Genomic DNA, 55,128 nt, shown 5'->3' on the forward strand with positions numbered 1-55,128 from the left:
TCCGCCGGTGCAGGCGCCGTCGCCGGACGCGCCGCGCAGCCCGCCACCACCGCCGCCGACCCCGACGCCGCCACCCCCGCCGCCGGTGCGGCCGAACCCGCCATCGGGCAAGCCGCAGGCGGAGCCGACGCCGACCTCGCCGCCGCCACCACCTCCGGCAGCCCAGACGGCCGAGGCCGACCCGATGGCGATCACGACAGCCGAGGCACCGCGTCCGGGTCCCCGGCCGAAAGCGCCGCCCGCCGCCGCGGCTGCTGCCACGCCGACGCGCTCCAGCGCCCCGTCGCAGGCGTCACAGTCGGATGACCAGATCGGCGACCTGCTGGGCCAGCCGAACGGGCGCCCGTCCGAGCAGCCGTCGGCGCGGCCGCAACGCCGGATCGGGCAGGGCGGGCAGGCGACCCGCCTGGCCCGCGGCGACGAGGGCGCGATCCGCGACAAGGTCAAGCAATGCTGGAACGTCGACGCCGCCGCGCTGAACAAGCCGGTGGTGCAGATCCGCGTTGCCGCCGTTCAACCGGATGGAACCATCCTGCCCAAGGACGTGTCGATCGCGGACAATGGCGGTGACCCCGCCTGGGCCAACGCGGCACGGCGCGCCGTCGCCAACCCGGCCTGCCAGCCCTGGCCGATGCCGGGCGGTGGCTGGCCGAACGATACGTTCCTTCTTGTGTTCGATCCCAAGGACATGTTCTGACCAGCCAGGACCTGAGGTGAAGATGATGAAACGAGGCTTTCTCCTGAACACATTCGCCGCCCTGGCTGCGGTGGCTGTCATGGCCCTGGCGGCGTCGCCGTCCCGGGCCGAGATCCGGATCGACATCAACCAGGGCGTGACGCAGCCGATGCCGATCGCGATCACCACCTTCCCCGGTGATTCCGTCGGCGCCGAGATCAGCCAGATCATCACGGCCGACCTCCAGCGCTCCGGCCTGTTCGCGCCGATCGATCCGCGCGCCTTCACCCAGGACGCGGCGTCGCTGCAGAGCGGCGTGCGCTTCGCCGACTGGAAGGTGCTGGCGGCCCAGGCCCTGGTCACCGGCCAGGTCCGGCCGCGCGGCGACGGGCGGTTCGACGTCGACTTCCGGCTGTGGGACGTCGCGGCCGAGCAGCAGCTGACCGGGCTGACCCTGACCGGCGACAGCGCCCTGATGCGCCGCGTCGCCCACAAGATCGCGGACGAGATCTACCGCGCGGTGACCGGCGAGGACGGGTACTTCGACACCCGCATCGTCTACGTCTCCGAGACCGGGCCCGAGATCAACCGGGTCAAGCGCCTGGCGATCATGGACCAGGACGGCGCCAACCATCAGTTCCTGACCGACGGGTCGCAGCTGGTGCTGACGCCGCGCTTCTCGCCCAGCACGCTGCAGATCACCTATCTCGCCTATGTCAACAACAAGCCGCGGGTCTATCTGCTCGACCTCGGCAGCGGGCGGCAGGAATCGCTGGGCGACTTTCCCAGCATGACCTTCTCGCCGCGCTTCAGCCCGGACGGCAACCGGGTGATCTTCAGCATGTCGCAGGGCGGCAACACCGACATCTACGTCATGGACCTGCGCACCCGGTCGGTGCAGCGGCTGACCACGGACCCGTCGATCGAGACCTCGCCCTCCTATTCCAAGGACGGGGCGCAGATCGTGTTCGAAAGCGACCGCGGCGGCAGCCAGCAGCTCTACATCATGAATTCGGACGGGTCGGGCGTGCGCCGGCTCAGCTTCGGCCAGGGCCGCTACGCCACCCCGGTGTGGTCGCCGCGCGGCGACCTGATCGCCTTCACCAAGATCTCCGGCGGCCAGTTCTCGATCGGCGTGATGCGGCCCGACGGCACCGGCGAGCGCGACCTGGCCTCCGGCTTCCTCGCCGAAGGCCCGACCTGGGCGCCGAACGGCCGCGTGCTGATGTACACCGCCAGCGGCGGCGGCGGCAGCAAGCTGGTCACCGTCGACATCACCGGCCGGGTCAGTGCGGCGGTGCCGACGCCGTTCGACGCGTCCGACGCGGCCTGGTCGCCACTACTGCCGTGACCAAACCGCTGAAAAATGTTAGAAATACCTTGCGGAACAAGCAACAACCTGCTTTTCCCTCCACCGATTTCCGATATCTGAAGTCGGATCCACGTCAGGGGCAATAAACCATGCATCTCAAGATTGTGTCCCTCATGGGGGCTCTCCTGCTGGCCTCGGCCTGCAGCTCCTCCCAGACCGGTGCTGGCACCGGTGGCCAGGGCGGCCTCGGATCCGGCACGGCCGTCCCCGGTTCGCAGCAGGACCTGGCGCAGAACATCGGCGACCGCGTTTTCTTCTCGCTCAACGGCTACGACGTCAGCTCGGAAGGGCAGGCGACGCTGAACAAGCAGAGCCAGTGGCTGCAGCAGTACGGCAACGTCGCCGTGATCATCGAGGGCCACGCCGACGAGCGCGGCACCCGCGAGTACAACCTCGCCCTCGGCGATCGCCGCGCCAACTCGGTGCGCAACTACCTGATCGCCAATGGCGTGCAGCCGTCGCGGGTCACCACCATCAGCTATGGCAAGGAGCGTCCGGCGGTGCCGGGCCACGACGAGTCCGCCTGGGCGCAGAACCGCCGCGCGGTCACCGTCGTCAACTAACGGGTCCCGCGGTCCCGGCCGGTCCTGCCGTCATGGCGGAGCCGGCCGGCCAGCGAACCACCTGCGCGCCGGCCGGCGGCAACGGCTCTGCTGTTGTCGCCGCGACCGGCGCGCCCTATTTTCGCCGACAGGGTCCTCCAGCCTTGGCCAGGGCTGGGGGTGACCTCTCGACCACCCAATCCGTGCCACCCAATCCGTGGAGGTGAAGGCAACATGCCGGCTTCGCAAAGGCGATGGAGTGTTCTCGCGGTCGCGGCGTTCGCCGTCGCGGCCCTGATGCCGTCCTGGGCGGCCCGGGCCCAGACCTATGAGGCCCAGCTCGAAGTGCGGGTCAGCACGCTGGAGCAGCAGATCGCGCAGCTGACCGGGCAGATCGAGCAGCTGCAGTACCAGAACCAGCAGCTCAGCGACCGGCTGCAGCGCGCGCTGGCCGACATCGAATTCCGGCTGACCACGCTGGAAGGCGGCAAGCCGGCCCCGGCAGCACCCCGCGCCGCCCCGGCAGCGCCGCCGGCCAAGGCGCCGTCCGCCAACACCCCGCGCACGCCGCAGCCCTTCGCGCCGACGCCGCTGGTGCCGCCGAAGCGGTCCGACGCCGGCCCGCTGGAGCCGGACACCACCTACGGCATGGCCCCGGCGGATGCCGGCTCCGAGGACGAGCCGCAGCAGATTCCGCAGCAGATGGGATCGCTCGGTGGGCAGCAGACCCCGATGACCGGCGATGCCACGGCGCAGTACAACGCCGCCCAGGGGATGCTGGCCCAGGGCAACTATGACGGGGCGATCGCCGGCTTCAACCAGGTCATCGCCATGGATGGCGGCGGCGGCCTGACCGGCAACGCCCAGTACTGGCTCGGGGAGGCCCTTCTGTCGAAGGGTCGTCCGGCCGACGCCGCCCAGGCCTTCAACGCCGCCTGGTCGTTCGACCCGCAGGGCCCGAAGGCGCCCGATGCGCTGATGCGGCTGGCCCAGTCCCTGGTCGCCGCCCGCCAGGACGGCCAGGCCTGCAATGCCTTCGCCCAGCTGGTCGCCGACTATCCGAGCGCCCCGGCGCAGATGCTGCGCCGCGCCAAGGACCAGCAGGCGCTGCTGCGCTGCTGATGCATGCATGACCCGGCCGCGCCCGTCCCGGTCACAGACGATGAGTTCGCCGCGCGCCTCGACCGCCTCGGCCCGTTCGACCGGCCGCTTCGCCTGGCCGTCGCCGTCTCCGGCGGCCCCGACAGCATGGCGCTCTGCCTCCTCGCCGCCGGCTGGGCCCGGCGACAGGACGGCGACATCCTCGCCCTGACCGTCGACCACCGGCTGCGCCCGGATTCCACCGCCGAAGCCGCCGCCGTCGGCGCTGCCCTGGCCCGGCACGACATTCCGCACCGCATTCTCACCTGGACCGATGCGCCCGCCCGCGCCTCGCAGGATGCCGCGCGCCGCGCGCGCTATGCCCTGCTGGACGGCGCCTGCCGCGCCGCCGGCATCCGTGATCTGCTGGTCGCGCATCACCGCGAGGACCAGGCCGAAACCGTGCTGCTGCGCCTGGCCAAGGGCAGCGGCATCGATGGGCTGGCCGGCATGGCGCCCTGGCGCCCGGCGCCCTGGGGCCGCCTGCTGCGGCCGCTGCTCGACCTGCCGAAGGCCCGGCTGGTCGCCACCTGCGCCGGCTTCGGCATCGTCCCGGTCGACGACCCCTCGAACCGGCGAACCGGCTACGCCCGGGGCCGGCTGCGCGCCGCCCGCGAGGTGCTGGCGGCGGAGGGGCTGACCGAGGATCGCCTGGTCGCCCTGGCCCATCGCGCCGGCCTGGCCCGTGCCGCGCTCGAACGCATCACCGCCGACCTGATCCGCCGCGCCGTCCGGATCGACCCCGCCGGCTATGCCGCGATCGCGCTGCCGGCGTTGCGCGGGGCCGATCCGGAGATCGCCCGCCGCCTGCTCGACTCCGTCACCGCCTGCATCGGCGGCGCGGTCCCGGCCCGCTTCGATGCGCTGGAGCGGGTGGCGGCGGCGGTGCAGGGGGACGGTGCGTTGCTGGGTCGCACCCTGGGGCGCTGCCGCCTGCGGATCGCCCGCGACTGCCTGCTGGTGTTCCGCGAGCGTCGCCACCTGCCGGAGGTGACCGGCGCGGCCGTCGGTTCATCCTTGCTCTGGGACGGCCGTTTCCGCATCGAAATGCCGGCCGATGCCGCCCCCGACGATCGGATCGCGGCCTGGGGCGAGGGGGCCGCCGGGGCCGCCCGGTCGCACGGAATGCCATTCGATGCCGCTGCGGTGCTGCCGGCGCTGTGGCGCGCCGAGGGGGTATTGCGTCCGCCAAGCCTGGAGGAAACGGCCGGAAACGGGCTTTCCGTGCGTTTCAGCCCATTGAGACCCGCGCTGACGAATGGATTCCCGGTTGTTTAGCCGAGGCGCTATATTATCTAGTAATGACTCCCTGGGCCTTCCGGGGCACCCACGATGCCGTGGATCCGCGCGAGCGGTGACCGCGGGACATGAGGCGACCGTCCGTGAATAATTTTGGCAAGAACTTCGCGCTCTGGATCATCATCGGTTTGCTGCTCCTGGCGCTGTTCAACCTGTTCCAGACCTCGGGCGGCCGCAGCGCTCAGGGAGAGCTCGCCTACAGCGACCTCGTGACCGCGGTCGAAAAAGGGCAGGTCTCCGACGCCAAGGTCCAGGGCAACACCATCACCGGCCACTACAATCCGACCGGCGGCGGCGGCTCGTTCCAGACCTACACGCCTGACGGCACCGATATCGTCAACCGGATGACCCAGGCCGGCGTCAAGGTCAATGCCGCGCCGATCGAGGGCCCGAACGTGCTGGTGGGCGCGCTGATCTCCTGGCTGCCGATGCTGCTGCTGATCGGCGTCTGGATCTTCTTCATGCGCCAGATGCAGTCGGGCGGCGGCAAGGCCATGGGCTTCGGCAAGAGCCGCGCGCGGCTGCTGACCGAACGCACCGGCCGGGTCACCTTCGACGACGTCGCCGGCATCGACGAGGCCAAGCAGGAGCTCGAGGAGATCGTCGAGTTCCTGAAGGACCCGCAGAAGTTCCAGCGCCTGGGCGGCAAGATTCCCAAGGGCGTGCTGCTGGTCGGCCCGCCCGGCACCGGCAAGACCCTGACCGCCCGTGCGGTCGCCGGTGAGGCCAACGTGCCGTTCTTCACCATCTCGGGCTCGGACTTCGTCGAGATGTTCGTCGGCGTCGGCGCCTCCCGCGTCCGCGACATGTTCGAGCAGGGCAAGAAGAATGCCCCCTGCATCATCTTCATCGACGAGATCGACGCGGTCGGCCGCCATCGCGGCGCCGGCCTGGGCGGCGGCAACGACGAGCGCGAGCAGACGCTGAACCAGCTGCTGGTCGAGATGGACGGCTTCGAGGCGAATGAGGGCGTGATCCTGATCGCCGCGACCAACCGGCCGGACGTGCTGGACCCGGCGCTGCTGCGTCCCGGCCGTTTCGACCGCCAGGTCGTGGTGCCGAACCCGGACATCATGGGCCGCGAGAAGATCCTCAAGGTCCACATGCGCAAGGTGCCGTTGGCACCGGATGTCGATGCCCGCGTCATCGCCCGCGGCACGCCCGGCTTCTCCGGTGCGGATCTCGCCAACCTCGTCAACGAGGCGGCGCTGCTGGCCGCCCGGCGCGGCAAGCGGGTGGTCGCCCATGCCGAGTTCGAGGAGGCCAAGGACAAGGTCATGATGGGCGCCGAGCGCCGTTCGATGGTCATGACCGACGAGGAGAAGAAGACCACCGCCTACCACGAGGCCGGCCATGCCATCGTCGGGCTGTACGTCCCCGAGCACGACCCGATCCACAAGGCGACGATCATCCCGCGCGGCCGTTCGCTCGGTATGGTGGTCAGCCTGCCGGAGAACGACCGCATCAGCTGGGCCAAGATCCAGATGGAATCGCGGTTGGCGATGACCTTCGGCGGCCGTCTGGCCGAGGAGCTGATCTTCGGGCCGGAGCGGGTGACCAGCGGAGCCGCCAGCGATATCCAGCAAGCGACCAACCTGGCGCGTGCGATGGTCACGGAATGGGGCATGTCCCCGCGGTTGGGCCGGCTGCGCTACAGCTCGAACGGCCAGGAGGTCTTCCTCGGCCATTCGGTGACGCAGACCCAGAACGTCTCGGAAGAGACCGCCAAGATCATCGACGAGGAGATGCGTCGCATGATCGAGGAGGCCGAAGGCAAGGCCAGGACCATCCTGACCGAGCATCTCGACCAGCTGCACCTGCTGGCCAACGCCCTGCTCGAATACGAGACGCTGACCGGCGACGAGGTGCGTGGCCTGATCCTGCGCGGCGAGGCGATCGTGCGGCCGGAGCCGAATGACGAGCCGCCGCCGCCGAAGCGCCCGACCAGCGGCAAGCGCACCTCGGTGCCATCGGGCGGCGCCAAGGGCATGGACCCGGAGCCCCAACCTGGTACGTAATCGGACCTGACCGGGTGAAGACCCCTGATCGTGACCCCGGGCCGCGCTTCGACGCGGCCCGGGCCGTTTTCCTCTCCGACGATTTTGCACCCTGGGCCAGCCGGCCCAGGGTGCGCCCGTATCTGCGCCCGCTCAGCCTGGCCGATCACGCGCCCGGCGCGCTGCCCCTGGCCGGCGGCCCGCTGTCCTTCGACCGCGTCGAGCTGATCCTGCGCGACGGGGCAGGGCAGAGCGAACGCGCCGTCGCCGATCTTGCCACGCTGCGCCGCTGGGCCGGGCTGCGCGGCCTCGATGCAGCGATCGCGGAACGGCTCGACCGGCTCAGCCGGCCGCGCCCGGCCTTCGCCGGCCTTGCCCTCGACCGGCCCCGGCTGATGGGCATCGTCAACGTCACCCCGGACAGCTTCTCCGACGGCGGTGACTTCGCCGATGCCGGCCGCGCCGTCGCCCATGGCCTGGCGATGGCCGAGGCGGGGGCCGAGATCCTCGATGTTGGCGGCGAATCCACCCGGCCGGGATCGGCCACGGTGTCGCCGGACCAGGAGATCGCGCGGATCGAGCCGGTGGTGCGCGACCTCGCCAATCGCGGCCTGACCGTCTCGATCGACACCCGCCATGCCGTGGTGATGGCCGCGGCGCTGGCGGCCGGCGCCCGCATCGTCAACGACGTCACCGGCCTCACCGGCGATGCCGAGAGTCTTGGGTTCGTCGCCCGCGCCGGCTGCCCGGTGGCGCTGATGCACATCCGGGGCGAGCCGCGGACGATGCAGGACGATCCGGTCTATGACGACGTCCTGCTCGACGTCCATGATTGGCTTGAAGCGCGGGTGGCGGCCTGCGTCGCCGCCGGCATCCCGGCCGGCCGCATCGCCATCGATCCCGGCATCGGCTTCGGCAAGCGGCCGCTGGCCCACAATCTGCCGCTTTTGCGTGGTCTCTCTCTGTTGCACGGGCTCGGCTGCCCCATCCTGCTCGGGGTGTCGCGCAAGCGCTTCATCGGCAGCCTGTCGGGCGCCGAGGAGCCGAAGGCGCGGGGCCCAGGGTCGATCGCGGCGGGGCTGTACGGCATCGCCCAGGGCGTGCAGATACTGCGCGTGCATGATGTCGGGGAGACGCATCAGGCGCTCGCGGTGTGGTCGGCGCTGCAGGCGGGAGTGAATTGAGGAGTGGGGGACAGATGACGCGCAAGCTCTTCGGCACCGACGGGATCCGCGGCCGCGCCAATGTCGAGCCGATGACGGCGGAGACGGCGCTGAAGGTGGCGACGGCGGCCGCGGCGCAGTTCCGTCGCGGCGACCACCGCCACCTCGTGGTGATCGGCAAGGACACGCGCCTGTCCGGCTACCTGCTGGAGCCGGCGCTGACCGCGGGCTTCATCGGCGCCGGCATGGACGTCATCCTGGTCGGCCCGATGCCGACCCCGGCCATCGCCATGCTGACCCGGTCGTTGCGCGCCGATCTCGGGGTGATGATCTCGGCCTCGCACAACCCGTTCGAGGACAACGGCATCAAGCTGTTCGGGCCGGACGGCTACAAGCTGTCGGACGAGGTCGAGAAGGCGATCGAGGACCGCATCGTCCTGCCGCCGGACGACCAGCTGGCCCCGCCGGCCAAGCTCGGCCGCGCCCGCCGGCTGGACGATGCCTCCGGCCGCTACATCGAATACGCCAAGAACACTTTCCCCAAGGGGCTGCGGCTCGACGGGCTCAAGGTGGTGGTCGATTGCGCCAACGGCGCCGCCTACAAGGTAGCGCCGGCGGTGCTGTGGGAGCTGGGGGCCGACGTCATCTCCATCGGCGTGGCGCCTGATGGACTCAACATCAACAAGGGCTGCGGCGCCACCGCGACCGATGTGATGCAGCAGGCGGTGGTGGCCCATGGCGCCCATCTCGGCCTGTCGCTCGACGGCGATGCCGACCGGCTGATCATGGCCGACGAGACCGGCCGCCAGATCGACGGCGACCAGCTGATGGCGATGATCGCGCGCGACTGGTCCGCCGGCGGCCGGCTGGCCCAGCCGGCGGTGGTGGCGACGGTGATGTCCAACCTGGGCATGGAGCGCTTCCTCGGCGGCCTCGGCATCGAGCTGATCCGCACCGCGGTGGGCGACCGCTACGTGGTCGAGACCATGCGCGAGCGCGGCTTCAACCTCGGCGGCGAACAGTCCGGCCACATCGTCATGAGCGACTACGCCACCACCGGCGACGGGCTGATCGCGGCGCTGCAGGTGCTGGCGGTGATCCAGCAGGCCGGCCGGCGGTCGAGCGAGGTGTTCCGGGTGTTCGAGCCGATGCCGCAGCGGCTGCGCAGCGTCCGCTTCACCCTGGCGGCCGGAGTCGCGTCGCCGCTGGAGCAGGCGCCGGTGAAGGACGCCATCGCCGCGGCCGAGGCCCGGCTGGGCAAGGACGGGCGGCTGCTGATCCGCAAATCGGGCACCGAGCCGGTGATCCGGGTGATGGCGGAGGGGGAGGACGCGGCGCTGATCGAGACCCTGGTCGGCGAGATCTGCGCCTCGATCGAGCACGCCGCGGCCTGATTTCCGTCCTTTCTCTTGTCATGCCACGGCTTGACCGTGGCATCCAGGGCCACCCAGGGCGGTTCTTCGTGGCCCCTGGATTGCCCGGTCAAGCCGGGCAATGACAAGTGAAGGGCGTGGCGTCGCTCAGAATTTCTCCGGTCGTCTGTGTTTCCGGCCCAACCGGACACCAGTGGGTCAAGCCCGAGGATGACGGTGAAAGTGGCGCAGCCTCCAAATACCGATTGACGGAACCGGGCCGATCTCTATCCTCCGCGGCGGGCCACGTCCCCCCACCGGGACGCTGCTATCTGGAAGGATAGACTATGACTGCGAGTGCGCTCGCCCCCACGCCCGGACTCCGTCCGCGCAACCCCAATTTCTCCTCCGGTCCCTGTGCCAAGCGTCCCGGCTGGTCGCTCGAGGCGCTGCAGGATGCCGCCCTTGGCCGGTCGCATCGCGCCGGCATCGGCAAGGCCAAGCTCGCTGACGTGATCGAGCGGTCGAAGCGCGTGCTGCGCATGCCCGCCGACTGGCGCCTGGCCATCGTGCCGGGGTCGGACACCGGCGCCGTCGAGATGGCGCTGTGGACCCTGCTCGGCGCCCGCGGCGTCGACCTGCTGGCCTGGGAAAGCTTCGGCGAAGGCTGGGTCACCGATGTGGTCAAGCAGCTGAAGCTGCCCGATGTCCGCACCTTCGCCGCCGCCTATGGCGAGCTGCCGGACCTCGGCCAAGTCGATTTCGACCGCGACGTGGTCCTGACCTGGAACGGCACCACCTCCGGCGTCCGCCTGGCCGATGGCGCCGCCATCCCGACCGGCCGCAAGGGCCTGGTGATCTGCGACGCCACCTCGGCCGCCTTCGCCATGGACCTGCCCTGGGACAAGCTCGACGTCGTCACCTGGTCCTGGCAGAAGGTGCTGGGCGGGGAGGGGGCTCACGGCATGCTGGCCCTGTCGCCCCGCGCGGTGGAGCGGCTGGAGTCCTACACCCCGGCCTGGCCGTTGCCGAAGGTGTTCCGCCTGACCTCCAAGGGCAAGCTGGCCGAGGGCCCGTTCAAGGGCGAGACCATCAACACCCCGTCGATGCTGTGCGTCGAGGACGCGATCGACGGCCTGCGCTGGGCCGAGGAGATCGGCGGCCTGGATAAGCTGATCGAACGTTCGGAGAATAATCTCGCCGCCGTCGCCGGCTGGGTCGCCCGCACCCCCTGGGTCGACTTCCTGGCGGTGCGGCCGGAGATCCGGTCCTGCACCTCGATCTGCCTCAGGATCGTCGACCCCGCCATCACGGCGCTGGACGACGAGGCCCAGGCCGCGGTGCCGAAGAAGATCGCCTCGCTGCTGGAGAAGGAAGGCATCGCCTTCGACATCAACGGCTATCGCGACGCGCCCCCGGGCCTGCGGATCTGGGGCGGCGCCACGATCGACACCGCCGATCTCGAAGCGCTGCTGCCCTGGCTCGACTGGGCGTTCGACCGCGCCCGGGCCGAGCTGAAGCTGGCCGCCTAGTCTCTCCCATCTTTCATCGTCATTGCGAGCGCAGCGAAGCGGTCCATAGGGCAGCCCGGACTGGCACCATGGATTGCTTCGTCGGCTTCGCCTCCTCGCAATGACGGCTGCTCTTACGGAGCCACGTCCATGCCCAAGGTTCTCATTTCCGACGCCCTGTCCCCGGCCGCCGTCGCCATCTTCCGCGACCGCGGTGTCGAGGTCGACGTCAAGACCGACCTCAAGCCCGAGGAACTCAAGGCCATCATCGGCCAGTATGACGGCCTCGCCATCCGTTCGGCCACCAAGGTGACCAAGGAGGTGCTGGCTGCCGCGACCAACCTCAAGGTCGTCGGCCGCGCCGGCATCGGCGTCGACAATGTCGACGTCCCGGCCGCCACCCAGCGCGGCGTGGTGGTGATGAACACGCCGTTCGGCAATTCGATCACCACCGCCGAGCACGCGATCGCCATGATGTTCGCGCTGGCCCGGCAGCTGCCGGACGCCAACGCCTCGACCCATGCCGGCAAGTGGGAGAAGTCCCGCTTCATGGGCGTCGAGCTGTACGGCAAGACGCTGGGCCTGATCGGCTGCGGCAACATCGGCTCGATCGTCGCCGACCGCGCCATCGGCCTGAAGATGAAGGTCATCGCCTATGACCCGTTCCTGTCGCCGGACCGGGCGCTGGACCTCGGGGTCGAGAAGGTCGAGCTCGACGGGCTGTTCCAGCGCGCCGACTTCCTGACCCTGCACACCCCGCTGACCGACCAGACCCGCAACATCGTCGACGCCGCGGCGATCGCCAAGATGAAGCCGGGGGTGCGCATCATCAACTGCGCCCGCGGCGGCCTGATCGTCGAGGAGGACCTGCTGGCGGCCCTGAAATCCGGCCATGTCGCCGGCGCCGCGCTGGACGTCTTCGCGGTCGAGCCGGCGAAGGAGAGCGCCTTCTTCGGCCTGCCCAACGTGGTCTGCACCCCGCATCTCGGCGCGGCGACCAGCGAGGCGCAGGAGAATGTGGCGCTGCAGGTGGCGGAGCAGATCTCGGACTTCCTGCTGTCCGGCGCCGTGACCAACGCGCTGAACATGCCGTCGGTGACGGCGGAGGAGGCGCCGAAGCTGAAGCCGTACTTGGCGCTGGTCGAGCAGCTCGGCGGCTTCGCCGGGCAGATCACCGAGACCCGGCTGAAGGCGGTCAACATCACCTATGAGGGCGATGTCGCCCAGCTCAACACCCGGCCGATCACCAGCGTCATCCTGGCCGGGCTGCTGCGGCCGCTCTTGGACAGCGTCAACATGGTGTCGGCGCCGGTGGTGGCGCGCGAATACGACATCGATGTCAGCGAGACCAAGCGCGAAACCTGCGAGGACTATCACACCCTGGTGCGGCTGACGGTGACGACCGAGCGCCAGACCCGGACCATTGCCGGGTCGCTGTTCGCCGGCACCAAGCCGCGCATCGTCGAGCTCGAGGGCATCTCGCTCGAGGCCGAGGTGGCGCGCAACATGCTGTTCGTGCGCAACGAGGACAAGCCGGGCTTCATCGGCCGGCTGGGCACGGTGCTGGGCGACGCCGGCATCAACATCGCCAACTTCAACCTCGGCCGCCGGCCGGAAGGCGGCAGCGCCCTGGCGCTGGTGTCGGTCGACAGCCCGGTGGCGGACGAGGTCGTCAAGGCCGTGCTGGCCCTGCCCAGCGTGGTCCAGGCCAAGGCGCTGAACTTCTGAACGGGCGCCACTGATCCTAAAGAGAAACCCCGGCCTTGAAGGCCGGGGTTTTGCTTTTTGTTCGTCATTGCGAGGAGGCGAAGCCGACGAAGCAATCCATCTCACCACCTGGCATGGATTGCTTCGCTGCGCTCGCAATGACGGAGAGGGGGACGTCCCTCCTCAGAACGGCGAGTCGGGGTAGTAGAACTCCTTGGCGTTGTCCTTGGTCACCAGCGTGGCGTCGAGGATGTAGCGGCCGCGCACCGGCAGCTGGGCGTAGAGGTTGGCGGCGGTCAGGTCCATCGCCACCGCGACCATCGCCGGCGGGTACAGCACGTCGACCGGGATCATCTTGTCGCCGTCCATCACCCGCTTGACCATGTCCTTCATGCCGGCGCCGCCGACCACGAACTTGATGTCGGTGCGGTTGGCCTGCTTGATCGCCTCCAGCACGCCCACGGCCATGTCGTCGTCCTGGCACCACACCGCATCGATCTGCGGATACTTCGCCAGGTAGTCCTGCATCACCTTGAAGGCGTCGTCACGGCTCCAGTTGCCGAACTGCTTGTCCAGCACCTTGATGCCGCTGCCCTGGATCGCCTCGTCGAAGCCCTTGATCCGCTCCTCGTCGATCACGATCGGCAGGCCGCGGATGACCACGACGTTGCCGGTGCCCAGCGTGTCCTTGATGTAGCGGCCGGCGACGCGCCCCAGCTCCGGGTTGTTGCCGGCGACGTAGAGGTCCTGGATCGACGGGTCGCTGAGCGCCCGGTCGACCACGGTGATGAACACGCCCTTGCTCTTGACCTGGCGCAGCGGGTCGGTCAGCTCGTCGGAATTGTGCGGCAGGGCCACCAGGGCGTTGATGCCCTGGGTGGTCAGGTCCTCCAGCGCATTGGCCTGGGACGCGCCGTCCGGCGAGGTCTTGACGATGACCTTGAGCCCGGGATAGCGGGCCTCCAGCGCCTTGGCCGCCTGCTCGGCGTGATACACCACGCCGCCGGTCCAGCCATGGTCGGCGGCCGGGATCGACACCGCCATGGTCTTGGCCTCCTGCGCCTGGGCCGTGCCCGCGATCGCCAGCAGCGCCGCGGCCGCCAGGCCGATGAAACGGAACTTCATGATTCCTCCCCACAGATCGAGCCCTGTTGTCGGACGGGCGGCTCTTTCCCGCGTTCAACTACCGCCGGGCCGGCGCAGCAGTGACCGCTGCACCAGCATGGCGATGATGATGATGGCGCCCTGCACCGCGCTGATCAGGTACTCGCTGACCAGGTTGGACAGGGTCATGACGTTGCCCACGACCTCCAGGATCAGGGCGCCGCAGATGGTGCCCCAGATCCGGCCGACGCCGCCGCGTAGCGCGGTGCCGCCGACCACCACGGCGGTGATCGCCTGCAGCTCCCACAGCAGCCCGGTGGTCGAGGTGGCGGAGCCGAGGCGGGGCACATAGACCAGCACCGCGACGGCGACGCAGACGCCCTGGATGACATAGGTCAGCGTCCGCACCCGGTCGACCGAGATGCCGGAATAGCGCGCGACCTCCTCGCTCGACCCCACCGCGCGGACATGGCGGCCGAAGGCGGTGCGGTAGAGGACGAAGGCGCCCAGCGCGCCGACCGCCAGGATCACCAGGATCGGGACCGGCACGCCGAACACCGTGCCGAAATAGACCGGCCGGTACAGGGCGCGCAGGTCGGGCGCCTTCATCGCGATCGACCCGCCCTCGGCCAGCCAGATCAGCAGGCCGCGGAAGATGCCCATGGTGCCGAGGGTGACGATGAACGGCTCGATCCGCCCCACCGTGGTGACCAGCCCGTTGCCCAGGCCGCACAGCGCGCCGAGGCCCACTGCGGCGACCATCGCCAGCGCGATCATGCCGTGGCCGTCGACCACCGGGGCCGCGTTCATCAGCAGGATCATCGCCCCGGCGACGAAGCCGGACATCGACCCGACCGACAGGTCCAGCCCGCCGGCGGTGATGACGAAGGTGGCGCCGACCGCGATGATGGCGATGAAGGCGCTGCGCGTCGCGACATTGAGCAGGTTGTCGGCGGTGAGGAAATTCGGGTTCAGCAGCGCACCGACCACGATCAGCACGGCCAGCGCCAGGAATGGCGCCAGGCTGCGCAGGTCGAATCGGAAGCCGCGTCCGGCGGGTGTCGTTGTGGTGGTGCTCATGCCTCCCCCGCCGGCCGTTCGGCCGGGTTCGTTGTTCGCACGCCGGTGGCGTAGGTGACGATCTCGTCCTCGGTCATCGCGTCGCCGGCGACCTCGCCGACGATGCGGCCGGACCGCATCACCAGGATGCGGTGGCACAGGCCGATCAGCTCCTGCATCTCCGACGAGATGACGATCACCGATTTGCCCTGGGCCGCCAGTTCGGCGATGAAGCTGTAGATCTGCTGCTTGGTGCCGATGTCGATGCCGCGGGTCGGCTCGTCGATCACCACGATCTCCGGCTCCAGCAGCATCATCTTGCCCAAGAGCAGCTTCTGCTGGTTGCCGCCGGACAGCTGCCCGGCCAGCAGGTCCTTGCGGCGGGTCCGCACATCGAAGGCGGCGATCGCCTTGTCCAGCTCGGCCCATTCCTTCGCCGTGTCGATCACCGGGCCGCGGGTGAAGCGCTTCAGGGCGGCGAGGGTCAGGTTGATCCGCAGGTCCTGGGCCAGCAGCAGGCCTTTGCCCTTGCGGTCCTCGCTGAGATAGACGATCCCGGCCGCCATGCTGTCGCGCACCGTGGCGAAGCGGGCGGGCTTGCCGGCGCGGCGGATCTCGCCATGGCCGGGCCTCAGCCCCAGCACGCCTTCCAGCAGCTCGGTGCGGCCGGCGCCGACCAGCCCGGCGAAGCCCAGGATCTCGCCGCGCCGCAGGGTGAACGAGGCATCCTGCGCATATCCCGGCACGGTCATGGCCTTGACCTCCAGCACCGGCTCGCTCGCCGGGGCCGGGGTGCGCGGCGGGTACAGGTTGGCCATGTCGCGGCCGACCATCATCCGGGCCATGTCCAACGGCTCCAGCGCCGCCGCCTCATGGGTGCCGATCAGCCGGCCGTCGCGCAGCACCGTGACCCGGTCGGCGATGGTCTTCACCTCGGGCAGGCGGTGCGAGACGTACAGCACGGCCACGCCCTTGGCCCTGATGTCGCGGATCACGGCCAGCAGGGCGTCGGTCTCGATCGGGGTCAGCGACGCCGTCGGCTCGTCGAAGATCACCAGGCTGTGCGGCACCAGCAGGGCGCGGGCGATCTGCACCAGCTGGCGCCGGGCGATCGACAGCTGCGCCACCACCGCGGTCGGGTCGATCTCGGCGCCCAGCGCGCGCACCGCCTCGGCGGCCTTGGCGTTCATGGCCCGGTCGTCCAGCGCCAGGCCGCGGCGCTGCTCGCGCCCCAGGAACAGGTTCTCGGCGACGGTCAGGTGCGGCGCCAGCAGGATCTCCTGATGCACCAGCACGATGCCGTGGCGCTCGGCATCGACCGGCCCGGCCAGGCGCAGCGGCGCGCCATGCATCGCCAGGGTGCCGGCGCTCGGCGCCAGGTGGCCGGCCAGGATCTTCATCAGGGTCGATTTGCCGGCGCCGTTCTCGCCGATCACGGCGTGCACCTCGCCCGGCCGCACGTCGAAGGCGATGTCCTGCAGCACCGCGACCGGGCCGAAGGACTTGCCCAGGCCCTGGACGCTCAGCAGCGGCCCCTCGAAGGACGCCGGAATCGGGGCAGGGGCGGCGGTCATGGCAGGTTGTCCCGGATGAAGATGTCGATCCGGATCCGCTCCTGGTCCGGCACGATCGGCACGTTCTCGCGCAGCGCCAGCATCACCCGGATGCTGCTGCGCGCCATGTGGCCCGGATCCTGGTTGATGACGGCGGCGATGGTGCCGCGGATCAGGTGGCGGCGGGTGAATTCGGTCAGCTCATGGCCGATGAACACCACCTCGCGGGCGCGGCCGGTGGCCTCCAGCGCGGCGACGACGCCCTGCGCGCCGGCGCCGACATTGTATAGGCCGACCAGGTCGGGATTCTCGTCCAGGAGGGTGCGGGCCGCGGCCTCGACCCGGGCGGTGTCGTCGCGCGCCTCGCGCAGCGGCAGCACTTCGAGATGGGGGTATTCGCCTGATATCACCTGCTCGAAGCCGAACTGCCGCTCGATGTGGTCGCGCAGCTGCAGGGAGCCGGCGATCAGCCCGACCTTGCCGCGCCGCGGGCCGATGAAGCGGCCCAGCAGGCTGGCCGCGGTGCGCCCGGCGGCGTGGTTGTCCAGCCCGACATAGTGGCTGCGCCGGGCGCCGGGCAGGTCGGAGACCAGGGTGACGACGGTGACCCCGCGCGCCGTCAGGGCGTTCAGCGCCTCGGCCACAGCGGGGTGGTCGAGCGCGACCACCGCGACGCCGTCGAGCTCCTGCGGCAGCCGCTCCAGCGCCTCGGCCAGGGCGTTGCCGTCGAACACGTCGACCAGGATGATCTCGATGCCGACCCGCTCGGCTGCATGGCGGAGAGCGAGGGTGCGGAACTCGCGCTGCAGGCTGTGCATGAAGTCGTTGGTGCCGACCGGCAGGATCGCGACGAATCGGAAGTCGCGGGCCCGCGACAGGCGCGAGGCCAGCCGGTCCGGCTCGTAATGCAGGCGTTCGACCGCGGCTTTGACGCGATCGACCATCCGCGCATGGATCCCGGCACGCCCGTTCAGCACGCGGTCGACGGTCGCGACACTGACACCGGCTTCGCGGGCGACGTCTTGCAGCGTCGTCTTGGCCACGGAAGCTCCTCCCTGCTGAAGGGATAGCATCAAAATTTGATGAAGGAAAATCAAACCGGGATGGAGGCGGTCCGACCGTCGTCGCCGCCACCCTCTCCGTCATTGCGAGGAGGCGAAGCCGACGAAGCAATCCATCGGGCAGCTCGTGCGGCCCGATGGATTGCTTCGCTGCGCTCGCAATGACGAAGGGGGGCTGAAGCGCCCTATCGCCGCTTACCGCCGCACGAGACACCCTCGCAGGAAAATCTCCACCGACTCGGCGACATGCCGGTCGATCTCGTCGCGCGGGGGCAGGGGGGCGATGCCGAGGGTGGCGGCGCGCAACGGCTCGGCGATGGCCATCGAGACCAGCATCCGGGCGGCACTCATGCTGTCGTCCAGCCGCAGCACGCCATGGCGGCGCTGCGTCTCCAGCCAGACCGCCAGCGCCTCGGCGTTGCGCACCGGGCCGGCCTGGTAGAAGGCCTGCGCCATCGCCGGAAAGCGCAGCGCCTCGGCATAGACCAGCCGGTTCAGCGCCACCGTCTCCTCCGACAGCACCAGCCGCGCCAGCTCCTGCAGGAACTGGTGCAGCGCCCGCTCCGCCGCCACCGGGTCGGGGCCGGCATCGTGCCCGATCGGCGACCGCAGCGCCGCGGACCGGGTGTCGATCACCGCCTCCAGCAGCTTCTCCTTGGTGGCCACGAACCGGTAGATCGTCTTCTTCGACACCCCCGCGGCCTGGGCCACGGCCTCCATGCTGGTGGCACCGAAGCCCTGGGCCAGGAAGATCCCGGTCGCCGCCCCGACGATCAGGGCGCGGGTCTCGGCGTCGCCGCGCTGCTGCGGCCGCCCGCGCGGGCGCTTCGGCGTTTCCTGCATGTCTGGCCTCTCCGACGCGCAATTGCGTCCTCCGTCTCTGTGTCCCATCTTTCGTTGGAAACCGTCAAGTTTCCTAAATACCCAAGTCGCAATCCCGGCGTTGCATCCAGGTGGATGCCGGGCGGCGGCTTCCGGTTTCTGCTTTGGAGGGCAAGAGCCATGACGCATCAGGTCCAGCCGGTCCAGCTGCGCGCCACCCCGGCGCCGGACGCCAGCGAAGCCGCACCGCCGGCCACGCCGGCGAAACCGCGCGGCCGTCTTGGGCGAAAGCTGCTGCTGATCCCGCTCGGCGTGGTCGTACTGGCCGGAGCCGCCTGGTTCGGCTGGAACTACTGGACCGTCGGCCGCTTCCAGGAATCGACCGACGACGCCTATGTGAAGGCCGATTCCACCATCATCGCGCCGAAGGTCTCGGGCTATCTCGCCGAGGTGCTGGTCGCCGACAACCAGGCGGTGACCGCCGGACAGCCTCTGGCCCGGATCGACGACCGCGACTACGCCGTGGCGCTGGACCAGGCCAAGGCCGACGTCGCCGCGGCGCAGGCGGACATCGCCAATGCCGAAGCCGCCATCCAGCAGCAGGGCGCGGCGATCGACCAGGCCCGCGCCACCACCGTGGTGGACCAGGCGAACCTGACTTTCGCCCAGCAGCAATACGACCGCTACACCGCCCTGGCCGATCGCGGCAACGGCAGCGTCCAGCAGGCCCAGCAGATGGCCGCGAACATCGAATCGGCGAAGGCGACGCTGCAGCGCGACCAGGCGGCCGTGACCGCCTCGGAAAAGCAGCTCGACGTGCTGCGGGCCCAGCGTGACAAGGCCAACGCCACCCTGAAGCACGACCAGGCGGTGCAGGGCCAGGCCGAGCTGAACGTCAGCTACACCACCATCACGGCGCCTTTGGCCGGGACCGTCGGCAACCGCACGCTGCGGGTCGGCCAGTACGTCCAGGCCGGCACCCAGCTGATGGCCGTAGTGCCGCTGTCCGAGACCTATGTCGTCGCCAACTTCAAGGAGACGCAGCTGACCGACGTGCATCGCGGCCAGCCGGTCGACATCTCGGTCGACACGTTCCCGGACGCGGCGATCAAGGGCCATGTCGACAGCCTGGCGCCGGCCAGCGGCCAGGAATTCGCCCTACTGCCGCCGGACAACGCCACCGGCAACTTCACCAAGATCGTCCAGCGCATCCCGGTCAAGGTCGTGCTCGACCGCAACGACCCGCTGGCCGGCGAGCTGCGCCCCGGCATGTCGGTGATCGCCACCATCGACACCAAGCAGGCCGACACCAAGCAGGCCGACGCCAAGTAGGCGACGCAAGGGCAGCGACGCGGCGCCGTCAGGCGCCGCCGCTGACCGCCGGGTCGGGAGGCCCGCACCATGTCCTCGATCACCAGCGCCACAGCCGCGCCGCCGGCCACCCCGGCCGCGGGCGCCAGCCTGACCACCTGGATCTCGGTCTTCTCCGGCCTGCTCGGCGCCTTCATGGCCGTGCTGAACATCCAGATCACCAACGCCTCGCTGCCGCAGATCGAAGGCGGCATCGGCACCGGCGTCGACAACGGCGCCTGGATCTCGACCTCCTACTTGATCGGCGAGATCATCGTGATCCCGCTGACCGCCTATCTCAGCCAGGTCTTCGGCTTCCGCCGCTTCCTGCTGGTCAACACCGCGCTGTTCCTGACCTTCTCGGTGGCCTGCGCCTTCGCCGCCAATCTCGGCCAGATGATCATGCTGCGCGGCATCCAGGGCTTCACCGGCGGCGTGCTGATCCCGATGGCCTTCACCCTGGTCATGACCCGGCTGCCGATGCACCAGCGGCCGATGGGCATGGCGCTGTTCGCCATCACCGCCACCTTCGCCCCGGCGATCGGCCCGACCATCGGCGGCTGGCTGACCGACAATTACGGCTGGGAATACATCTTCTACATCAACCTGGTGCCCGGCGCCGCCATGCTGGCGGGGCTGGCCCTGACGCTCGAGCGCGAGCCGATGCGGCTGGGTCTGCTGAAGGAGGGCGACTGGTTCGGCATCGGCGCCATGGCGATCGGCCTGGCCGCGCTGCAGACGGTGCTGGAGGAGGGCAACAAGGACGATTGGTTCGGCTCGCCCTTCATCGTCCGGCTGACGGCGATCGCGGTGGTGGCCCTGTCGCTGTTCCTGTGGATCGAGCTGAAGGTGGCCAAGCCGGCGGTCGATCTTCGCCTGCTGCTGCGCCGGAACTTCGGCTTCGGCACCCTGGCCAATGTCTTCCTCGGCTTCGCCCTGTACGGCTCGGCCTACCTGCTGCCGCAGTACCTAGCCCAGGTGCAGGGCTATGATTCCGAGCAGATCGGCGGCGTCATGGCCTGGACCGGCCTGCCGCAGCTGCTGATCATCCCGATGGTGCCGATGCTGATGGGCCGGCTCGACGGGCGCTGGCTGGTGGCCGGCGGGCTGATGGTGTTCGCCGCCAGCTGCTTCATGAACACCCATATGTCGCTGGTCTATGGCGGCGACCAGCTGTTCATGCCGAACATCGTCCGCGCCATCGGCCAGGCGGTGGTGATGGCGCCCTTGTCCGCCATCGCCATGGCCGGCATCGCGCGGCAGGAATCGGCCGCCGCCTCAGGCCTGTTCAACATGCTGCGCAACCTCGGCGGCGCTTTCGGCACGGCGCTGCTGGGCACCATCGTCACCAAGCGCGAGCAGTACCACTCCAACATCATCGGCCAGTCGGTGACGCTGCTGCGCGACGAGGTGCGGACGCGGATCGACCAGATGACCAGCTACTTCATGGCGCATGGCGTGTCCGATCCGGCCACGGCGAAGCATCAGGCCATCGTCGCCATCGGCCGGTCGGTCAAGGCGCAGTCGCTGGTGATGGGCTTCAGCGACACCTTCGCGGTGCTCGGCGTCATCCTGGTGGCCTCGGCCGCCTGCGTCTTCGTCATGCGCAAGGGGGCCGCCTCCGGCGGCGGAGGTCACTGAGCCCAGCAGGTTGGCTTCGCCCGAGAGCGACCCAACCTGCGAAGGCAGGCGGCAGTGCCGTCCGTCAGTTCACCAGCTTGCGGTAGAGGTGCCAGGTGGCGTGGCCGAGCACCGGCATGACGACGATCAGCCCGACGAAGAGCGGGATCGAGCCGACCACCAGGCCGACGGAGACGATCAGGCCCCACACCGCCATCGGGATCGGGTTGGCGGCGACCGCGCGGACCGAGGTCCAGATCGCGGTGTCGATCCCGACGTCGCGGTCCAGCAGCAGCGGGAACGACACCACGCCGATCGCCATCGCCACCACCGCGAAGACGAGGCCGACGCCGCAGCCGATGATGATCAGGGCCCAGCCGGCATTGGTGGTGAACACATCGTGCAGGAACGAGCCGACCGAGGCCGGTGCGCCGGGCCCGAGGGTGTTGTTGTAGATCACGTTGGCCAGGAACATCCAGACCACGAAGATCGCCGCCAGCACCGCGCCCAGCATCAGGATGACGCCGAAGCGGGGGGTGCGCAGCACGCCGAAGGCCGCGCCCCAGCTGGAGGGGTCGCCATGTTCGCGCCGCCGGCTCATCTCATACAGGCCGATGGCGGCGAAGGGGCCGATCAGGGCGAAGCCGGAGGCCAGCGGGAACAGCAGCGGCAGCATGTTCTCGCCGAACATCGCCCGCGCCAGCACCAGGCCGACGACCGGATAGATCAGGCAGAGGTAGAGGACGTCGGTGCGGTACGCGCCGAAATCGTCGAAGCCTTTGACCAGGGCATCCCGCAGGTCCGCCAGCCCGATGCGGTGCACTGCCGGGGCCAGGACGTTGGGATTCTCTTCCGCGTGGAACACGGTGCGGCTGCCCGACCTCACGGCCTGGCTGCCGAATTTGAGCTGATCCGCTCCCCATTCCAGGGGATTCCGGATGGTCATGTCCATTCCTCCCGAACCATGGTCCGAGGGGGCCTGCGTCGACCGTTGGCAGTGCGGCCGGGATGGCCGCCGGTCACGCTCGCCGCGACCCGCCATGGCCCAAAGTATAACCCGATTGCGACAATCCGTCCCCTCCCATCTCGCCGCGAATCGCGGATCCCGGCCTCGGCCCTTGAAGCGATCGGCCGAAAGCGGGAGGATCGGGGGAACACCAGGAGAGGATCGACGCCGCGGCGCGATCGACAGCCGGCCCCGATGGCGCAGCTGCGGCGGTGAACGGCCAGGCCCCGATCGGATGCGGGACGGGCCAAGCAGGGCAGGCGCAGCGGCGGCCCCGCCGCGGTCTCACCTGGAGGAAGCGTGATGATGCGTTCGACCCTGATCGGCATCCTGGCCCTCGCGGCCCTGACCTCGGCGGCCCGGGCGGATGGCGACCCTGCCGCCGGCGAGAAGGTGTTCCAGGTGTGCCGCGCCTGCCACCAGATCGGCGAGACCGCCAAGAACGCGGTGGGGCCGGAGCTGAACGGCTTGTTCGGCCGCCATTCCGGCTCCGTCGCCGGCTACAACTACTCCGACGCCAACAAGAACTCGGGCATCACCTGGGACGAGACGGTGTTCCGTGAATACATCAAGGCCCCGCGGGCCAAGATTCCGGGCACCAAGATGACCTTCATCGGCCTGAAGGACGACCAGAAGATCGACGACCTCATCGCCTTCCTCAAGCAGTTCGACGCCGACGGCAAGAAGAAGGAGTGACGTCAGGCGCCTGACCGGGCCGAGTCGACCGGCCGGGCAGGCTGGCGGCGCAAGCCAATACAGTGCCACGGCGGGCCATGTCCCGACATCGATTGACAATGGCGGCGGTGTCATCTCATCATCAAATTACAGGCCGCGGTCGGTAAAGACCGGCGCTGTATGGGTCGGCTTCGCGTCGACTGCGACGCGGAGTCCGCCCGGACGAGCGACGGAACCGGCCGAGCCTTGGCGAATGCGAAGGCCGCCCACGATGAAGATGTGGCCCAATTCTCCAGGGAATCGACTGCACCGGCCCGACGGGACCGGATGCGGGATCGCCCCGGAATTGTGCCATCGCGCCCCGCCCGACCCCGATCGGACCGCATCCCGGCCTCGCCATGCCTGTGCATTGCCCAGGGCAGGAAGGGACCGGCGATGAAGACTGCGCTCATCCTCGTGCTGGTCGCCGTCGGCTCGGTGGTGTTCCACCTGCTCAGCCCGTGGTGGTGGACGCCGATCGCCTCGAACTGGCACTACATCGACGGCACCATCACGATCACCTTCTGGATCACCGGGATCGTGTTCACCGCGATCGTGCTGTTCACGGCCTATTGCGTGTACCGCTTCCGGCACCGGGAGGGCGTGGTCGCCGACTACGAGCCGGAGAACAAGCGGCTGGAATCCTGGCTGACCATCGGCACCGCGGTCGGCGTGGCGGCGATGCTGGCGCCGGGCCTGGTGGTCTGGGCCCAATACGTCACCGTGCCGGACGACGCGACCGAGGTCGAGGTCATGGGCCAGCAATGGCAATGGGCCTACCGGCTGCCGGGCAAGGACGGCAAGCTGGGCACCGCCGACGCCCTCGACGTCACCGCGGACAACCCCTTCGGCATCGCCCCGGCCGACCCCAACGGCAAGGACGACGTGCTGATCCAGGGCGGCGAGCTGCATCTGCCGATCGGCAAGCCGGTCAAGGTCCTGCTGCGCGCCATCGACGTGCTGCACGATTTCTACGTGCCGCAGTTCCGGGCCAAGATGGACATGATCCCCGGCTCGGTCACCTACTACTGGTTCACCCCGACCCGCACCGGCACCTTCGAGGTGCTGTGCGCCGAACTCTGCGGCGTCGGCCATCCCTACATGCGCGGCACCGTCGTGGTCGACACCCAGGCCGACTACGAGGCCTGGCTGCTGCAGCAGCAGACCTTTGCCCAGGCGTCGGCGCCGGGAGAGATGCACGCGGCCAACTGACCGGGCCTCACGCAAGGGGGAGGGGCCCCGGTTTCGGAGGGAAGCATCTGCTGGATCAGGCCCGACCCCCATCGGATCTGACCGGGAGGAAGCGAGGAGGACACGCCGATGGTGGACGTCATCCGTGAGCCGGTCGAGCCGGTGCCGCCTGCCGAGGTCCCGGAACTCGAGCTGTACCATCCCAAGAGCTGGATCACGACCTGGGTGTTCTCGCAGGACGCCAAGGTCATCGCCGTCCAGTATGCGGTGACCGCGCTGGCGATCGGCATGGTCGCCCTGGTGCTGTCCTGGATGATGCGGCTGCAGCTGGCCTTCCCGGATTCCTTCTCCTTCATCGACGCCAACGGCTACTACCAGTTCATCACCATGCACGGCATGATCATGGTGATCTACCTGCTCACCGCCCTGTTCCTCGGCGGCTTCGGCAACTACCTGATCCCGCTGATGCTGGGCGCGCGGGACATGGTGTTCCCCTACGTCAACATGCTGAGCTACTGGATCTACCTGCTGGCCGTGCTGGTGCTGGTGGCGGGCTTCTTCGCGCCCGGCGGGCCGACGGGGGCCGGCTGGACCCTGTACCCGCCGCAGGCCATCCTGTCCGGCACGCCCGGGGGCCGCGAATGGGGCATCATCCTGATGCTGTCCTCGCTGATCCTGTTCATCATCGGCTTCACCATGGGCGGGCTGAACTATGTGGTGACGGTGCTGCAGGGCCGCACCCGAGGCATGACGCTGATGCGCATGCCGCTGACGGTGTGGGGCATCTTCACCGCCACGGTGATGGCGCTGCTGGCCTTCCCGGCGCTGTTCGTGGCCTCGGTGATGATGCTGATCGACCGGCTGCTCGGCACCAGCTTCTTCATGCCGTCGCTGGTCGAGATGGGCGAGCACCTGAAATACGCCGGCGGCAGCCCGATCCTGTTCCAGCACCTGTTCTGGTTCTTCGGCCATCCCGAGGTCTACATCGTCGCGCTGCCGGCCTTCGGCATCGTCTCCGACCTGATCAGCACCCATGCGCGCAAGAATATCTTCGGCTACCGCATGATGGTGTGGGCGATCGTCGGCATCGGCGCCCTCAGCTTCGTGGTCTGGGCCCACCACATGTATGTCAGCGGCATGAACCCGTATTTCGGGTTCTTCTTCGCCACCACCACGCTGATCATCGCCATCCCGACGGCGATCAAGGTCTACAACTGGGTGCTGACCCTGTGGCGCGGCGACATCCACCTGACGCCGCCGATGCTGTTCGCCATCGCCTTCATCGTCACCTTCGTCAATGGCGGGCTGACCGGCCTGTTCCTGGGCAATGTCGTGGTCGACGTGCCGCTGTCCGACACCATGTTCGTGGTCGCCCATTTCCACATGGTGATGGGGGTGGCGCCGATCTTCGTGGTGTTCGGCGCAGTCTACCACTGGTACCCCAAGATCACCGGCCGGATGCTGGACGACACGCTGGGCAAGATCCATTTCTGGGTCAGCTTCGTCGGCGCCTACGCGATCTTCTTCCCGATGCACTATCTCGGCCTGATCGGGGTGCCCCGGCGCTACTACGAACTCGGCGAGACCGCGTTCATCCCGCCTTCGGCCCATGATCTGAACATCTTCATCACCGTCGCGGCGCTGACCGTGGGCGCGGCCCAGCTGGTGTTCCTGTTCAACCTGATCTGGAGCCTGCGGCACGGCAAGGATGCCGGCGGCAACCCGTGGCGGGCGACGACGCTGGAGTGGCAGACGCCCACGACCCCGCCGCCGCACGGCAATTGGGGCGATGCCCAGCCGGTGGTCTACCGCTGGGCCTACGACTATAACGTGCCGGGCGCCGAGCAGGACTTCCTGCCGCAGAACTGGCCCGCGCCGTCGCGGCCGGGCTGAGGGCGCCGGGCATGGTCATCATCATCCTGTTCATGACCGGGGCCGTGGCCGCCGCCTTGTGGTGGCTGTCGCGCCAGGGGCTGATGACCAAGCCGTGGCTGGAGCAGAGCACGGTGGGCGACGTTCCCGCCACCGGTGCCTCGTCGCTGCCGGCCGCCAAGATCGGCCTGGGCATGTTCCTGACCGTGGCCGGGTCGCTGTTCGCGCTGCTGGTCAGCGCCTACGCCATGCGCATGGCGATGCCCGACTGGCGGGCGCTGCCGATGCCGATCCTGTTGTGGATCAACACCGGCGCGCTGGTGGTCAGCAGCGCCGCGCTGCAATGCGCCCAGGGCGCCGCCCGGCGGCAGGACCTGGCCGATGTGCGCACCGGCCTGCTGGCCGGCGGGGCGGGCGCCCTGGTGTTCCTGGCCGGGCAGCTGCTGGCGTGGCAACAGCTGAACGCCTTGGGCTATTTCCTGGCGACCAACCCGGCCAACGCCTTCTTCTACCTGCTCACCGCGGTGCATGGCGTGCATGTGGCCGGGGGCATGGTCGCCCTGGGTCGCACAGGGACCAGGGCGTGGCGCGGCGACCGGCCGGACCGGCTGCGCCTGAGCGTCGAGCTGTGCACGATGTACTGGCATTTCCTGCTGCTGGTCTGGCTGGTGCTGCTGGGCCTGCTGATGGGCTGGGCGGACCGCTTCGCCGACATGTGCCGCCAGCTGCTGAGCTAGGGGAGGGCTGAGATCATGGCCGAACCGCACCCGGGAGGATTGATCGCGCGGCCCGACGGCTGGCGCGGGGTCGCCGCCGACTGGGCCTCGGACCAGCGCGCCTTCAAGAGCGCGTCCTGGGGCAAGGCGATGATGTGGATCTTCCTGCTCAGCGACACCTTCGTCTTCAGCTGCTTCCTGCTGTCCTACATGACGGTGCGGATGTCCACCGCCCAGCCCTGGCCGAACCCGAGCGAGGTCTTCGCCCTCGACATCGGCGGCCAGCCGGTGCCGCTGATCCTGATCGCGATCATGACCTTCGTCCTGATCAGCAGCAGCGGCACCATGGCCATGGCGGTCAATTACGGCTACCGGCGCGACCGCAGGAAGACCGCGGCGCTGATGCTGGTGACCGCGGCCTTCGGCGCCACCTTCGTCGGCATGCAGGCCTTCGAATGGACCAAGCTGATCGGCGAGGGCGTGCGGCCCTGGGGCAACCCCTGGGGGGCGCCGCAATTCGGCTCGGCCTTCTTCATGATCACCGGCTTCCACGGCACCCATGTCACCATCGGGGTGATCTTCCTGGTGCTGATGGCGCGCAAGGTCTGGCGCGGCGACCTCGAAACCCAGAAGCGGGGCTTCTTCACCAGCCGCCGGGGCAATTACGAGATCGTCGAGATCACCGGCCTGTACTGGCACTTCGTCGATCTGGTCTGGGTGTTCATCTTCGCCCTGTTCTATCTGTGGTGAGGGAGGGGGCCATGGCACACGCCGCACATGCGCATGACGACGACATCCACCCGCACACGGCGCACGCCCAGGGGCAGCAGCATCCGATCAGGCTGTACCTGGTGGTCTGGGGCTGGCTGTTCGTGCTCAGCGCCTGCTCCTACATGGTCGACTATGTCGGCCTGCAGGGATATCTGCGCTGGGGCCTGATCCTGCTGTTCATGATGCTGAAGGCGGGGCTGATCGTCGCCGTGTTCATGCACATGGCCTGGGAACGGCTGGCCCTGATCTACGCCATCCTGGTGCCGCCCGTGGTGCTGCTGGTGTTCGTCGCCCTGATGGTGCTCGAATCCGACTACACCCTGCTGACCCGGATGCTGTTCCTGGGCGGGCGGTAGCGGTCTCGTAGGTTGGGTTCGCGCTTGCGAACCCGACACTTTCTCTTCCTTCGTTCCTCTTCCTGTCATTGCCCGGCTTGACCGGGCAATCCAGGGGCCGTCAAGAGCTGCTCCGGCCGCCCCTGGATGCCACGGTCAGGCCGTGGCATGACAAGTGAGGGGTGTTGTGTTGCTCTGAAATTCTCCTGTCGTCAGTCAGCTCTTCAGCACCCCCGCCACGATTTCCTGGATCAGCTCCGGCAGCACCTCGAAGGCGTAGGGCCGGTGCAGCCGCTCCAACGGCGTGTGGTAGTCGCGGCCCCAGGGGCCGGCGTTGACGATCGGGATCTGCGCCAGGGCCGGGCCCTCCGGCCAATCCAGCCCGGCGCCCCAGGCCGGGGTGTTGGCGGCGATCGCGCCGACCGAGGATTCGTCGCCCTGGCCCAGGAAGCTCATATCCGAGATGCCGGGGAAATAGCCCTCCAGCCCGATCGTGGTGCCGTGGCGGGCGGCGATGGTGGCCGCCGCGTCGCGGGTGGCGCGGTCCAGCCGGCGCGCCGCCGCATCCTCGCCCAGCACCACCGGCAGATAGGGCATCGAGGCGAAGCCCAGCACCACCGCCGGGCCGCTGCGGCCGCTCAGGCGCCACACCGCCTCGGTGATGCGGCGGCATTGCTCCGGCAGGTCCAGTCCGGCCTCGGCCACCTCCTCGGCCAGCGCGGCGATCGCCGCCGCGGCCTCGGGCGATCTCGCCAGTACCTCCTGCCGCAGCGCGTCGAAGCGCAGCACCGGGATGTCGGGCACGTCGGCGCCGCCGCGCTGGCGCAGCTGCGCCGCCACGCCGCCGACCGCGCCCTCGACGATCCGGGTCAGCGGCGCCAGCACATCCTCCGGCCCGCGCCGGTACAGCGCGGTGTTCCAGAACATCCACACCGTGCCGGGGGTGGTGACGTCGTAGCCGGGCTTGCCGTCCTTCATGCCCAGCAGCGTCGCGGGCGTGCCGGAGCTGTTGCCCAGGCTCTCGGTCAGCTCCGGCGCCCATTCCACCGCGGCGGCGACGGCGCCGGCCAAGGCGGCGGCGCCGACGCCGCGGATGGTGTCGGCGGCATGCACCGCCCGGCCGACCACCAGGGCGCTGGGCAGCAGCTTGCCGACGCTGCCCAGCGCCACCGACCGGCCGAAGCGGCCGTCGCCGGTGTCGCCCAGGCAATCGAGGTTGATCGCGGCATCGAGGCTCAGGCCCAGCGGTCCGGCCAGGACGGGCAGGGCGCGGGCGGCGCTGCGGGCGCCGGCGGAATTGACCTCCTCATCCGGCACCGCCAGGAACAGCAGGTTGCCCTCGCGATCCGGATCGGCGGCCGCCGCCTCCAGCACCGCCAGGCCGACGGCGAGGCCGCCCTTCATGTCCAGCAGGCCGCGGCCCGGCAGGAAATCCGGGCCCGACAGGTCGGCCAGGGCGCGCTTCTCATGCTCGCCATGGGCGGCCTTGCCCAGCCGCGCCAGCAGCGCCTGCTTCAGCGGCACCGGATCGATCGCGACCGGCAGCAGGTCGCCGTAATCGGCGGTCGTCACCGTGTCGAAATGGCCGGTCAGCACCACCGTGCGGGTGCCGCGGCCGCGCAGCAGCGCGGCGACGCTGGCGCGCCCCAGCCGGTCGCCGGCCGGGATGGTCCAGACATCCTGCGGCCGGTCGCGGAAGGCCGGGCTGGCGCGCAGCAGGCCGGCCAGCGTGTCGGCATAGGCGACCTCGTCCGGCGTGCCGGTGACGCTGGGGATGCGGGTGAGGGTCAGCGCCCAGTGCTCGGCGCGCGCGGCGAGGCCGTCGTTCATAATGCGGATCGATCCTTGGGGCAGAGGCGGCGACGTCGGAGTGCGAGCGCGGCTCAGCCCTTGCCGGCGAAGGCGTTGAAGGTGATCAGCGTCATCGTGTCCTTGATGTGGGGCAGGGCGTGGATCCGGCTGTTGACGAAGCGGCCGACATCCATGTCCTCCGGCAGGTAGCATTTGACCATCAGGTCGAACTGGCCGGAGATCGAGTAGATCTCCGACACCTCCTCGATCTCGTCCACCGCATGCTCGGCCGTGTCGTAGGCGCGGCCCAGCTCGCATTTGACCATGATGAAGATCGGACGCATCCGGCGCTCTCCGTGACTCGGGGTGAAGCGATCCTAGAGCATCCGGCGCCGGGTTGTCGTCCCGGTCGGGGCCGCCTAGGACCGATGGTCCGGCCCCGGGCCGCGCACGGTGCGGCGCCAGACCAGGGGGGCCGGGACCGTCAGCCGCCGCGGCGCGGCGGTCTCTGGCCCTTCCAGGATCGCCATCACCGCGTCGCTGACCGCCTCGGCCGACTGGTCGAAGGTGGTCAGGTCATAGGCGGACCAGGCGGCCTGGTCGGTGTTGTCGAAGCCGATGACGCACAGATCCTCCGGCACCTGCAGGCCGATGTCGTGGCGCGCCGCGTCGAGGAAGCCGAAGGCGACCAGGTCGTTGATGCAGAAGGCGGCGTCGGGCCGGTCCGGGCGCAGCAGCAGGTCGTGCGCCGCGGCCCGGCCGGTGGCGTAGACGGTGCGCCCGGCGCGCCAGATCGCCGGCTCGATGCCTTCGGCCCGGGCCGCCGCGACGAAGCTGGCCTCGCGCGCCAGCAGGCTGGGCGTGCCCTGGGCCGAGGTCACCAGGCACAGCCGTCGGCAGCCGGCGCGGCGGAAGGCGGCCACCGCCAGCTGGCCGGGCAGGGCGCTGTCGATGGCGATGTTGTCGGGTCCCTCGGCCCGGTCGTCCCGGTTGATCAGCACCACCCGCTGCCCGTTCTCGATGCAGGTGCGGGTGATGGTCTCCGACGGCGTGCCGGACAGGATCACGGTGGCGTCGGCACGGTAGTTCAGGATCTGCCGCAGCGCCGCCTCGGCATCCTCGCCGCCCGGCCCGCTGGTGTTGATCAGCATGGCGACGCGGCCGCTGTGCTGCAGCCGCTCGGTCAGCGTGCCGATCATGCGCGAGCGCAGCGGCGTCTCCAGGTCGGCGGCGACGATGCAGACGATCCGGCTCGATTGCCGGGTCAGCCCGCGGGCGAGGTGGTTGACGTGGTAGCCCAGCGCCTCGGCCGCCTGCATCACCCGCTGCCGGGTCTCGACCGACACGCTGGCGCCGGCCGTGAAGGTGCGCGAGACGGCGGAGCGGGACACGCCCGCCCGATCGGCCACCTGCTGGGCGCTGGCGAAATTGCGGCGTCGCGTCACGGGTGGGCCTGCGGCTGAGATCGCATTCGGCGATCGACAGTGGATCTTATGCACAGCCGTCCAGTTGGCAAGCACCACAGCTAGTCAAATTCCACAAGAAATCGTCCATAAATGGTTGACAGGCCGGGGCAATCGTGTCGACCTTGCACAGCTGTGCAACAACACGGGCCGATGGCAGGGATCATGAGTTTCGACCGCGACGCCATCCGCGCCCGCCATGCCTTCGCCCTCGGCCTTGCCCGGCGGGCCGGGGCGCTGGCGCTGGATTTTTTCGAGCGCCGCGACGCGCTGGTGATCGAGACCAAGAGCTCCAGCCAGGATCTGGTCAGCCGCGCCGACCGCGAGGTCGAGGAGCTGATCCGCACCGGCATCGCCGAGGCCTTCCCGCAGGATGGCCTGCTGGGCGAGGAATACGGGCTGGAGGACGGGCGCTCGGGCTTCACCTGGGTGATCGACCCGATCGACGGCACCGCGGCCTTCCTGAACGGCATCCGCTCCTGGACCGTCTCGATCGGCCTTACGACGGGGGGCGGCCTCACGACGGGCGGCCTGACGGGGCGCGAGGAGATCGTCGCCGGCATCATCCACGACCCCTGCGCCGACGAACTGTTCGACGCTATCGCCGGTGGCGGCGCGCGACTGAACGGCCAGCCGATCTCGGTCGCCGCGGCCGGCGGGCTCGGCGACGGGCTGATCGGCTTCGGCATCAACCTCAAGGTGCCGCCCGCGGTCGGCGCCGGCTTTCTCGAACGGCTGCTGACCGAAGGCGGCGCCTTCCTGCGCCTCGGTTCGGCGGCGCAGATGCTGGCCCATGTCGCGGCTGGACGACTGATCGCCTTCTACGAACCGCTGCTCAGCCGCTGGGACTGTTACGCCGGCTTCTGCCTGATCCGCGAGGCGGGCGGCTGGGTCGACGATGTCTTCTGGCGTGACAGGGGCAGCCTGGGCGGCATCGCGCTCGGCGGCGCGCCGGGCGTGCGGGCGGCGCTGACGCGGATCGTCGACATCGGGCAGCCGGCAGAGCCGTTGCGCGCCACGGCGTGAGCTGATCAAGACCAGGGCCAGTACCCTGGCATTTTGGAATGAGACGGGAAGGCCGTTGGGAGGCGGCTCCCGGGGGATGAGAAGGGAGAGGCGGGGTTATGGGACAATCGCTTGGACGGGATCGGCTCGAGGCTTTGGCGGGCGCGCTGCGGGAGCGGCGGTCGCGCATGGAGTTCAGCTCGCGCACCGCGCGGCTGATCGACAGCGGCGTGCCCAAGATGGCGCAGAAGCTGGTCGAGGAGGCGGCCGAGGTCGCGATCGACGCGGTGCAGGGCGAGCGCCAGCGGGTGGTCGAGGAATCCGCCGACCTGATGTTCAACCTGACCGTGCTGCTGACCGAGATGGAGATCAGCCCGGCCGAGGTCTGGGAAGAGATGGACCGCCGCCAGAAGCTGTACGGCCTGGCCGAGAAGCTGCCGAAGGACAAGTAGGGGCGGACCGGCTGGCCTTTGTCCTGCGCTATCGCCATGCGATAGTTCAGCCGACAAAGCGAGGCCCCATGAGCGGCTATGATCTAGGCATCTGGTTCACCGACGTCGCAATGGACCGCGGGCAGGCGGCCGCATTCCTGGACCACGTCGGCAGCGATCAGGTCATCGTGCGGCGGCACCCGTCCTTCGATGCGTTCTGGATCGAACTCCATACCCGGTTTCCGGATGGTGGAGGGGGCGGCAATCGCCTTGCCGATCTCGACTTGCCGCCGATGTCGATGCTGTCCTCATTGGAGGAGATCAGGTCGGCGGCGCTGGCCTTCGTCGGAAACGCGAACCCGCCCCCGATATTGCCTGATGAGACGATCTGGGCCGAGGGACCACTCCGCGCCCAAGGGTGCATCGCAATCCTTTCGGTGGCTTGGAGCCATGCAGGGGATATCGTGCCGCAGATTCAGGCACTGGCTGCCCGTCACGGCCTCGTTGTCTTCGATACGCAATCCGGCGAGGTGACGTTGCCGCCCGGGCTGGATGCCGGCCCGAGCAACATTCCGGAAGCACGACTCCGACTTGAGGTGACTGGATCCGTCCCAGCCTTCAACATCAGCATTCTGCTGGACGGTCAGCCAGTCTCGGCATTTGTCGCCCCGTCGAGGCAGGATGCGCATGCGCGGGCCCGATCCATCGCGTTGGAACGCGGATTGCCGTTCTACGAGGTGTCGGATCCTGACTCCGTGGCACAATCCATTCGCCCCAGGTCGTCGGTAAAGCCACTCTCTCCCGACGACCCCAAGCTTGGATATATCGAAAAGTTCCTGGCGGGATTTGACATCGCGCCCGACTTTCCGTCCAAAGCAAAATAGCGGACAGGCCGATGCCGGCGTGGATCTATCCGGGTTGCGTCCGCCGTCCTCCGGGGGCACGGTAGCCGCGGCCCGGCGAGGCACGCGGGGCCGCGGGATTTTCCGGACGGACCGAACCATGACCCACGATCACGACCATGATCACGAGCCCGAAGCCAAGGACTGGCGTCTCAACGGCGTGCGGGTGATCCGCGGCACCGATCTCGACCCCAACACCGCCCAGACCCCGGGCATGGACCGCAAGGCGGCGATCAACGCCGCCCGGGTCGGGGCGCAGAAGATCTGGGCCGGCACTGTGACCATCCACCCCGACGCCAAGACCGGCGCCCACCACCACGGCGCGCTGGAAAGCGTGATCTACGTCGTGCGTGGCCGGGCCCGCATGCGCTGGGGTGAGAAGCTGGAATATGTCGCCGAGGCGCAGGCCGGGGACTTCATCTTCGTGCCGCCCTATGTGCCGCACCAGGAGATCAACGCCTCGACCGACGAGCCGCTGGAATGCGTGCTGGTGCGCAGCGACAACGAGGCGGTGGTGGTCAATCTCGACATCGAGCCGGTGGAGAAGCCGGAAGCGGTCTACTGGGTCGACCCGATCCACAAGCATCCGTGAGGGATGGGCGCGGGCGGCTGCTACAGCCGCCCGGCCTCACTTGCCCGTCTTCTCCCGGGCATAGACCCCGGTGAAGGTGACGTTCATGCCGCCGCAACGCAGGTTGTCGGCCACCACCAGATAAGGCCCCAGGCGCCACAGTCGGACACGGCAGGCTGAATCGTCCCCAGGGTTGGCGTCGACCGGCAGCACCTTGCCGTCGAGGTCGAGCGAGAAGGCGGCCTTGCCGGCGGCGGGCGTCACCGTCGCGCTGAACTGGCCGACATTGACCGCGCCGCGCGCCACCCGCGCCGGATCGTCGCCGCCGTAGCTGGCATAGCCCTCCAGGGCGAAGGCGCCACCGGCGGCCGGCTTGATCTCGATCTGCTGCTCGTCGCCGCTGTGCCAGGCGCCGCGCCAATCGGTGCTGGGGCGGGCCGGGACGTCGGTCAGCGCGGCCAGCGGCAGGAAGCCGCTGCTGGTCGGGAAGGTCGGGGCATGGCCGGTGAAAATGGCGCAGGCATAGGCGCCGGTGGTCGAGGTCACGATCACCCGGTCATCCGCCACCAGATAACGCTTGGCGGCGCAGGACGCGATGTCCTTGGGGCAGCCGGGCTGCTCGCTGCCGTCCTTGACGAAGCGTGCCCGCTGCCGGTCCGGCGCGACCGCCTGCAGCTTCGGCTCGGCGCCGGGGGCCATCAGGTCGGTCAGCGCGTTGCAGACGGGCACGGCCTCCTCGGCACCGGCGCGGCCCGATATCAGGGCCAGTGACAGCAGGAGCGGCAGGGTGGCGAAACGGCGCATCAGGGTCTCCAGGATTCGGATGACCCTAACGCACCGAATTTATCCCGTCAGCCGCCGAAGCGCTGCTTCAGCGAGTCGAAGCCGGCCTGGAACACGCCCTGGCCGATCAGCTTGCGCATCGCCGCCTCGTTCTCCGCCGTGACGTCGAATTCGGCGGTCCATTCGGCGAAGCTGCGGTTGCCGTCGGTGACCGGGACCAGACGCAGCGTGGCGACGTAGTTCTCGACCGGCATCGGCGCGGACAGGATCGCATAGGTCACGGAATGGTCGGAATCGGAGAGGGTCAGCAGCCGCTCGCGGACGGTGCCGCCATTGTCGGCCAGCTCCATGCTGCGGACGCAGCCGATGCGGTCGGACGGGCCGCCATTCTCGACCTTGCTGCTGGCGATGACAGGATGCCAGCCGGGCATGGCATTGAAATCGCGGACGGTCTTCCAAACGGTCTCGACCGGGGCGTTGATCACGCTGCTGGTGGTCACTCGGATCATGGTCGCGTCTCCCTGGGGGTGGCTGGGGGTCAGAACGTCACCTGCTTGAAGGCGCGGGTCTGCGCCGTCAGCGCCTGCTCGGTTGGCAGCCGCTCCATCGAGCTGGCGCCGTAGAAGCCGTGGCAGCGCCGGCAGCGCTGCAGCACATAGGCCGCGTCGGCGGGCGACGAGATCGGCCCGCCATGGCACAGCACGATGATGTCCGGCCGCACCGCCAGCGCCGCCTCGGCCCATTCGTCGACCAGCGCCACGCAGTCGTCGAGCGTCTTCGCCGTTTCGGCCCCGATCGACCCGCCGGTGGTCAGGCCCATATGCGGCACGATGATGTCGGCGCCGGCCTCGGCCATCGCCACCGCCTCCGCGGCGGAGAACACATAGGGCGTGGTCAGCAGGTCCAGGGCATGGGCGCGGGCGATCATCTCGACCTCCAGCCCATAGCCCATGCCGGTCTCCTCCAGGTTCTGGCGGAACAGGCCGTCGATCAGCCCGACGGTCGGGAAGTTCTGCACCCCGGCGAAGCCCATCGCCTTCAGCTCGGCCAGGAAAGGATCGGTCAGCATGAACGGGTCGGTGCCGTTGACCCCGGCGAGCACGGGGGTCTTCTTCACCACCGGCAGCACCTCGCGCGCCATCTCGACCACGATCTCGTTGGCGTTGCCATAGGCCAGCAGCCCGGCCAGCGACCCGCGCCCGGCCATGCGGTAGCGGCCGGAATTGTAGATCACGATCAGGTCGATGCCGCCGGCCTCCTCGCATTTGGCGGACAGGCCGGTGCCGGCGCCGCCGCCGACGATCGGCTCCCGCCGCTCCACCATGCCGCGGAACTTGGCCAGGAGGTCGGCGCGGGCGAAACGGGTCATTCCAGGATTCCTCGGACGTCGGTCAATGGGCCACCAGCGCCCGGAACTCGCGCACCAGGGCGGCGGCGAATTCGGGGGCGTTGATGGCATGGGGCAGGCGGATCAGCCGGCGGTTCGGGGTCTGGCGCACCGTCGCCTCCAGCGCCTGGAACAGCGCCGCATCGGCGGCCGGGTCGTGGAAGGGCAGGCCGGGCGCGTCGATCACCGACACCCCGCCCTCCGGGATCAGGAAGCGGACCGGCCCGTCCATCCGGTTCAGCTTGGCGCCGATCCAGCGGCCCATCTCGGCATTCTCCGCCGCGGTGGTCCGCATCAGCGTCACCTGCGGGTTGTGGACGTAGAGGGTGCGGTTCAGGAACCGCTCCGGCACCGTCTCCATCGCCCCGAAATTCACCATGTCGAGCGCGCCGCAGGAGGCGACATAGGGGATGCGGGTGCGGATGATGCTGTCGAAGCGGTCCTCGCCGCACGGGAACACGCCGCCGAACAGCAGGTCGCACACCTCCGTCGTGGTGATGTCGATGACGCCGCCGATCAGGCCGGACTCGACCAGCTTCTCCATCGACTGCCCGCCGGTGCCGGTGGCGTGGAACACCAGGCAGTCGTAATCCGCCTCCAGGGCGCGGCTGACCTGCTCGACGCAGGGGGTGGTGACGCCGAACATGGTCAGGCCCAGCGCCGGCTTGTCGGCTTCACTCTTGGGCGCCGGGTGGGCCACCATCCCGGCCAGGGCGTGGGCGGCGTTGCCCAGCACGGCGCGCGAGATGCGGTTGATCCCGGACACGTCGGTCACCGAATACATCATCATGATGTCCGCCGGCCCGACATAGGGCGCGACATTGCCCGAGGCGACGGTCGAGACCATGATCTTGGGAACGCCGACCGGCAGGTCGCGCATCGCCGGGGTGATCAGCGCCGTGCCGCCGGACCCGCCCAGGCCGATGACGCCGCCGATGTCGGACCGGCTGGCCAGGAAGCCGCGCAGCGCCTGGGCCATGGCGGCGACCGCCTGGCCGCGATCGTCGCTGAACACGGCCTCGGGCCCGTCGGGATGATGCCGCGCCACTTCCTGCGCCGACACGTCGGGGCGGGGGACATCGGCCGCGATCTCGCCCGGCCGGGTGCCGACATCGACCAGCACCGCCTCGACCCCACGGGCCTCGATCAGCGCCTGGACATGGGCCAGCTCGCGCCCTTTGGTGTCGCAGGTCCCGACGACATAGGCCTTCATGGCACGTCCTTCCCCGATAGCGGTCTGCTGCCGCCATGCCGATTCTTATCCCCGTTTGTCGCGCCGCCACGGGGGCGGACGCAAGGGGTCGCAGGGAGGAGATGCGCTTCCGGCTTCTTTCGTCCGACAATCCGGGTCTATGCTTGGGGCAACGACTCAAGGCATCCGGCCGGGGAGACCGCCCATGACCACGCTGACGCGCCTGGACCACGTCAACATCTGGACCGCCGACCTGAAGCGGCTGATCGGCTTCTACCGCGATGTGCTCGGCCTCGAGCCGGGGCCGCGGCCGGACTTCCCGTTCGGCGGCGCCTGGCTGTATCTCGGCGCCCAGGCGGTGGTGCATCTGGTCGAGGTCAAGAAGGCGCTGCATCCCGGCGAGGTGCAGCTGTCGCATTTCGCCTTCCAGAGCAGCGGCAAGCTCGAGGATTTCCTGGCCGAGATGAAGCGCCACGGCATCGAGACCGAACTCGGGCGGCCGCCGCGCTCCGGCCTGGTCCAGGTCAATTTCCACGACCCCGACGGCAACCACATCCATGTCGACTTCTTCGACGGCAGCACGCCCGACCTGGTGCCGTACCGCGAGGCCTGACCGCGCCGTCATGCTGAAACCGATCGCGTTCGCTGGCCTGCTGGGCGTCCTGGCGGCGCCGGCCGGCTTCGCCGCCCAGGGGCAGGAGACGCTGGTCTTCGTCCGCCATGGCGAGAAGCCGGCGCAGGAGATCGGGCAGCTCGACTGCCAGGGGCTGAACCGCGCCCTGGCGCTGCCCGACGCGCTGGCCCGCTTCGGCAAGCCGGATTTCATCTTCGCCCCTGACCCCAGCGTGCAGATCGGCGACAAGGGCGGCCCGAAGCAGAACTACTTCCGGCCGCTGGCGACGATCCTGCCGACCGCGATCCGCCTGGGCCTGCCGATCGACATCCGCTTCGGCTACAACGACATCTCGGGGCTGGAGGGTGAGTTGCTGGGCCCGAAATACCGGGATGCGCTGGTCTTCGTCGCCTGGGAGCACAAGGAGCTCGACAAGCTGGTCCGCGCCATCGTCGAGGACAAGGGCGGCGACCTCGGCGTGGTGCCGAAATGGCCGGGCGACGACTTCGACAGCATCTTCGTGGTCACCATCGGCCCGGACGGCACGCCGGTCGGCTTCCGCCACGAACAGGAAGGCATCACCGGCCTCAGCGACTCCTGTCCGAAGTGAAAGTAGGTGCTGCTGAACGGCGCCAAGACGGTGGTGTCCGCTGACGTCCGCTCCGCGCCGTCTTCCGAGGCCCGCCTGACCCCGTCCGGCGCTGCGTTTGACAGCGCCGCGCCGGTGTTTTAACTTAACTCTAAAGTTAAGTGTCGGCGCCCGCGATCCTGGTCGCAGGGCCGGCTCGGCAGGTCGGGGGAGGCGGTGATGGCACAGAAGGTCGTCGTCCTGGTCGGCACCAAGAAGGGTGCGTTCGTGGCCGAAAGCGACGCCGTCAGGCGGTCGTGGCGGCTGCGCGGCCCGTTCTGCGAGACCTGGCCGATGAACCATGTCGTCGCCGATCCCGCGACCGGCACGATCTATGGCGGCGGCGGCAACGAATGGTTCGGCCCGGCGGTCTGGAAATCCACCGATCTCGGCGAAAGCTGGACCCATTCCAGCGACGGCCTGTCCTATCCCGCGGGCGAGGAGCCGATCAAGGCGGTGTGGAGCCTGGCGGCGGGCGACGGCTGCCTCTATGCCGGGGTGCAGCCGGCCGGCCTGTTCCGCAGCGACGACGGTGGCCAGTCCTGGACCCATGTCGAGGGCCTGCAGCAGCATCCCTCGCGGCCGGAATGGAACCCGGGCGGGGCGGGGCTGATCCTGCATTCGCTGGTGCCGCATCCGCGCGACCCGGGGCAGATCTGGGTCGGCATCTCCGCCGCCGGGGTGTTCCACACCGGCGACGGCGGCAAGACCTGGGAGACCCGCAACCGCGGCACCCGCGCCGACTTCATGCCCGAGGACCAGCGCTATCCCGAATTCGGGCAGTGCGTGCACTGCCTGGTGATGGCGCCGGGCCAGCCCGACCGGCTGTACCAGCAGAACCATTGCGGCATGTACCGCAGCGACGATGGCGGCCGGCGCTGGAACAGCATCGAGGCCGGGCTGCCCTCCAGCTTCGGCTTCCCGGCCGCGGCGCATCCGCGCGATGCCGACACGCTGTTCCTGCTGCCGCTGAACGGCGACACCAAGGGCCGCTTCGTGCCCGACGGCCGCGCCGCGGTGTGGCGGACGCGGGACGGCGGCGCCCACTGGCAGGCGCTGCGCCAGGGGCTGCCGCAGGAGAACGCCTATTTCGGCGTGCTGCGCCAGGCCATGGCCACCGACCGGCTGGACCCCGTCGGGGTCTATTTCGGCACCTCGGGCGGCGCCCTGTTCGCCAGCGCCGACGAGGGCGAGAACTGGGATTGCGTCGCCCAGCACCTGCCGACGATCCTGTCGGTCGAGACGCTGGTGGTGGACGGTTAGCCATGGCCGACGGACAGGTCGCAGACAGAACAAGACTGGAGGCGACGGCCGCGCCGGTGGTGGTCCGGCTGCCGGCGGTCCTGACCATCCTGTTCCCCGGGGCCGAGCGGCGGGTGGACCTGCGCGCCGGCACCGTCGCCGCGATGATCGACGGGCTCGATCAACGCTGGCCGGGGATGGGCGACCGCATCCGCGATTCCCGCCCGGCGATCCGGCGCCACATCAACATCTATGTCGGCGGCCGCCGCGCCACGCTCGACACGCCGCTGGCGCCCGGCGCCGAGGTGATCGTGCTGACCGCGATCAGCGGGGGCTGAGGTCCCGGCTGACCGATCCGATGCGTTGTTGAAGCGTCACGTTCACTGTCATCCTCGGGCTTGACCCATCCCTACTTTGTCATGCCACGGCTTGACCGTGGCATCCAGGGGCGGCCAGAGCGGCTCTTGGTGGTCCCTGGATTGCCCGGTCAAGCCGGGCAATGACACTAAAAGTTGAGCGCCGTACCTCCACCACATCCGGGAAAGCTCAGCCGGACACTTCGGACCTGACCCAGCAATGACAGGTCGGGGCGATCAGCGGCGGCTGACCGACCAGGTGGCGTGCGCCTGGGCCGCCATGGCCAGCAGCGCCAGGCACAGCAGCGACGCCGCCAGCCCGGCCCCGGCCGCCGCCGTCCAGCCCCATTGGGTCGCGGCACCGGCCAGGAGAGGCGGGCCCAGCAGCGAGCCGGAGGCGCCGCCCTGGGCCAGCAGGCCGTTCGCGGTCGCCATGTCGCCGCGCGGGCCCACCACCTCCGGCAGCCGGGCGAAGACCACGGCGGGGACCACGCCGGACAGGGCGTTCAGCGCGATCGCCGCGGCCGCCGGCCAGGCCCAGGCCTCGTCGAGCGGCGCGAAGACCAGGAACAGCAGCAGCGCCGGCACGGCGATGCCGACCGCCATCAGCCCGCCGGTCGGCCGGCTGCCGCGCATCCACCAGGCGGCCAGGATGCCGCCCAGCACGGTGGCGCCCGCTGCCGCGCCGGTGACCAGGCCGGCGGTGGACGGCGCCAGTCCGTAGCGCCCGGCGAAGTAGGAGGGCAGCACCGCCAGCATGCCGACCTCGAACACCGTGTAGCAGGCGAAGCCGAGCGCCAGCAGCCAGGCGCCGGCCGGGGCCTGCAGGGGATGCAGGCCGTCGCTGCGGGCGCCATCGCGCGGGGCGGGCAGGCGCCAGGCCGGCACCAGCAGCAGGGCGGTGATGACGCCGCTGCCCAGCAGCACCATCCGCCACGGCACCAGGTCGGCGGCGGCGCCGGCCAGCACGCTGCCGCAGGCGAAGCCGACCGGGAAGAAGGTGCTCCACAGCGCCAGCGCCGTGGCCCGCTGGGCGGTCGAGGCCACCGCGACCACCAGGGTCGGGGCGGCGACCACCAGCGCCAGATAGGCCGCGGCCTCGACCAGCCGCCACAGGTACAGGCCGGCCGCGGCCGAGGTCGCGCTCATCCCGGCGCTGGCGACGGCCAGCAGCAGGAGGCCGGCCAGCAGGGCTTTGCGCGGCCCGGCGCGCCGCACGGCGAGGCCGGCGAACAGCCCCAGCGTGGCGCCGCCGATCTCGATCAGCGACACCAGCAGCGCCGCGGTGGTGAGGTCGAGCGACAGGTCGTGCCGCATCAGCGGCAGCAGCGCCGACATCTTGCCCAGCTGGGCCGAGGCCAGCACGCCGGCGATGTAGATCACGACGATCGGCAGCCAGGCGCTTCGGGACGGCATGGTCGCTCCAGGGTCAGGAATGGCCCGATCCTAGCGACGCGTTCGTGGAGGCGGCGGAATAAGATATTCAGGATCGGCTCAGAGACCGTCTCTCAGGCGATGGTCTCGGCCAGGCGGACGAAGGCGCCGTCGGAGAGCTGGAACCGGGTCCAGCGCAACCGGCCCGGGCGGATCGGCACGATCGGGGAATCGTTGGCGCCGGTCGCGACCTCGATCGCCGGGGGATCGGGCTCGAACCAGCCATGGTCGGACAGGGCCTGTTCGGCGGCGGCGATCTCGGGCGTGGCGTAGGGCCACAGCGAGACGCCGATCAGCTCCGGCGTGCGCAGGCCCCAGTCGCGGCTGCGCTGCGGCGACGCCGCCAGCAGCCGGTGGGTCAGGTCGCAGACCAGATGGGCGGTGCCGCCCGAGCTGGCGACCAGGCGGGCCAAAGCGTGGTCCGCGGCGCTGTCCAGCCGGGCCGCCATCAGCCGCCGCAGCAGTGCCTGCTCGTCGATCGTCGGGACCTGGGTCCCGGCCTCCCAGCGCGACACCATCGCCTGGGACACACGCAGCAGCTCGGCGGCGTGGTTCTGCTTCACCCGCCGCAGCGCCCGCCATTGGCGAAGCGACCGGCCGAGCCGGTCGGCAGGGCAGATGCTGTATCCGGACGCGGTCATGATCCCGCAAGGATGGGCCGCCGGGCGCATGCCTGCAAGGTTCTTCGGCATTCCCTCATCGTCATTGCGAGGAGGCGAAGCCGACGAAGCAATCCATGGTCCCGCACGAGTGGCCCGATGGATTGCTTCGCTGCGCTCGCAATGACGATTGGAGAGCGAGCGACCCCTCAGCTGTCCCAATCCGAGTTCAGGATGAGGTCGGTGAAGTTGACGCGCTGGTAGCTGGGGTCGCGCAGCGCCAGGACGTCGGCCTTCACATTGCCGAAGGTGGTGTGCGGCTTGTGGATGGTGCCGTGGGCGAAGGCGTCGATGATGCCGTTCTTGAAGCCGTCGCCGCGCGGATGGGCGTTCACCACCTGGCGGCGCTGCTCCTGCGTGAAGTCGTGGAAGGCGAGGCCCAGCACGTCCATCTCGACCCCCGCCGTCACCAGCGCCACCACCGGGTGCTTGTGCTCGGGGATGCCGGGGGTGGTGTGCAGCGCGATCGAATCCCACACCAGGTCGATGTCGGCGTGGCCGATGCCGTGGCGCTGCAGGAAGTCGCGGGCGACATTGGCGCCGTCGACCTCGAAGCGCAGGTCCTTGCTGGAATAGGCGTCGACCAGGCCCATGTCGTGGAACATCGCGCCGGCATAGAGCAGTTCGGGGTCGAACTTTAGCCCCTTGCGCTGCCCGGTGAGGGCGCCGAACAGGTAGACCCGGGTCGAGTGGTGGAACAGCAGGTCGCTTTCGGTGTCGCGGACCAGCTGGGTGATCTCCCGCGCCATGGCGCTGTCGGGGATGCGGATGCCGGCGATATCATCGGTCATGGTCTTGGCTCCTGGTCGGGGTGGGGTCGTGTCTCTGATGTGCGCCCCGGGGCGGCCCGCCTCAACGCGGCGGGGGCGGCGCTTCCTGCCAAAGGCACGCGCAAATCGGACATTGCCGCCGGGGCTGCGGCCATGGGATGGGTCGAGGTGACCATAGGGAGAGTCAGGGATGCCGGTGCGCACCGTCGCGGTCGCCATCTTTCCCGGCGTGCAGGCGCTGGATGTCGCCGGGCCGGTCGACGTCTTCGCCGAGGCCAACGGCCTCATCGCCGCCGCGGACCGCTACGAGACCCTGCTGGTCGCGGCGGACACCGCGCCGCTGCGGGCCTCGAACGGCATGCAGATGATCGCCGACCGCAGCTTCGGCGAGGCCGACGGCCCCTACGCCATGGTGCTGGTCGCCGGCGGGCCGGGGCTGCCCGAGGGAGCGCCCGACCCGCGCCTGTCGCGCTGGCTGGCCGCCGCCGCGCCGCGGGCGGAGCTGCACGGGTCGATCTGCACCGGCGCCTTCGCCTTCGGCCATGCCGGCCTGCTGGACGGAAGGCGGGTGACGACGCATTGGCAGAACGCCCCGCGCCTGGCCCAGCTGTTCCCCAAGGCGCAGGTCGATTTCGATCGGATCTATCTGCGCGACGGGGCGCTGGTGACCTCGGCCGGGGTCACCGCCGGGATCGACCTGGCGCTGGCCCTGGTGAAGGAGCATCACGGTCCCGCGGTGGCGCTGGCGGTCGCCAAGCGGCTGGTGGTGGTGGCGCAGCGCCAGGGCGGCCAGTCGCAGTTCAGCCCGTTCCTGACCGTGCCGGCCGATGACGGGTCGCCGATCGCCCGGGCGCAGGCCCATGTCATGGAGCATATCGGGGCCGACATCACGGTCGACGCCCTGGCCGAGGTGGCGGGCATGAGCGCGCGCAACCTGGCCCGGCTGTTCGTGAACGAGACCGGGGTGACGCCGCACGAGTTCGTCGAGCGCGCCCGGGTCGACGCCGCCCGCAACCTGCTGGAGGGCAGCGACCGCGCCCTCAAGGCCGTGGCCTATGATTGCGGCTTCGGCAGCCCGGACCGCATGCGCATCGTCTTCGCCAAGCGCCTCGGCGTCACCCCGGCCCAGTACCGCGCCAGCTTCCGCGTGCGCGGCCGCGGGCTGAAGGGGTAGGGCGGGGCCCACCAAAGCCCGGCTGACCAAACGCCCGGAGTCGGTTACGCTGAGCCAGTCCGGAGAGACGCCATGATCACTCTTTTTTCCTACCCCGAACTTTTCGGCGTCGCCGACAACAATGGCTACGGGCTCAAGGTATTTGCGTTCCTCAAATTGACGGGCCTGCCATTCGTCCATCAACACATTTTCGACGCCTCGGCCGCCCCGCGCGGGCAACTTCCCTACATCATCGACGAAGGCGAGGCGATCGGTGACAGCGACGCGATCATCGGGCACCTTATTCGCAAATATGGTCTGGCCATCGATGATGGGCTAAGCGACACGCAGCGCGACACGGGCCATCTGATCACGCGCATGCTCGACGATCTCTATTGGGTCATGTCCTATTCACGCTGGAAGGATGAGCAGTTTTGGCCGGCCTTCCGCGATGCGCTGCGCCGGGAGCATCCGATCCTGACGGAAGACGGGCTGCGCAAGGCGCAGGAATTCAATTCTCAGCGCTACTATTACCAAGGTATCGGCCGCTATGCTCCGGCTGCCGCCTATGCGCGTGGGCTTGCGGATCTTCGGGTGCTGGCAAACCTCATTCCGGCGACCGACTACCTGTATGGGCCGAAGCCGACCAGCATCGACGCCGGTATCTACGGCTTCATCGCCAATATCTACTTCTACCCGATCGATACACCGCTCAAGCAGTTCGTCGCCTCGCATGCCAATCTCGTTCGCCATTGCACTGCAATCCACGCCGCCGTCAGCTCAACTGCCCAACACGCGGAGCCCATATCCGACCCATGATCGACCGGGTCGAGGTCGACGACGACGAAATCCGTAACGGCTCGAACCGAGCCCCACGCCGATAGCGCTCCGAACCTACGCGGCCGGGCCTGTCCCTGGCCCGAACTCCCCACCGCCCCAGCGCTCGGCCAGGAAATCGACGAACAGCCGGATCTTCGGCGACAGCAGCCGGTTCGGCAGGAACAGGGCCTGGACCGGCGTCGACGGCCGCTCATAGCCGGTCAGCACCGGCACCAGGCGGCCGGCGGCGACGGCATCGGCCAGCTGCCAGGACGGGGCCCGCACCAGCCCGGCGCCGCCCAGCGCCGCCGCCACCACCGCATCCAGGCTGTTGGCGCGGATCCGGGAGGATACCGGGACCATCACCCGCCCCTCCGGCATCTGGAACGGCCAGGACGCGGCACCGGGCGCCTCGGCGAAGACCAGGCAGTCATGCCCGGCCAGGTCCGCGGGCGTGGCCGGCGCGCCGCGGCGGGCGAGATAGCCGGGCGCGGCGCAGACCTGCATGCGCAGGGTGCCCAGCCGGCGCGCGATCAGGCTCGAATCCGGCTGCCGGCCGATGCGGATCGCCACGTCGATCCCGTCCTCCACCAGATTGACCGGACGATCGGTCAATGTAAGGTCGACATCCAGGCGGGGATGGCGCCCCAGGATCTCCGGCAGCAGCGGCGCCAGCCGCAGCCGGCCGATCAGCGTCGGCGCCCCGACATGCAGCCGGCCGGCCGGTTCGGCCTGCTGAGCGGCCAGGGCCTGCTCCGCCTCCTCGACCTCGGCCAGGATGCGCCGGGCCTGGGCGTGGTACAGGCGGCCCTCCTCGGTCAGGGCCAGCCGCCGGGTGGTGCGCACCACCAGCTGGGTGCCCAGCCGCTGTTCCAGCGCCGTGATCTGGCGGCTGACCGAGGTCAGCGACAGGCCGAGCCCGCGCGCCGCCGCCGACAGGCTGTCGGACTCGGCCACCTTCACGAACACCGCCATCGCCTCGAACCGGTCCATGCGGGCGCTCATCCTTGCGGAATGCGGAAGGATGATAGACGAACCGGATCGATACCGGCAATTCGCGTGGAGGCGATAGACTTCAGGCAGGCGCAGCTGTCCCGGAGGATCTCACCATGGCCTCGTCGTCCCGCCTCACCGATCCGGCAGATGGGTCTTCACTGGCCTGCGTCTGCGGCGTGGCGGCGACCGGCCTGGCCGCAGGGCTTGTGGCGGCGTTCGGGCCGCCGGGCAGCGACCTGGCGGTGGCGCAAGCGCTGTTCGTCCTCCCGGGCGCCGCCGCCGCGGTCGGCCTGGGCTTCGGCCTCGCCATGCTGCTGGCGCGGCGCTGAGGCCCGGCGCCGCCGGTGGTTTGAAGCGGATGCGCCATTACACCGGAATGGTGTAATGCTGCGGCAACGCACGCCGCCCGGCCGATGGCCGGAGGAAGACCGATGGACGACGCCAAACTCGACGCGCTGGCCAACTGGATCACCGAGGCCGGGCTGATCGGCCTGCTGGAGACCCAGCTGCTGGCCGGCTTCTGCGCCCGCGCAGTCTTCGCCGGCCTGCCGATCGCCAGCGGCCTGCTGGTGATCGACACGCTGCATCCGGTCTATGAGGGCAATGCCGTGCGCTGGCGCCGCGGCGAGGCCGAGGCCAGCTTCACCGGCTATGGCCGCACCGACAGCGACGAGCGCGAGGAGAAGTGGCGCGCCAGCCCGTTCTTCCTGCTGATCGAGACCGGCGAGGAATGGATGCGCCGGCGGGTGACGCCGGAGAGCGCGGCCGAGTTCTCCGCCGTGGCCACGGCGCGGGACGAGGGGATGACCGACTATGTCGGCATCCTCAACCGCTTCGAGGCCGAAGGCGCCATCGCCGATTGGGACGGGCTGTTCTCGGCCTGGACCACCGACCAGCCGGGGGGCTTCAGCGACGAGGAGATCGCGGCGCTGCTGCGCCTGATGCCGATCCTGGCCATGGCGATGAAGGCGATCACCCTGGCGCGGATGGCCTCGACGCTGCTGGAGACCTATCTGGGCCGCGACGCCTGCAACTCCGTGTGGTCCGGGCGGATCGCCCGCGGCGTCGCCGACCGCATCGACGCCGTGCTGTGGTTCAGCGACCTGCGCGGCTACACCAAGATCACCGACACCGCCGCGCCGGAGCAGATCATCCCGCTGCTCAACGACTATGCCGACGCCGTGATCTCGGCGGTGCAGGAGGCGGGCGGCGACGTGCTGAAGCTGATCGGCGACGGCGTGCTGGCGATCTTCCGGACGGAGGCCAACGGCTCCGACGGCCGCGCCGCGGCGTGCCGGGCGGCGCTGGAGGCCGTGCGCCGGGCGGAGGCCGCGATCGAGGAGCTCAATCCGCGCCGCGAGGCCGAAGGCCTGCCGGTGACGCAGATGTATGCCGGGCTGCATATCGGCGAGGTTTTCTTCGGCAATGTCGGCAGCGCCAACCGGCTGGACTTCACCGTGGTCGGCCCGGCGGTGAACGAGACCAGCCGCATCGCCGACCTGTGCCGGTCGGCCGACCAGCCGATGCTGGTCTCGGCCGCCTTCGCCGCGGCGGCGGGCGGGGCCGAGGCCAAGCTGGTCTCGGTCGGCCGCTACGCGCTGCGCGGCGTGCGCGTCCCGCAGGAGCTGTTCACGCTCGAGCCGGAGTAGCTCACAGCGCCCAGACCCGCAGCCCGCGCATCCGGTCGCCGTGGATCAGCACGGCCGACAGGCAGCCGGTGGCGAAGGCGCCGGTGTCGACATCGATGCGGTGCGGGTGGTCCAGGTCCAGCCGGTCGGCCGGGGTGTGGCCGTGGATCACGGCGACGTTCTCGGGGAAGGCGCCGGGCCAGTCCAGGAACGGGCGGCGGATCCACAGCAGCGTCTCGCGCTCCTGCTCCGCCAGCGGGCGCCTGGGGTCGATCCCGGCATGGACGAACAGCAGGTCGCCGATGCGGTGGCTGACCGGGCAGCCGCGCAGCCAGTCCAGCACCTCCGCCCCGATCGCGGCCCGTGCCGCGGCGCGCCAGTCGCCGTGCAGGATGTCGGTGACGCCGCATTCGGCCAGAACGGTGTCGCCGCCATAGGTCAGCCAGAACTCCAGCCCGGTCCGGTCGGCCGCGTCGTCCAGCACCGACAGCATGCGGTCGTCATGGTTGCCCAGCAGGGTGATGGTCTCGGCGCCCGGGATGCCGTCGCGCGCCAGGGCCAGGGCGCGCCGGTTCTCCGGGCCGCGGTCGACCAGGTCGCCGAGATGGATCAGGGTGCATTCGGTGCCGGCCGGCAGGGCGGTGAACTCCGCCGCGATCAGCCGGTGCAGCGCCGCCAGCAGTTCGGCATGGCCGTGCACATCGCCGATCGCGGCCACCGCCCGACCCGGCGGCAGCGGCCGGATCGCCGGGCGCCAGGCGTCGCGGCGCGGGTCGAGATGGGGCGGCAGCCGGTCGAACTCCTCCGGCCTCAAAGCATGTCCTCGCGGTTCGATCGGGTCATCGACTCTCCTCTCGCCTTTGCGGTGCCGCTCCATCCTAGCATCGTTGTCCTATCGCCCGGGATGCCGCAGCCTCTGCGCCGGTCTGGAACCACCCATGCGATCCATGGGTTGAAGGCGCTCCGGCACTGCCGTTCAGGCACTCTTCCGCGCCTCCGGTCCACAGGAAAGTTTCGATGCCGATGACCGCCCGTTCCCCTGTCGTCTGCCGCGTCCTCGGCGCGAACGACGGCTCGATCACCCTGCGCGACGGCGACTGACGGCGATTCCCCTCCGCCGACGGCCCCCAATTGGGGCCCCAATCGGGGGATTGCCGCAGCCGCTTCGATCCGGCGATCGTCATGATGGTGTACGCCCTGGGAAGGAGCCATCATGTCCGCAGCCCCCGCCGGCCGGCAGGCCCCGGTCACGCCCGAGCTCATCATGCAGCTGGGGTTCGGCTTCTGGGCCTCGAAGACCCTGTTGAGCGCGGTCGAGCTGGAGGTGTTCACCGTGCTGACCGGCGGCCCGCTCGACGCCGAGGCGCTGCGGACGCGGCTCGGCCTGCATCCGCGCGGCGCGCGCGACTTCTTCGACGCGCTGGTGGCGCTGCGTCTCCTGGACCGGACCGACGGCGCCTATGCCAACACCGCCGAGACCGATCTCTATCTCGACCGCGGCAAGCCCTCCTATGTCGGCGGCATATTGGAGATGGCCAACCGACGGCTCTACCCGTCCTGGGGGAACCTGACCGAAGCGCTGTGCACGGGCCGGCCACAGAACGAGGCCAAGGCGGGCGGCGACCCTTTCGCCGCGATCTATGCCACCCCCGAGGGCGTCGCCGGCTTCCTCAACGCCATGACCGGCGTCAGCCTGCCGCTGGCGCACGCGCTCGCCGCCCGCTTTCCCTGGGCCGGGTACCGCAGCGTCATCGACATCGGCGCCGCGGCGGGGTCGGTGCCGGTCGAGCTCGCCCTCGCCCATCCCCATCTCGAGGCGGGCGGTTTCGATCTGCCCCCGGTGCGGCCGGTCTTCGAGGCCTATGTGGCGCAGCGCGGCCTGGCCGGCCGGGTGCGCTTCCACGACGGCGACTTCATGCGCGGGCCGATGCCCCCGGCCGACGTGCTGGTGATGGGCCACATCCTCCACGACTGGGACCTGGAGGAGAAGCGGATGCTGGTGGCCAAGGCCCATGCGGCGCTGCCGCAGGATGGGGCTCTGATCGTCTACGACCGGATGATCGACGATGACCGGCGCGAGAACGCGGCCGGCCTGCTGATGAGCCTGAACATGCTGATCGAGACGCCGGGCGGCTTCGACTATACCGGCGCGGACTGCATCGGCTGGCTGCGCGAGGCCGGCTTCGCCTCCATCCGGCAGGAAAGCCTGGTCGGCCCCTATTCGGTGGTGGTCGGGATCAAGTAGCCGGCCAGAGAGGGTGCCCAAGTCCGGCGAGCCTGTGGCAGGATCGGCCCCTGATTCCGAGGAGGGGACCATGACCGACCACGCCGCCCGCACCGCCGAGCTGGAGACCGAGGAGACGCGGCTGGCCTTCGACCGCTTCGACTTCGCCGAGGCCTGGGCGATCGGCCGGGCACTGGTCGAGGCCGCGTCGGCGCCGATCGCCATCCGCATCCAGGTCGCCGACCGGGTGCTGTTCGCCGCCGCGCTCGACGGAACTTCGGCCGACAACCAAATCTGGCTTGATCTGAAGTTTGCCGCCGTCCGTCAGTTCGGTCACAGCACCCTGTGGCTGCACCACCGGCTCAAGGCGCGCGGCCGCACCCTGGCCGAGAGCCCGTCGGTCCGCACCCCGATGATCGACCATGGCGGCGGCTTCCCGATCCGCATCGGCGCCCAGGTGGTCGGCGTCATCGGCGTCTCCGGCCTGCCGCACGAGGACGACCACCGGCTGATCACCGACACGATCGCGGCGTGGAAGGCAAGCCACGCGTAGGTCGGGTTCGCGGTTCGCGAACCTAACGGGCCGGAGCACCGGTTGGATGTTGGGTTCGCAAGGCGCGAACTCGACCTACGCTTGAGGAGCCTATGAGCTACATTCGAGTCCAGTGGGTTCATTCATTTCCAGATGAGCCCGTCTGGCTGATTTCCGAACTTGACGGCAACCGCAGGGAGACGCGGAAGGTCGAGATCTTCGCCGATGGCTCGAAGGGATATGCCGCGGAAGGCGTGGAGATCGGAGGAACGCGCCTGGGATTCGAGGCCGCGCCAACACTCAAGGAAATCGGCTCGGCCCCCCCAATTCCTCCCCGAGGAGATCACAAAGGAGGAATTCGAGGAGATCTGGCGCGCCCGTATTGCGACCCACTGAGGGCGGAGCATCGGTCGGATGTTGGATTCGCAAGGCGCGAACCCAATCACGCCTTACGACGACCTTCCCTATACTGTCATTGCCCGGCTTGACCGGGCAATCCAGGGGCCACAAAGAGCCGCTCTGGCCGCCCCGGGATGCCACGGTCAAGCCGTGGCATGACAACTGGGGTGAGTAGGTGCGAGCGGCCGGGTCTTCAGCCGAGAACCCAACCTACGCCTGGGAATTCCTTTCCCGCCACAGCGTCGCTGCCCGCTCCAGATGCCGGGCATGCGCGGCGTCGCCGCTGTCGCCGGCGATGATGGCCAGGGCGACGGCGGCGGTGCCGATCACGGTCGCCTCGGCCACCGCATCCTCAGCGGCGCCGGTCCACACCGCGCGGCAGTGGTCGAGGTCGCTGCGCGCCACCTTCTCGCCGCGGCCTTCGCCCAGCATCGGCGCCACCGTCTCGTCCAGCGTCTCGCCGGCCACCAGCCGCTGCAGCGACAGCGCCTTCAGCGGCGTGCGCTCGGCCTCGCCGCCGGCGCCCTTGACCACGCAGAGGTCGCTCTGGCCCAACAGCCGCGCCGTGTCGCGGTGCAAATCCTGATAGGCCGGGTGGAACACGCCGACGAAGCTGGCCTTGGCCTCGAACGGGTTCAGCAGCCGCGCCGCCGAGTTGACCGGGCTGCGCAGGCCCAGCACCGGCCGCAGTTCCATCAGCTGGGTCAGGGTGCGGCTGACCGCGCGCAGCGGCAGATAGGCGAAGCGGGTGGCGTCCAGCGTCTTCGCCGCCTCGCGCGGGGTCTCCGCCACCGGCAGGCCCAGCGCGCGCACCGCATCCTCGGTCTCGATGCCCTCGGTGACCCGGACGTTGACGCCGTGCATCAGCACGGGATGGCCGGCGCGGGCGACCAGCAGGGCCGACAGCAGGAACCAGGGCGCGCCGCGGGTCTTGCCGGCGGCGTAGGACGGCCAGTCCAGCGCCGGCCGCGTCGCCGGGGCCGCCGACACCACCGCCCGCGCCGCCCGGATCATGCCGGCCAGCTCCGCCGCCGTCTCGCCGCGATAGCGCTCCAGCAGCAGGAAGGCGCCGACCTGCATCGGGTCGGCCTCGCCGGACAGGATGATGCCGAAGGCGTCCTGCGCCTCGGCCTCGGTCAGTGGCCGCGACCGTCCGGGGCCGCGCCCGATCGCCGCCAGATGCGCCGCCATGCGCTGCCGCGGCGGCGAGTCCGGGGTGGCGGTCACGGTTTCGACGTCACTGGCCATGCCGAGGATCTTTCGGAGTGTCGGACCGGGAATGGCTATGGTTAACGCGCGGCGCCCGGCGCGTCGAGCGTGGCGGCGCGTGCTGTTCATTGTGCGATCCCCGGCCTTGTAGGAAGATCGTCGGAGACGACGAAAAACCAAGGCGAATCGGGGAGTTGGCGATGGCGGTGATGAGAGCGACCGGTCGATGACCAGGGCGATCGGAAGTTTCGACTATGTCATCGTCGGCGCCGGCTCGGCCGGCTGCGTCCTGGCCAACCGGCTGTCGGCCGACCCGAAGGTCTCGGTGCTGCTGCTCGAGGCCGGGGGCAAGGCCAACCACATCTGGATCCACATCCCGGTTGGCTACCTCTACACCCATGGCGACCCGCGCCTGGATTGGTGCTTCAAGACCGAGCACGAGGCCGGGCTGGGGGGGCGGGCGATCAACTATCCCCGCGGCAAGGTGCTGGGCGGCTGCTCCGCCATCAACGGCATGATCTACATGCGCGGCCAGGCCCGCGACTACGACCAGTGGCGGCAGCTCGGCAATGCCGGCTGGGGCTGGGACGATGTGCTGCCGGTGTTCCGCAGATCCGAGGACCACTGGCAGGGCGCCTCGGCCGCCCATGGCGCCGGCGGCGAATGGCGGGTCGAGCCGCAGCGCCTGTCCTGGAAGATCCTGGAGGCGTTCCGCCAGGCCGCGGCCGAGACTGGCATCCGCCCGACCGAGGATTTTAACACCGGCGACAACGAGGGTTGCGGCTACTTCCAGGTCAACCAGCGCCGCGGCATCCGCTGGACCACGGCCAAGGGCTTCCTGAAGCCGGCGCTGTCGCGGCCCAACCTCCGGGTCGAGACCCACGCCCAGGTGCTGAAGCTGCATCTCGAGGGCAAGCGCGCCGCCGGCGTGGTGTTCCGCCGGCCGGACGGCACCGAGGCCTATGCCGCGGCCTCGGGCGAGGTGATCCTGGCGGCCGGCGCCATCGGCTCGCCGGCGATCCTGCAGCATTCCGGCATCGGCCCGGCCGACCTGCTGGCGGCGCATGACGTGCAGCCGATGCACGACCTGCCGGGGGTGGGCGAGAACCTGCAGGACCATCTGCAGCTGCGCCTGATCTACAAGGTCAGCGGCGTCCCGACCCTGAACGAGCGGGCGGGGCGGCTGCTCGGCAAGCTCGGCATGGGGCTGGAATACGCCCTGCGGCGCAGCGGGCCCCTCAGCATGGCGCCCAGCCAGCTCGGCGCCTTCGCCCGCAGCGATCCGGCGCAGGAGACGCCGAACCTCGAATATCATGTCCAGCCGCTCAGCCTCGACCGCTTCGGCGAGCCGCTGCACGCCTTCCCGGCCTTCACCGCCTCGGTGTGCAACCTGCGGCCGCACAGCCGCGGCTCGGTCCGGATCAAGAGCCCGGACCCGACCGCGTCGCCGGCGATCCGCCCGAACTACCTGTCTGAGGAGGCCGACCGCCATGTCGCGGTCGAGGCCATCCGGCTGACCCGGCGGATCGCCGCGGCGCCGGCGCTGGCTGTGTATCGGCCGGAGGAGGTCCTGCCCGGCCCGGCGGTGGAGGACGAAGGCGACCTGGCCGAGGCCGCCGGCCGCATCGCCACCACCATCTTCCACCCGGTCGGCACCTGCAAGATGGGCCGGGACCCGCTGGCGGTGGTCGACGAACGGCTGCGGGTGCACGGGCTGGCGGGCTTGCGCGTGGTCGACGCCTCGATCATGCCGACCATCACCTCGGGCAACACCAACTCGCCGACCATCATGATCGCCGAGAAGGCTTCCGCCATGATCCTGGAGGATCGGCGGGAGCCTGTCCGATAATTCGCCTGGCGCGGCCGTCTGATGGCGGTCTCTGCGCTTCCGGTGCTCACGGACGACCATGTCCGCTGCGCGCCGGTTCTCGAGACCACCACCAGCCGACTCACGCCAGACGAATTCTCGAACGGGCTCGGATCAGCTCGGTGGCGAGGTAGCCGGATCGACCAGCGATGACGGTGAAGGCATGGTGATAATCCAGTAGGGTCGGTGATCTGACCCAGTCGCGCGAGGAGACCATCATGGAATTCCAGGACCGTCACGTCGTGGTCACCGGCGGCACCGGCGCGCTCGGCTCGGCCGTGGTCGGGCTGCTGCTGGAGGCCGGGGCCACCTGCCACATCCCGGTCCGCAGCCTCACGGATTCGCGCCGCTTCGCCCATCGCGGCCATGACCGGGTGGTGCTGGCCCCGGTGCCGGACCTGACCGACGAGGCGGCGGTGGCGGCGTTCTACGCGGCGCTGCCGGCGCTGTGGGCGTCGATCCATGTCGCCGGCGGCTTCGCCATGGCGCCGATCGGCGACACCGACAAGGCGGCGCTGCAGCAGCAGCTCGACACCAACCTGGTCACCGGCTTCCTGTGCTGCCGCGCCGCGGTGGCCGCGATCGGGCGCGGCGCCGGCGGCGGCCGCATCGTCAACGTCTCCTCCCGCCCGGCGCTGGAATGGCGCCAGGGCGCCGGCATGGTCGCCTACACCGCGGCCAAGGCGGCGCTGGCCGCCCTGACCGTGGCCCTGGCGCAGGAGGTGGCGGGGCAGGGCATCCTGGTCAACGCCGTGGCGCCCTCGACAATGGACACGCCGGCCAACCGCGCCGCCATGCCCAAGGCCGACCACGCCGCCTGGGCGAAAGTGGAGGAGGTGGCGGCGACCATCCTGTTCCTGGCCTCGCCGCGCAACCAGGTCACCCGCGGCGCCGTGGTGCCGTCCTACGGGAAATCCTGATCCCCGGACCCGGGGGCTGCGCCTCAACTGCAGGTTATCGCCGCACCCCGTCGGCCGACTTGTCTGATTTATCCGATCGGTCTAGCGTCTCGCGGTTGCGAAAAGAAGAGACAGGGCAGGCACGGATGGAGATCACGCCGGACCGGCGGGACGGGATTTGCGTTGGCCGCCGCCAGGGCGGGGACTGACCGGCGATGCATCGCTTCCGCTTCGTCCTCACC

Annotated in this window: 56 protein-coding genes (1 of these 56 only partly in view); 36 read left to right on the top strand and 20 right to left on the bottom strand. The window is 69.7% G+C overall.

Going from position 1 to position 55,128, the window contains the following annotated elements; all coding sequences use genetic code 11:
* Window positions 1-195 (bottom strand): hypothetical protein (locus tag AB4112_RS04135; RefSeq protein ID WP_441717279.1); only part of this gene is annotated, 195 nt, incomplete at its 3' end.
* Here AB4112_RS04135 and AB4112_RS04140 point away from each other — a divergent pair.
* From AB4112_RS04140 to serA, 10 genes are all read left to right on the top strand, one after another.
* Window positions 185-697, top strand: coding sequence for a TonB C-terminal domain-containing protein (locus AB4112_RS04140; RefSeq protein ID WP_441717281.1), 513 nt, complete (start codon window positions 185-187; stop codon window positions 695-697). The two genes, AB4112_RS04135 and AB4112_RS04140, sit on opposite strands and share 11 nt — an antisense overlap.
* 16 nt (window positions 698-713) lie before the next feature.
* Window positions 714-2,027, top strand: coding sequence for a Tol-Pal system beta propeller repeat protein TolB (gene tolB / locus AB4112_RS04145; RefSeq protein ID WP_374710613.1), 1,314 nt, complete (start codon window positions 714-716; stop codon window positions 2,025-2,027).
* A gap of 110 nt (window positions 2,028-2,137) precedes the next feature.
* On the top strand, window positions 2,138-2,611 hold the full coding sequence (gene pal, locus AB4112_RS04150; protein WP_309794184.1) for a peptidoglycan-associated lipoprotein Pal: 474 nt from the start codon (window positions 2,138-2,140) through the stop codon (window positions 2,609-2,611).
* A 213-nt stretch (window positions 2,612-2,824) separates the two neighbouring features.
* The gene (ybgF, locus tag AB4112_RS04155; protein ID WP_309794183.1) at window positions 2,825-3,712 is read left to right on the top strand and encodes a tol-pal system protein YbgF; all 888 of its coding nucleotides are present in this window, start codon (window positions 2,825-2,827) and stop codon (window positions 3,710-3,712) included.
* 3 nt (window positions 3,713-3,715) lie between these two features.
* The gene (tilS, locus tag AB4112_RS04160; RefSeq protein WP_309794182.1) at window positions 3,716-5,008 is read left to right on the top strand and encodes a tRNA lysidine(34) synthetase TilS; all 1,293 of its coding nucleotides are present in this window, start codon (window positions 3,716-3,718) and stop codon (window positions 5,006-5,008) included.
* A gap of 104 nt (window positions 5,009-5,112) precedes the next feature.
* Window positions 5,113-7,047 carry an ATP-dependent zinc metalloprotease FtsH gene (gene ftsH / locus AB4112_RS04165; protein ID WP_309794181.1) on the top strand — a complete coding sequence of 645 codons (1,935 nt, stop codon included), beginning with the start codon at window positions 5,113-5,115 and terminating at the stop codon, window positions 7,045-7,047.
* 14 nt (window positions 7,048-7,061) lie between these two features.
* The gene (gene folP / locus AB4112_RS04170) at window positions 7,062-8,210 is read left to right on the top strand and encodes a dihydropteroate synthase (protein WP_309794179.1); all 1,149 of its coding nucleotides are present in this window, start codon (window positions 7,062-7,064) and stop codon (window positions 8,208-8,210) included.
* Between the two features lie 14 nt (window positions 8,211-8,224).
* Entirely contained in the window at window positions 8,225-9,583 is a 1,359-nt protein-coding gene (gene glmM, locus AB4112_RS04175; RefSeq protein WP_309794177.1) for a phosphoglucosamine mutase, read from the top strand.
* Between the two features lie 305 nt (window positions 9,584-9,888).
* On the top strand, window positions 9,889-11,073 hold the full coding sequence (locus tag AB4112_RS04180) for a phosphoserine transaminase (RefSeq protein WP_309794176.1): 1,185 nt from the start codon (window positions 9,889-9,891) through the stop codon (window positions 11,071-11,073).
* A gap of 129 nt (window positions 11,074-11,202) precedes the next feature.
* A complete protein-coding gene (gene serA / locus AB4112_RS04185; protein WP_309794175.1) occupies window positions 11,203-12,780 on the top strand; it encodes a phosphoglycerate dehydrogenase in 1,578 nt (525 codons plus the stop codon).
* Window positions 12,781-12,942: 162 nt separating this feature from the next.
* On the opposite strand, the gene AB4112_RS04190 is transcribed toward serA, so the two are convergent.
* From AB4112_RS04190 to AB4112_RS04210, 5 genes are all read right to left on the bottom strand, one after another.
* Complete coding sequence (locus AB4112_RS04190) at window positions 12,943-13,884, bottom strand: ABC transporter substrate-binding protein (protein WP_309794173.1); 942 nt, start codon at window positions 13,882-13,884, stop codon at window positions 12,943-12,945.
* A gap of 54 nt (window positions 13,885-13,938) precedes the next feature.
* Window positions 13,939-14,943: an ABC transporter permease gene (locus AB4112_RS04195; protein ID WP_309794171.1), complete on the bottom strand. Its 1,005-nt coding sequence runs from the start codon at window positions 14,941-14,943 to the stop codon at window positions 13,939-13,941.
* Entirely contained in the window at window positions 14,940-16,496 is a 1,557-nt protein-coding gene (locus tag AB4112_RS04200) for a sugar ABC transporter ATP-binding protein (RefSeq protein ID WP_309794169.1), read from the bottom strand. The genes AB4112_RS04195 and AB4112_RS04200 overlap by 4 nt, the downstream gene beginning before the upstream one ends.
* The gene (locus AB4112_RS04205; protein WP_309794168.1) at window positions 16,493-17,518 is read right to left on the bottom strand and encodes a LacI family DNA-binding transcriptional regulator; all 1,026 of its coding nucleotides are present in this window, start codon (window positions 17,516-17,518) and stop codon (window positions 16,493-16,495) included. The genes AB4112_RS04200 and AB4112_RS04205 overlap by 4 nt, the downstream gene beginning before the upstream one ends.
* A 213-nt stretch (window positions 17,519-17,731) precedes the next feature.
* Entirely contained in the window at window positions 17,732-18,379 is a 648-nt protein-coding gene (locus tag AB4112_RS04210; protein WP_309794167.1) for a TetR/AcrR family transcriptional regulator, read from the bottom strand.
* A 159-nt stretch (window positions 18,380-18,538) separates the two neighbouring features.
* On the opposite strand from AB4112_RS04210, the gene AB4112_RS04215 reads away from it, so the two are divergent.
* Both AB4112_RS04215 and AB4112_RS04220 read left to right on the top strand, forming a co-directional pair.
* Window positions 18,539-19,690 carry an HlyD family secretion protein gene (locus AB4112_RS04215; RefSeq protein WP_309794165.1) on the top strand — a complete coding sequence of 384 codons (1,152 nt, stop codon included), beginning with the start codon at window positions 18,539-18,541 and terminating at the stop codon, window positions 19,688-19,690.
* A gap of 69 nt (window positions 19,691-19,759) precedes the next feature.
* Window positions 19,760-21,349, top strand: coding sequence for an MDR family MFS transporter (locus AB4112_RS04220; protein ID WP_441717288.1), 1,590 nt, complete (start codon window positions 19,760-19,762; stop codon window positions 21,347-21,349).
* A gap of 64 nt (window positions 21,350-21,413) precedes the next feature.
* On the opposite strand, the gene AB4112_RS04225 is transcribed toward AB4112_RS04220, so the two are convergent.
* Window positions 21,414-22,274 carry a DUF2189 domain-containing protein gene (locus AB4112_RS04225; RefSeq protein ID WP_309794162.1) on the bottom strand — a complete coding sequence of 287 codons (861 nt, stop codon included), beginning with the start codon at window positions 22,272-22,274 and terminating at the stop codon, window positions 21,414-21,416.
* 363 nt (window positions 22,275-22,637) lie between these two features.
* On the opposite strand from AB4112_RS04225, the gene AB4112_RS04230 reads away from it, so the two are divergent.
* The 6 genes from AB4112_RS04230 (at window position 22,638) to AB4112_RS04255 (ending at window position 27,954) form a co-directional block, all read left to right on the top strand.
* A complete protein-coding gene (locus AB4112_RS04230) occupies window positions 22,638-23,030 on the top strand; it encodes a c-type cytochrome (protein WP_309794160.1) in 393 nt (130 codons plus the stop codon).
* Between the two features lie 414 nt (window positions 23,031-23,444).
* Complete coding sequence (locus AB4112_RS04235) at window positions 23,445-24,260, top strand: cytochrome c oxidase subunit II (RefSeq protein WP_441717291.1); 816 nt, start codon at window positions 23,445-23,447, stop codon at window positions 24,258-24,260.
* A 108-nt stretch (window positions 24,261-24,368) separates the two neighbouring features.
* A complete protein-coding gene (ctaD, locus tag AB4112_RS04240) occupies window positions 24,369-26,132 on the top strand; it encodes a cytochrome c oxidase subunit I (RefSeq protein ID WP_441717293.1) in 1,764 nt (587 codons plus the stop codon).
* Window positions 26,133-26,143: 11 nt separating this feature from the next.
* Window positions 26,144-26,848, top strand: a complete 705-nt coding sequence (locus AB4112_RS04245; RefSeq protein WP_309794157.1) for a cytochrome c oxidase subunit 3 — start codon at window positions 26,144-26,146, stop codon at window positions 26,846-26,848.
* A gap of 15 nt (window positions 26,849-26,863) precedes the next feature.
* Window positions 26,864-27,577, top strand: coding sequence for a heme-copper oxidase subunit III family protein (locus AB4112_RS04250; RefSeq protein ID WP_309794156.1), 714 nt, complete (start codon window positions 26,864-26,866; stop codon window positions 27,575-27,577).
* 11 nt (window positions 27,578-27,588) lie between these two features.
* Window positions 27,589-27,954: a cytochrome C oxidase subunit IV family protein gene (locus AB4112_RS04255; protein WP_309794155.1), complete on the top strand. Its 366-nt coding sequence runs from the start codon at window positions 27,589-27,591 to the stop codon at window positions 27,952-27,954.
* A gap of 195 nt (window positions 27,955-28,149) precedes the next feature.
* On the opposite strand, the gene AB4112_RS04260 is transcribed toward AB4112_RS04255, so the two are convergent.
* The 3 genes from AB4112_RS04260 to AB4112_RS04270 all read right to left on the bottom strand — a co-directional run bounded on the left by AB4112_RS04260 (window position 28,150) and on the right by AB4112_RS04270 (window position 31,169).
* Window positions 28,150-29,763, bottom strand: a complete 1,614-nt coding sequence (locus AB4112_RS04260; protein WP_441717296.1) for a M20/M25/M40 family metallo-hydrolase — start codon at window positions 29,761-29,763, stop codon at window positions 28,150-28,152.
* 53 nt (window positions 29,764-29,816) lie between these two features.
* Complete coding sequence (locus AB4112_RS04265; protein WP_309794151.1) at window positions 29,817-30,068, bottom strand: Lrp/AsnC ligand binding domain-containing protein; 252 nt, start codon at window positions 30,066-30,068, stop codon at window positions 29,817-29,819.
* 75 nt (window positions 30,069-30,143) lie between these two features.
* Window positions 30,144-31,169, bottom strand: coding sequence for a LacI family DNA-binding transcriptional regulator (locus AB4112_RS04270; protein ID WP_441717298.1), 1,026 nt, complete (start codon window positions 31,167-31,169; stop codon window positions 30,144-30,146).
* Window positions 31,170-31,352: 183 nt separating this feature from the next.
* Here AB4112_RS04270 and AB4112_RS04275 point away from each other — a divergent pair, with 183 nt between their 5' ends.
* The 4 genes from AB4112_RS04275 to AB4112_RS04290 all read left to right on the top strand — a co-directional run bounded on the left by AB4112_RS04275 (window position 31,353) and on the right by AB4112_RS04290 (window position 34,117).
* Entirely contained in the window at window positions 31,353-32,213 is an 861-nt protein-coding gene (locus AB4112_RS04275) for an inositol monophosphatase family protein (RefSeq protein ID WP_441717300.1), read from the top strand.
* Window positions 32,214-32,311: 98 nt separating this feature from the next.
* Window positions 32,312-32,644: a phosphoribosyl-ATP diphosphatase gene (gene hisE / locus AB4112_RS04280; RefSeq protein ID WP_309794147.1), complete on the top strand. Its 333-nt coding sequence runs from the start codon at window positions 32,312-32,314 to the stop codon at window positions 32,642-32,644.
* Between the two features lie 68 nt (window positions 32,645-32,712).
* Complete coding sequence (locus AB4112_RS04285) at window positions 32,713-33,507, top strand: hypothetical protein (RefSeq protein ID WP_441717302.1); 795 nt, start codon at window positions 32,713-32,715, stop codon at window positions 33,505-33,507.
* 118 nt (window positions 33,508-33,625) lie between these two features.
* A complete protein-coding gene (locus AB4112_RS04290) occupies window positions 33,626-34,117 on the top strand; it encodes a cupin domain-containing protein (protein WP_309794144.1) in 492 nt (163 codons plus the stop codon).
* A 36-nt stretch (window positions 34,118-34,153) separates the two neighbouring features.
* Here AB4112_RS04290 and AB4112_RS04295 read toward each other — a convergent pair whose 3' ends face one another.
* Genes AB4112_RS04295 through AB4112_RS04310 form a run of 4 tightly spaced genes read right to left on the bottom strand, consistent with a single transcriptional unit; the run spans window position 34,154 to window position 37,479 of the window.
* On the bottom strand, window positions 34,154-34,900 hold the full coding sequence (locus tag AB4112_RS04295) for a hypothetical protein (RefSeq protein ID WP_441717304.1): 747 nt from the start codon (window positions 34,898-34,900) through the stop codon (window positions 34,154-34,156).
* Window positions 34,901-34,947: 47 nt separating this feature from the next.
* On the bottom strand, window positions 34,948-35,388 hold the full coding sequence (locus tag AB4112_RS04300) for an SRPBCC family protein (RefSeq protein ID WP_309794142.1): 441 nt from the start codon (window positions 35,386-35,388) through the stop codon (window positions 34,948-34,950).
* A 29-nt stretch (window positions 35,389-35,417) separates the two neighbouring features.
* The gene (locus tag AB4112_RS04305) at window positions 35,418-36,248 is read right to left on the bottom strand and encodes a phosphoenolpyruvate hydrolase family protein (protein ID WP_309794140.1); all 831 of its coding nucleotides are present in this window, start codon (window positions 36,246-36,248) and stop codon (window positions 35,418-35,420) included.
* 22 nt (window positions 36,249-36,270) lie between these two features.
* Entirely contained in the window at window positions 36,271-37,479 is a 1,209-nt protein-coding gene (locus tag AB4112_RS04310; RefSeq protein ID WP_309794139.1) for a Tm-1-like ATP-binding domain-containing protein, read from the bottom strand.
* A 184-nt stretch (window positions 37,480-37,663) separates the two neighbouring features.
* Here AB4112_RS04310 and AB4112_RS04315 point away from each other — a divergent pair, with 184 nt between their 5' ends.
* The 4 genes from AB4112_RS04315 to AB4112_RS04330 all read left to right on the top strand — a co-directional run bounded on the left by AB4112_RS04315 (window position 37,664) and on the right by AB4112_RS04330 (window position 40,279).
* The gene (locus AB4112_RS04315) at window positions 37,664-38,071 is read left to right on the top strand and encodes a VOC family protein (protein WP_309794138.1); all 408 of its coding nucleotides are present in this window, start codon (window positions 37,664-37,666) and stop codon (window positions 38,069-38,071) included.
* 10 nt (window positions 38,072-38,081) lie between these two features.
* A complete protein-coding gene (locus AB4112_RS04320; RefSeq protein ID WP_309794136.1) occupies window positions 38,082-38,681 on the top strand; it encodes a hypothetical protein in 600 nt (199 codons plus the stop codon).
* A 198-nt stretch (window positions 38,682-38,879) separates the two neighbouring features.
* Window positions 38,880-39,962 carry a WD40/YVTN/BNR-like repeat-containing protein gene (locus AB4112_RS04325; protein ID WP_309794134.1) on the top strand — a complete coding sequence of 361 codons (1,083 nt, stop codon included), beginning with the start codon at window positions 38,880-38,882 and terminating at the stop codon, window positions 39,960-39,962.
* A gap of 2 nt (window positions 39,963-39,964) precedes the next feature.
* Window positions 39,965-40,279, top strand: coding sequence for a MoaD/ThiS family protein (locus tag AB4112_RS04330; protein ID WP_309794132.1), 315 nt, complete (start codon window positions 39,965-39,967; stop codon window positions 40,277-40,279).
* Window positions 40,280-40,534: 255 nt separating this feature from the next.
* On the opposite strand, the gene AB4112_RS04335 is transcribed toward AB4112_RS04330, so the two are convergent.
* The 3 genes from AB4112_RS04335 to AB4112_RS04345 all read right to left on the bottom strand — a co-directional run bounded on the left by AB4112_RS04335 (window position 40,535) and on the right by AB4112_RS04345 (window position 43,181).
* Window positions 40,535-41,713 (bottom strand): MFS transporter, encoded by a 1,179-nt coding sequence (locus tag AB4112_RS04335; protein WP_309794130.1) that lies wholly within the window; start codon window positions 41,711-41,713, stop codon window positions 40,535-40,537.
* A gap of 92 nt (window positions 41,714-41,805) precedes the next feature.
* A complete protein-coding gene (locus tag AB4112_RS04340; RefSeq protein ID WP_309794129.1) occupies window positions 41,806-42,372 on the bottom strand; it encodes a helix-turn-helix domain-containing protein in 567 nt (188 codons plus the stop codon).
* Between the two features lie 167 nt (window positions 42,373-42,539).
* Window positions 42,540-43,181 carry an HD domain-containing protein gene (locus AB4112_RS04345; protein ID WP_309794128.1) on the bottom strand — a complete coding sequence of 214 codons (642 nt, stop codon included), beginning with the start codon at window positions 43,179-43,181 and terminating at the stop codon, window positions 42,540-42,542.
* A gap of 169 nt (window positions 43,182-43,350) precedes the next feature.
* On the opposite strand from AB4112_RS04345, the gene AB4112_RS04350 reads away from it, so the two are divergent.
* Window positions 43,351-44,334: a GlxA family transcriptional regulator gene (locus tag AB4112_RS04350; RefSeq protein WP_309794126.1), complete on the top strand. Its 984-nt coding sequence runs from the start codon at window positions 43,351-43,353 to the stop codon at window positions 44,332-44,334.
* A gap of 72 nt (window positions 44,335-44,406) precedes the next feature.
* Window positions 44,407-45,132, top strand: coding sequence for a glutathione S-transferase family protein (locus AB4112_RS04355; RefSeq protein ID WP_309794125.1), 726 nt, complete (start codon window positions 44,407-44,409; stop codon window positions 45,130-45,132).
* 75 nt (window positions 45,133-45,207) lie between these two features.
* Here the strand turns inward: AB4112_RS04355 and AB4112_RS04360 are convergent, their stop codons facing one another.
* Window positions 45,208-46,125 carry a LysR family transcriptional regulator gene (locus AB4112_RS04360; RefSeq protein WP_309794123.1) on the bottom strand — a complete coding sequence of 306 codons (918 nt, stop codon included), beginning with the start codon at window positions 46,123-46,125 and terminating at the stop codon, window positions 45,208-45,210.
* 116 nt (window positions 46,126-46,241) lie between these two features.
* On the opposite strand from AB4112_RS04360, the gene AB4112_RS04365 reads away from it, so the two are divergent.
* Complete coding sequence (locus AB4112_RS04365) at window positions 46,242-46,457, top strand: hypothetical protein (RefSeq protein ID WP_309794121.1); 216 nt, start codon at window positions 46,242-46,244, stop codon at window positions 46,455-46,457.
* Between the two features lie 102 nt (window positions 46,458-46,559).
* On the top strand, window positions 46,560-47,777 hold the full coding sequence (locus AB4112_RS04370; protein WP_309794120.1) for an adenylate/guanylate cyclase domain-containing protein: 1,218 nt from the start codon (window positions 46,560-46,562) through the stop codon (window positions 47,775-47,777).
* A gap of 1 nt (window position 47,778) precedes the next feature.
* On the opposite strand, the gene AB4112_RS04375 is transcribed toward AB4112_RS04370, so the two are convergent.
* Window positions 47,779-48,570 (bottom strand): metallophosphoesterase, encoded by a 792-nt coding sequence (locus AB4112_RS04375; protein WP_309794118.1) that lies wholly within the window; start codon window positions 48,568-48,570, stop codon window positions 47,779-47,781.
* Window positions 48,571-48,969: 399 nt separating this feature from the next.
* Between AB4112_RS04375 and AB4112_RS04380 the strand changes: the two genes are divergently transcribed.
* From AB4112_RS04380 to AB4112_RS04390, 3 genes are all read left to right on the top strand, one after another.
* Window positions 48,970-50,001, top strand: coding sequence for a methyltransferase (locus AB4112_RS04380; RefSeq protein ID WP_441717312.1), 1,032 nt, complete (start codon window positions 48,970-48,972; stop codon window positions 49,999-50,001).
* Between the two features lie 70 nt (window positions 50,002-50,071).
* Window positions 50,072-50,533, top strand: a complete 462-nt coding sequence (locus tag AB4112_RS04385) for a heme-binding protein (protein ID WP_441717314.1) — start codon at window positions 50,072-50,074, stop codon at window positions 50,531-50,533.
* Between the two features lie 92 nt (window positions 50,534-50,625).
* On the top strand, window positions 50,626-51,000 hold the full coding sequence (locus tag AB4112_RS04390; RefSeq protein ID WP_441717316.1) for a DUF6881 domain-containing protein: 375 nt from the start codon (window positions 50,626-50,628) through the stop codon (window positions 50,998-51,000).
* Between the two features lie 121 nt (window positions 51,001-51,121).
* On the opposite strand, the gene AB4112_RS04395 is transcribed toward AB4112_RS04390, so the two are convergent.
* Window positions 51,122-52,159, bottom strand: a complete 1,038-nt coding sequence (locus tag AB4112_RS04395; RefSeq protein WP_441717318.1) for a glycosyl transferase family protein — start codon at window positions 52,157-52,159, stop codon at window positions 51,122-51,124.
* Window positions 52,160-52,346: 187 nt separating this feature from the next.
* On the opposite strand from AB4112_RS04395, the gene AB4112_RS04400 reads away from it, so the two are divergent.
* The 3 genes from AB4112_RS04400 to AB4112_RS04410 all read left to right on the top strand — a co-directional run.
* Window positions 52,347-53,969, top strand: a complete 1,623-nt coding sequence (locus AB4112_RS04400; protein ID WP_441717320.1) for a GMC family oxidoreductase — start codon at window positions 52,347-52,349, stop codon at window positions 53,967-53,969.
* A 236-nt stretch (window positions 53,970-54,205) separates the two neighbouring features.
* Window positions 54,206-54,907, top strand: a complete 702-nt coding sequence (locus AB4112_RS04405) for an SDR family NAD(P)-dependent oxidoreductase (RefSeq protein WP_441717321.1) — start codon at window positions 54,206-54,208, stop codon at window positions 54,905-54,907.
* Between the two features lie 194 nt (window positions 54,908-55,101).
* A protein-coding gene (locus AB4112_RS04410) for an ABC transporter permease (RefSeq protein WP_309794109.1) crosses the window boundary here: on the top strand, window positions 55,102-55,128 show its beginning. It continues 912 nt past the right edge of the window; 27 of the gene's 939 nt are visible here — the first part of the coding sequence; the start codon lies at window positions 55,102-55,104; the stop codon falls past the right edge of the window.

Source organism: Inquilinus sp. 2KB_23, from assembly GCF_052115705.1.
GTDB classification, from domain to species: Bacteria; Pseudomonadota; Alphaproteobacteria; order DSM-16000; family Inquilinaceae; genus Inquilinus; species Inquilinus ginsengisoli_A.

Excerpts from the sequence above, each read along its gene's own strand:
- AB4112_RS04360 (WP_309794123.1), bottom strand. The coding sequence starts at position 46,125 with ATGGACCGGTTCGAGGCGATGGCGGTGTTCGTGAAGGTGGCCGAGTCC.
- AB4112_RS04340 (WP_309794129.1), bottom strand. The coding sequence starts at position 42,372 with ATGACCGCGTCCGGATACAGCATCTGCCCTGCCGACCGGCTCGGCCGG.
- AB4112_RS04190 (WP_309794173.1), bottom strand. The coding sequence starts at position 13,884 with ATGAAGTTCCGTTTCATCGGCCTGGCGGCCGCGGCGCTGCTGGCGATC.
- AB4112_RS04380 (WP_441717312.1), top strand. The coding sequence starts at position 48,970 with ATGTCCGCAGCCCCCGCCGGCCGGCAGGCCCCGGTCACGCCCGAGCTC.
- AB4112_RS04400 (WP_441717320.1), top strand. The coding sequence starts at position 52,347 with ATGACCAGGGCGATCGGAAGTTTCGACTATGTCATCGTCGGCGCCGGC.
- AB4112_RS04210 (WP_309794167.1), bottom strand. The coding sequence starts at position 18,379 with ATGCAGGAAACGCCGAAGCGCCCGCGCGGGCGGCCGCAGCAGCGCGGC.
- AB4112_RS04250 (WP_309794156.1), top strand. The coding sequence starts at position 26,864 with ATGGCCGAACCGCACCCGGGAGGATTGATCGCGCGGCCCGACGGCTGG.
- AB4112_RS04370 (WP_309794120.1), top strand. The coding sequence starts at position 46,560 with ATGGACGACGCCAAACTCGACGCGCTGGCCAACTGGATCACCGAGGCC.
- AB4112_RS04230 (WP_309794160.1), top strand. The coding sequence starts at position 22,638 with ATGATGCGTTCGACCCTGATCGGCATCCTGGCCCTCGCGGCCCTGACC.
- ctaD (WP_441717293.1), top strand. The coding sequence starts at position 24,369 with ATGGTGGACGTCATCCGTGAGCCGGTCGAGCCGGTGCCGCCTGCCGAG.
- AB4112_RS04180 (WP_309794176.1), top strand. The coding sequence starts at position 9,889 with ATGACTGCGAGTGCGCTCGCCCCCACGCCCGGACTCCGTCCGCGCAAC.
- AB4112_RS04300 (WP_309794142.1), bottom strand. The coding sequence starts at position 35,388 with ATGATCCGAGTGACCACCAGCAGCGTGATCAACGCCCCGGTCGAGACC.
- AB4112_RS04320 (WP_309794136.1), top strand. The coding sequence starts at position 38,082 with ATGCTGAAACCGATCGCGTTCGCTGGCCTGCTGGGCGTCCTGGCGGCG.
- AB4112_RS04140 (WP_441717281.1), top strand. The coding sequence starts at position 185 with ATGGCGATCACGACAGCCGAGGCACCGCGTCCGGGTCCCCGGCCGAAA.
- AB4112_RS04195 (WP_309794171.1), bottom strand. The coding sequence starts at position 14,943 with ATGAGCACCACCACAACGACACCCGCCGGACGCGGCTTCCGATTCGAC.
- AB4112_RS04265 (WP_309794151.1), bottom strand. The coding sequence starts at position 30,068 with ATGCGTCCGATCTTCATCATGGTCAAATGCGAGCTGGGCCGCGCCTAC.
- AB4112_RS04290 (WP_309794144.1), top strand. The coding sequence starts at position 33,626 with ATGACCCACGATCACGACCATGATCACGAGCCCGAAGCCAAGGACTGG.
- AB4112_RS04305 (WP_309794140.1), bottom strand. The coding sequence starts at position 36,248 with ATGACCCGTTTCGCCCGCGCCGACCTCCTGGCCAAGTTCCGCGGCATG.
- AB4112_RS04335 (WP_309794130.1), bottom strand. The coding sequence starts at position 41,713 with ATGCCGTCCCGAAGCGCCTGGCTGCCGATCGTCGTGATCTACATCGCC.
- AB4112_RS04275 (WP_441717300.1), top strand. The coding sequence starts at position 31,353 with ATGAGTTTCGACCGCGACGCCATCCGCGCCCGCCATGCCTTCGCCCTC.
- AB4112_RS04385 (WP_441717314.1), top strand. The coding sequence starts at position 50,072 with ATGACCGACCACGCCGCCCGCACCGCCGAGCTGGAGACCGAGGAGACG.
- AB4112_RS04355 (WP_309794125.1), top strand. The coding sequence starts at position 44,407 with ATGATCACTCTTTTTTCCTACCCCGAACTTTTCGGCGTCGCCGACAAC.
- AB4112_RS04285 (WP_441717302.1), top strand. The coding sequence starts at position 32,713 with ATGAGCGGCTATGATCTAGGCATCTGGTTCACCGACGTCGCAATGGAC.
- AB4112_RS04200 (WP_309794169.1), bottom strand. The coding sequence starts at position 16,496 with ATGACCGCCGCCCCTGCCCCGATTCCGGCGTCCTTCGAGGGGCCGCTG.
- AB4112_RS04245 (WP_309794157.1), top strand. The coding sequence starts at position 26,144 with ATGGTCATCATCATCCTGTTCATGACCGGGGCCGTGGCCGCCGCCTTG.
- AB4112_RS04255 (WP_309794155.1), top strand. The coding sequence starts at position 27,589 with ATGGCACACGCCGCACATGCGCATGACGACGACATCCACCCGCACACG.
- AB4112_RS04295 (WP_441717304.1), bottom strand. The coding sequence starts at position 34,900 with ATGCGCCGTTTCGCCACCCTGCCGCTCCTGCTGTCACTGGCCCTGATA.
- AB4112_RS04390 (WP_441717316.1), top strand. The coding sequence starts at position 50,626 with ATGAGCTACATTCGAGTCCAGTGGGTTCATTCATTTCCAGATGAGCCC.
- AB4112_RS04215 (WP_309794165.1), top strand. The coding sequence starts at position 18,539 with ATGACGCATCAGGTCCAGCCGGTCCAGCTGCGCGCCACCCCGGCGCCG.
- pal (WP_309794184.1), top strand. The coding sequence starts at position 2,138 with ATGCATCTCAAGATTGTGTCCCTCATGGGGGCTCTCCTGCTGGCCTCG.
- AB4112_RS04350 (WP_309794126.1), top strand. The coding sequence starts at position 43,351 with ATGCCGGTGCGCACCGTCGCGGTCGCCATCTTTCCCGGCGTGCAGGCG.
- AB4112_RS04325 (WP_309794134.1), top strand. The coding sequence starts at position 38,880 with ATGGCACAGAAGGTCGTCGTCCTGGTCGGCACCAAGAAGGGTGCGTTC.
- AB4112_RS04235 (WP_441717291.1), top strand. The coding sequence starts at position 23,445 with ATGAAGACTGCGCTCATCCTCGTGCTGGTCGCCGTCGGCTCGGTGGTG.
- AB4112_RS04405 (WP_441717321.1), top strand. The coding sequence starts at position 54,206 with ATGGAATTCCAGGACCGTCACGTCGTGGTCACCGGCGGCACCGGCGCG.
- AB4112_RS04260 (WP_441717296.1), bottom strand. The coding sequence starts at position 29,763 with ATGAACGACGGCCTCGCCGCGCGCGCCGAGCACTGGGCGCTGACCCTC.
- AB4112_RS04395 (WP_441717318.1), bottom strand. The coding sequence starts at position 52,159 with ATGGCCAGTGACGTCGAAACCGTGACCGCCACCCCGGACTCGCCGCCG.
- AB4112_RS04225 (WP_309794162.1), bottom strand. The coding sequence starts at position 22,274 with ATGACCATCCGGAATCCCCTGGAATGGGGAGCGGATCAGCTCAAATTC.
- AB4112_RS04330 (WP_309794132.1), top strand. The coding sequence starts at position 39,965 with ATGGCCGACGGACAGGTCGCAGACAGAACAAGACTGGAGGCGACGGCC.
- glmM (WP_309794177.1), top strand. The coding sequence starts at position 8,225 with ATGACGCGCAAGCTCTTCGGCACCGACGGGATCCGCGGCCGCGCCAAT.
- AB4112_RS04345 (WP_309794128.1), bottom strand. The coding sequence starts at position 43,181 with ATGACCGATGATATCGCCGGCATCCGCATCCCCGACAGCGCCATGGCG.
- tilS (WP_309794182.1), top strand. The coding sequence starts at position 3,716 with ATGCATGACCCGGCCGCGCCCGTCCCGGTCACAGACGATGAGTTCGCC.
- ybgF (WP_309794183.1), top strand. The coding sequence starts at position 2,825 with ATGCCGGCTTCGCAAAGGCGATGGAGTGTTCTCGCGGTCGCGGCGTTC.
- AB4112_RS04220 (WP_441717288.1), top strand. The coding sequence starts at position 19,760 with ATGTCCTCGATCACCAGCGCCACAGCCGCGCCGCCGGCCACCCCGGCC.
- AB4112_RS04315 (WP_309794138.1), top strand. The coding sequence starts at position 37,664 with ATGACCACGCTGACGCGCCTGGACCACGTCAACATCTGGACCGCCGAC.
- AB4112_RS04310 (WP_309794139.1), bottom strand. The coding sequence starts at position 37,479 with ATGAAGGCCTATGTCGTCGGGACCTGCGACACCAAAGGGCGCGAGCTG.
- hisE (WP_309794147.1), top strand. The coding sequence starts at position 32,312 with ATGGGACAATCGCTTGGACGGGATCGGCTCGAGGCTTTGGCGGGCGCG.
- AB4112_RS04365 (WP_309794121.1), top strand. The coding sequence starts at position 46,242 with ATGGCCTCGTCGTCCCGCCTCACCGATCCGGCAGATGGGTCTTCACTG.
- serA (WP_309794175.1), top strand. The coding sequence starts at position 11,203 with ATGCCCAAGGTTCTCATTTCCGACGCCCTGTCCCCGGCCGCCGTCGCC.